Origin of the sequence: Erwinia pyri (assembly GCF_030758455.1) — a bacterium.
Taxonomy (GTDB): Bacteria; Pseudomonadota; Gammaproteobacteria; order Enterobacterales; family Enterobacteriaceae; genus Erwinia; species Erwinia pyri.
In genome coordinates, this window is sequence record NZ_CP132354.1 from 1 (window position 1) to 57,671 (window position 57,671).

The window sequence follows — 57,671 nt, forward strand, 5'->3', positions numbered from 1 at the left end:
CATTAAGCCCTTAGTAAAATGAAAGTGAAATCAATAAAGGTTTATTTAAAGCTTTCCTGATCTCGTTAATATGCATGACAAAGTCAATTTCTCGTACGCCATTCGGAGAAAAAATAAGGAACCTGGCATTACGGATTGTACCTTTATCCCGCCTTGCAATTTCTGCAAACAGTGCAAATGTCATGCAAACACCACGTGGAGCAATACCGACCTGTTGCAGACACTGAGAGGCACGCAAAGAGATGAGGCTCAGATTTCGGCTCAATATGGCGCTTACTTCAGCAACACTGCCTATATCTAATACGTCCTCATATAACAGTCGCAGGCCAGTGGCGTTTTGTCCGTCAAGCCAGTCGGACAGCAGAGTGGCCTCATAGTCAGCAGCGATTTTCTCATCGAGATAATTGACAATTGAACTGGACAGGCAGAACACCTTGATAAGGTCAGGTTTATAGGTCCAGTGGCAATGTTCATCATAAAAATAAAATCTGTCATCCATAACTGACCTCTTTCCGATGAGATAACGCCAGGTGAATTTATCCACTCCGGGTATCATCAACACATAAGTATTTTATTTCAACGGAATAATAATTACTCATTTCTAACTTGTGATGCATTCCATATAAACCACTTCTTGTCTCAGCGTGTAATGACTGCCCTTGAAGAAATGGCACCCCGGGTCGAGCAATACTCAATAGATGAGATGTTCCTCGACCTTACAGGTATCGATGGTTGCGAGGACTTCGAGCACTATGACCGACGGCTGCGTGCTCACGTGCTCGCAACAACAGGCCTGACGGTGGGATGTGGCCTAGGTTCGACAAAAACCCTGGAAAATCGGCTCAGCGGGTCAGCAAGGAATGGAAGCAGTTCCGGGGAGTTCTTGCGCTAACAACGAACAATCAGAAGCGGACCGAAACGTTGCTGGCAAGACAGCCGGATACCATCAAGCGCCTGCTCGGGGAAGAAGCCTGCCGCTGTCGCGGCTCGATATTGAAATTATCGAAGTCACGCTTATAGCGAACATGGTCAGATCCAGAATAAATCTGGATAAATTCAGGGCCATGGGCGTCACCGTGTCGCTTGATGACTTCGGCACCGGTTACTCCAACCTCTATCACCTGACACAGCTGTCGTATGACAAGATTAAGATTGACCATTCCTTCATCGCACTCATAATGTCCAACAAAAACCAGATGGTGGATGCGATTCTGGTCATGGGGAAAAGTCTGGAGATGCAGATAACGGCCGAGAGAATAGAACAGATGGAGGCGACACTCTGGTTGTCGGCGCACGGCTGGCTTTTTGAAATGCCTGTCCCTGCAGACGAGATATTCGGACTGTTTACGGGTAAAGCTTTACAGGAATTCGGCGCAGCCCTAAAGGGCCAGCTTTTTCTTTTAGAATTCAGCCTGCCTTTACTACCCAAGTGAGTCATTACTGTTGTGCGGCACAGGGCGCGCGTTTAGTCAGCCCTCTGTAAAGTCGGTATTCATATGCCATAAGCCGCAACAGACTCCCCTCAGCATGACGACACATTTTCATCAGGCTTTGGAATAACGTGAAACTATAGAGTGTAAAGAGTGACTTTTTGCCATCGTGCGGTGCAGTCGACCGCAAACTGTCAACGGGAAGGCACGGATGTGCATGAGAATTGCACATGAGTACCGGGCAGTTGCACTCCAATGAGGGTGCTATGTCACACTTCCGTAATAAGCTGTTTTAAACATAATGAGATAGACAGATGTAGTGTGTGATTGAGGCTTTGTTTTTTACGGGTAAACAGTCTGCTGAAGATTACTAAAGGTGAGTTTCATATTTCATTATGCTATGTAAATCCTTGGGAATTTCAGCCTGAAATAATCCAAAAAAGATGTTATTTTACATCAATTTATACATGAAATAAGGTTGGGTTAAAATCTTATGACACATATCACAATGACGATTTACACTTCAAAATTTAGCTTCATTATTCTCTACTACCAATAATGCAAAATACGAAAAAAGACTGGATGGATTGAGCCGTCTCCGGGATTACGTACATCGCTCACTTAGTAATACAGGCACCTTCCCTATCATAATTACCTTTTCTTCAGCACGCCGAAAATTCATACGCCGTCTGATTAGGGTTGATTACGAGCGTTACTTGTTAAAATCCTGACGCCGTTCGCTGATGCTTTTCCTTGTATCGCTCATTTCGCTGAACCCGTGTTTACTCGGGGATTCATCGTGAAAGCGGCCGTTAAAAATCTCAATTTTTCCTTTCTGTGTCGGCTTGCCGGACTGGAAAAACTGTAGCTCACAGCATGCACATAAACTTACTGGTCAAATTCTTTGCAGATAAAAATGACATCTGTTCAATTCTTACCGTCGCCTAATAGCTGCTAAACAGCGCAATGTTTCCCAGAAGAAGCGTGACCTGTGGGCCAGAAACCTCGAAGGGGGCGATTACCATCAGGTATTTCCTCGCGAAGTCATCCACGCAAGTAAAGCACTTTATCCTGCGTTAGGAGATCAATGCATCCATGACGAGGTCAATCGATCATATTGAACTGGACGCGGCCGGGTGGAGCGATGACAGACATTCAGTAGCCAGATCTTTACGACGACGTCTGTATTCTACGTCCAGATGCTTAGATGGTGAAGCCGGTATACGCGCTTATGATTGACATAGATCCCTTCGCGGCTCATTAACTGCCAGATGTGGCGTAACCCAAAACGCCTGTGCTTTAGTTGCAGCTCAGTAATGCGCCCCGATAAATGCGCATCAGCCGCTAGACGCTAAGCGTCATAGCAACTGATCGACAGGGGAAAACCTGCGAGTCTGCAGGTACGACGTTGCGAAAGACCCGTAAATTCACACATCAGCACCGAAGCTTTACGCTTCTGATAAGTAGCAGTGCTTTATCTGTACAGCCACCTGAAGTGCTCATTATCCAGCAGGCCATGGGGCAGAAGTTTCTTAAAACTAGTATTTTTTCCTCAAGCGATTTTTGGCGCTTAAACTCAGGCAATTTCATACCGCCATATTTTTTCGACATGTAAATAATATGGCGTTGTAGATTGCTTGTTGCGGGGTTGGTGGGCGGATACCTCGGCTTCAGCCTTGCGAAGAATATTGATGATCTGTTTGTCGTAAAAACTTCTTAGTGGCGTATGTTCACATATGCATTATGGAAATATTATTAATATCGGGGTGTGCTAATCACCGATGTGCAACTCACTATTTTATATACTTGGCCAATTACATCGGTCAGACATTGATCTGAGATTTTGAATCTGCATTATATAAAAAATAAATAATTTATGGTGTATATCAGCATCGTCTCTGGCCAGGTAGGGGGGATTGGATAGATAAGGGACGATTTGTGAGGTAAAAGCGATTATCAATACACCTATAGCGTTAATTTTTGGTATCACTGTGTGAATTCTGCAGGGTTATCACCCACAAAATTCGAAACAAATCACGTAGCGATCTCTGGGATAACCAATTTTTGAACGACATGTGAATTTAATGAAAGATTATTCTGAGTAGAAGATCAGTCATTTTTCGGGAATTTCAGCCTGAAATAATCATGAAAACACCAATAAAATCAATGCATTAATTTAACTTTACTGATGGGTTATGTCGTGCGGATTGTACTTATTCTAAACGCTTTTTATCAAACTTGATGTGGGTACTTATTTGACGACCTGAACTGCATCATCTTTTACTCAAGAGCGTCATAAAATCTACTTTCAACGGAGATTGTTAGCAAATTCTTCTTCAGAAACAAGGTTACTATCAAGTTACTGGATCAAGTCCCGATATTTATGAGCTTTTGATAGAGTTTTTCACCGAATCTCCAATTTAAGAGTGTATACCTCTGAGTGTTTGTAAATCTGATTTTAGAGTCACTTGGAAACCGCATGTGACGGATACGGAAATGCCCACAGATTTTTTGTGAAAACATCCTGATTTTATCCCCGTTACTCACAGGATTGATCCAGTAATAAGATCTTATAACGATCCTATATCGATCCTAAACTGCCAAAACGATCCCCGACAGCTTGAAAGCCTTGCGTAGCGTGGGCTAAGAGCCGATCAGGGTTATCAGTCATATGCAAAAGATTAGCAGTCATATGCAAAAAGTTTTCGGTGGTATGCAATTGGTTATCGGCTGTATGGTATTTTATTTCCACTCGTATGCTGGTAAGGTTATCCGTCATGTGCTGCCGCAATTTAACCTGTTGATAAATGGATTTAAGATATGGCTAAAAAAGTCAAAGACTTAGATAGCATGACCGATGAAGTGAACAAAAGAACGGGGGAAGTTGTCCACCTGAATCCTACGGCGAATGCAACCGTTCAACCGGTAGCATTAATGCGCCTGGGTTTATTTGTTCCTAACACCGATCATGCAAAATTAAAAAACTCTGTCAGTACAGTGAAGTCTACGGTAGATGCTAGCGAAGATCTTTACCATCTTGAAGTTGTAAAAAGGGAAGGGTACAAGGACATCTCCATCCGTTCTGAGCGTCTGGACATGGCCACTGACTTCCGGGTATGGCTTGGGATCATTCGGTCGATATACGATAGTGGTACTTTTGCCGGTAAATTGAAGCTCCCCTTCACCAAATTTTTACAAAACTGTGGTTTTGACTCGAAGCGCTCAAATAAAGACATGAAGAAACGCATAGACGACTCTCTGATGCGTTTACGCGGTGTCACCATACAATTTCGTAATGATTCTGGATCGTTGACTACAGGGCTCGTTAACAGCGCTCAGTACAATATGGCAAAGAACGAGGTCGAGATTGAAGGGGATGACAGACTCACTGATCTCTACCAGATGGATTACAAAGTATATCTACGCCTCAAAGCGATCGATCATCTTCCCCGTAAAGAATCGGCTCAGGCTCTGTATACGTTCATAGAGAGCCTTCCTAAAGATCCCGCGCCTGTATCAATGAAAAGGTTACGTGAAAGGCTTCGCTTGAAATCTCGCGTGGCTTATCAGAACCATATCGTACGTAAAGCACTTGAACAGCTTAAAGAAATTAACTACCTAGAGTACAGTGAGTTTAAAAGGGGTCGATCGGTCTACTTCAACATCACCAAGCGTAATCCTAATCTTATCCCTAACAAACAGCCTAAAACGGGCCATGCAGATACCCAGGAGCCTCAGATTGTGGATGAAAAAATGATCGCTAAAATTTCTAAGCTTAAGGATTCTGGATTCACGGAAGAAGAGATAGCCAAGATCCTTATCAGCCTTGATTCTGAGTGATTACTTTCGTTCAGGAAGGAGTGCATACGACTGGAATTTTTCATGAAACCTTTTGATTTCATGTGGATAGATTGCTGGTTTGAGCATTTCCATCACGTGTTTTATGAAGCCGCCGCATTCGAGCTTAAAATAATCTCTTTTTGCATACGACTGGAAACCTTACAGCATTAAAGCAATGATTTAGCATACAACTGATAACCTGCAGTACGAGGATTCCTTCTACTTCTCCCCCTTCAATGCATACAACTGATAACCTACGCTGGGTTACGCTTTCACACGAATTTATCACTGAGCATCTAACTTACTAGTCTACAGGCCTATTTTAATGACCTAACTGCATTATAGAGCCATATGCAACAATGCTAGACATGGTAAACGCATACGACTGGAAATGTTTGGTTAACCTTTACCCATATCGTAGCCATCTCATATCAACTTTTGTCTGAACCGACTCCTCCAGCTTGGAACTGCCTGATCTTTTCTTAAGATCCCTGTTAAAATCGCTTATATAAACTGCTACAGAGCATACGACCGATAACTTTTAGCACATGACCGATAACCTTTCTTATGGGGAGATCAAACATGAGGGCTAGGAACAACACCCCGCAATCGGCATAGTAAAGCATACGACTGGAAACTTTATGCATACGACTGCCAACTTTTGTTGAAGGTTTGATTATGGGCAGTTAGAACATCACCCTAATACACATTCTTCCGGTAGGAAAAACAGAGTGTCTTGCATACGACCGATAACTTTTTTTGGATTTAATGCATACGACTGATAACTTGCGGTCATAAAGTTTTCATCCGGTTAACTTTTCTGAGCCAGTACAATAATTTTCTGATTTACGATAAAAGTTGCACATTTAATTTCGGCTTGTACACTAGCTGAAATTTCCGGTGAGGTTAACTGCATGAAAAGTAACTATGGTGGTGTTGACGAGACTGCCCGCAGAGCAAATGCCATGCTCCGTAGCATGAGTGATGACATCATTGATAAACGTCATGAGTTTGGACTTGATCGCTATTACCAGACCTTTACGCGAAATTCCGTTGCCAATATGCCTAAGCTCAGCCGTCGTGCTGTCGAGCAGGCTATTGATGAAATGGAAGAGCAGGGACATGAGTTTGGTAAAAAAGACGCCGGTAATGCCAGGCACTATGCTCTGACCGTTGAAGATGTTGTCGACATCTATGCACACCGTAAAGTGCCTAAATATCGTGATCTGCATGAAGGCGAAGGTCCCTTCGTCATCTTCGTGGTGAATCTGAAAGGTGGGGTGTCAAAAACGGTCAGTACGGTAACGCTTGCACATGGACTCCGTGTACATCCTGACTTGTTGCAATATGATTTACGAAACCTGGTAATAGACCTCGATCCACAAGCTTCCAGCACCATGTTCCTGAATCAGGCTCACAGCATAGGTTCAATCATGGAAACGGCTGCTCAGGCCATGCTGAATGACCTTGATGCCGAGCAGCTGCAGCGTCAGATTATCCAGCCGACAATAATTCCCGGCGTGGATATCATTCCTGCCTCGATTGATGATGGGTTTGTTGCCAGCCAGTGGGGTGAACTGGTTCGCGAAAACCTTCCGGGCGTTCTGCCTTCAGAAGTGCTCCGGCGCAATATCATCGATCGCGTAGGTAAAGATTACGATTTCATCTTTATCGATACGGGGCCGCATCTGGATGCATTCATGCTGAATGCTATTGCCGCCAGTGATTTGCTGTTAACGCCGACCCCTCCCGCACAGGTTGATTTTCATTCAACGCTTAAATACCTGACACGACTGCCTGAAATGCTGGAGCAACTGGAAGAAGAAGGCGTCAATCCGCGTATCAAAGGGAATATAGGCTTTATGTCTAAAATGACCACAAAGCGCGATCACGAGATGACCCATGGCCTTGCCCGTGATGTTTTTACCTCATATATCCTCGATGCGGTATTGCCGCGACTTGATGGTTTTGAGCGCTGTGGGGAAACCTTTGACACCATTGTCAGTGCGGATCCGCAGTCTTATCCTGGAAGTGCTGAAGCCCTTAAAAACGCGAAACGCGAAGCCGAGCGTTTCACTCAGGCGGTGTTCAAGCGAATCGAATTTATAAGGGGTATCAAATGACCAAAGTCATGAAGAAAATGGGCCGTACACTGGGTAATTCAAACTTCTCCAAAATGCTCAGCGAAAGGGAAGGGGAGCGCGTGTTTGTGCTGAAGTCGGGGAAAGAAGCCCGCTTTGTACTTACTAAGATCCTTCATGATGATATCGAAGTCCAGACCTATATTGACTCAGCTGTGAACGGTCGCGATCAGTCGTTGTTGACCCCAGAGTCCATCAGCGATATTGCCCGCACGATCACCCTGCAGCAGTTTTTTCCCGCCATAGGGCGCGAAGTCGATAATCGCATTGAAATTCTGGATGGTTCACGCCGTCGGGCAGCCTGTCTTTTCAATGGCATGCCATTTGAAGTCCTGGTTACAAAAGATGAACTCGATATCAGTGATGCCCGTCAACTTGCAGTAGATATTCAGACGGCAAAAGAGCATACGCTTCGGGAATTAGGCAAACGCCTGAAGGTGATGAGTGACAATGGCATGAGCCAGACGGAGATCGCCAAAGCTGAAGGCATCTCACCGGCCAAGATCACCCGTGCATTTCAGGCAGCCGCTGTGCCTGATGAAATGATTGCCGTTTTCCCATCCTTAAGCGATCTGGCAATTCCGGACTATCATTTACTGCTGGAGATTGCAGAGCAGGCTAAATCCAGGCAGGTAGACGTACTTGAAGTGGTTGAAGGTGTACGCGTCAGGATTCAAAAGGATGGGACGTATGATGCTCAGGACCCGCTCAATAAAACGAAGATTATTGGTTTCTTCAAAGCTGAAAGCAACGGTCTGAAATCGCCGCGTAACACGAAGAAAGCAGTGGTTGAAAAGCTGGCTGAATTCAGTGATAAAAAGCAGTTTGCCCGTAAAAAGACCGATGCTGAAAAAAGACTTATAACCTATGAATTTTCACGCATTCCAGCCAAATTTCATGCAGAACTTGATGCGGCCATAAAGTCCGTAATGGATAAACTTCAGGCAGAAGAATAACTACCTGAAGAAAATACTGACCTTCCAGATCTGAGTGCAACAAGCCTCACGAGAGCCAGTCGTGAGGCTCATTTTATGATAAAAGTGACTTTGTAGAATAAATCGGATTTAGATATTAACTCTCCTCCACTGACTTCCTCAGGCAATCTGAATCGCCACGGATAATCTAGACACTTTCGAGCCGTTGTCTACTGTCGTGGGGCCGTCCATAGATGACTCAGAGGTGTCTGTTAAACCCGTGGCGAGGCTTTGTTGAATAAATCGAACTTTTGGCCGTAATCAACCGGGGCTCACTGACATTCTGGCTTGATGAGTCGGCTATCCAGACCTGGTATGACGAGCCAGACACGTCTTCACGTGGTCGTCCGCAACGTTATTCTGAGCTCGCTATTACCACCGTACTGATGCTCAAACGCGTCTTTCGCCTCACGCTGCGCGCCACGCAGGGGTTCATTGACTCCATTTTTACCCTGATGACGCTTCCGCTCCGGTGCCCGGATTACTCCTGCGTCAGCAGACGGGCCAGGTCCGTCAATATCCCGTTCAAAACCCCCACGCGCGGCGAAATAGCCCATCTGGTTATCGACTCCACCGGATTAAAAGTCTTCGGGGAAGGAGAGTGGAAGGTGAAAAAATACGGCCAGGAAAAGCGCCGCGTCTGGCGTAAACGGCACCTGGCGGTGGACGCTGATACGCATGAGGTTATCTGCGCTGACCTTTCCCTGAACAATGTGACGGATGCAGAGGCCTTCCCGGGGCTTATTCGCCAGACCCACCGGAAAATCAGAACCGCCTGCGCCGACGGAGCTTATGACACCAGACGGTGCCACGACGAACTGCGGCGTAAGAAAATCAAAGCACTTATCCCGCCGCGAACCCGCGCAGGTTACTGGCCGGCTGAATATGCCGACAGAAATCAGGCGGTTGCCTGGCAACGGCTGATGGGAAGCAATGCGTACTGGAAATGGCACACGGTTTACAACCGACGTTCGGTGGCTGAAACGGCAATGTACCGTGTCAAACAGCTGTTTGGTGGGCATCTTACGTTGCGGGATTATGATGCGCAGGTTGGGGAGGCTATGGCAATGATCCGCGCATTAAACAAAATGACGCGTGCAGGCATGCCAGAAAGTGTACGGATTGCCTGAGGGAGTCAGCGACGAGGGGAGCTTTTATCTAAATCAGATTTATTCAACAAAGCCCCGCACAGCTCCTTAACTGTCGTGATACTATGTCCGTGTCATTTAGAGAGTCAGCATGGATGAAGATGAAAAACAGCACCCCAACCCCTCATGATGCCACCTTCCGGCAATTCCTCACGCAGCCCGAGATCGCTCGGGACTTTATGGAACTCCATCTTCCGGCAGAGCTGCGCGCGCTGTGCGACCTCAGCACCCTTAAGCTGGAGTCCGGATCCTTTGTCGAGGACGACCTCCGCCAGTACTTCAGCGACGTCCTCTACAGCCTGAAGACCACCGCCGGGGACGGCTACGTTCACGTGCTGATTGAGCATCAGTCGTCTCCGGACCGGCATATGGCCTTTCGCCTGCTGCGCTACGCCGTGGCGGCCATGCAGCGCCATCTTGAGGCGGGTCACAGGAAGCTGCCGCTGGTGATACCCGTGCTGTTCTATACCGGAAAACGCAACCCTTACCCGTATTCCACCCGCTGGCTGGATGAATTCGATGACCCGGCAGTGGCAGAAAAACTCTACGGCGGCGCCTTTCCCCTGACAGACATCACCGTTATCCCGGACGATGACATCATGGATCACCGCAGTATGGCGGCCCTCACGCTCCTGCAGAAGCATATTCACCAGCGCGACATGGCCGCACTGACCGACCGGCTGGCCACCCTGCTGATGGCAGACTATCTTTCTTCACCTCAGGTGACGGCGCTGATACACTATTTACTGCAGGCGGGAGAGTCGGCCGACTCCGAAGCCTTTGTTCGCGAACTGGCACAGCGTGTGCCGCAACACGGAGACGCACTCATGACCATCGCACAGCAGCTTGAACAGAAGGGCATTGAGAAAGGACGGCAGGAGGGGATCCAGCTTGGAGAGCAGCAAGGCATTGAAAAGGGCGAGCGCGAAGCAACCCTGAAAATTGCGCGAACCATGCTGCAGAATGACCTTGACCAGAATATCATCATGCAGATGACCGGCCTTACGGAAGATGAGCTGGCGCAAATTCACCACTGACTAGCCCGGCCATTTTCCCGGGCGCTCTTCCTGGCATCCCGATACGCCTTCTGATGCGCCCGGTTCCTTTTGAGGACGGGGTGTCCGCTGTGAAGCCTGCCAATAAAGTTTTTTGGGATGCGTCCTCCGCATTTCGACCGGATAATTTGTCAGCACACCTCTGAGTCAAAAAAACGCAGTCTTCCCGGCCAGCACACCTTTATTATCGGTATCAGTATGCTTCCGTCCGTGGCTTGTGCTGATACTTTCTGAAGAAAGTGCCCGTCGTTTATGGCGTAATATCCTTCTGTGCTTCAGCCGGAAACAGGCGAGCGTGCGCTCTTGACCAGATGCGACCAGTTATGCTCAGGATTTGTTCAGGAGACTTTTATTTCGTACAGGCGGCGTGGCATGATGATAACCGCAGCGAGATGCTCTGCATTTTTTTGGCACTGCCGAAAGCAGTTTCATTGAGCGACAGGGATCCAGAATTGCCAGAGGCTCAGCCAGTAGAGAATGACCCGCCCCGGGTTTTCCGGCCGCATAATTCAGGGAAGAAACAATGCCCGTCATAACGCACCTGATGCTCAAAAATTTCAGAAAGTTTTCTTGGCTGTCTCTTTCTTTCCAGCCTAGCAGAAATGTGATCATCGGAGACAACGAGTCCGGTAAAAGCAGCATCCTGCTGGCGCTGGATCTTGTACTCAGCGCCAGCCGGCACAGGGTCGAAACGCTGGGCATTGAGTCGCTGCTTTCACTGAATGTCGTTGAGGCCTTTCAGGCCGGGGAGCGGCGTGCTGATCTTCTGCCTGAGCTGGTGGTCGACGTGTTTCTCAGTAATGGCGGAAATCCCGACCTGAACGGCCGGCAAAACCTGACCGACAGAGAGGCCGACGGGCTCAGAATGTGCATTGCCCCGATGATGGATGAGTACAGTCGGGATATCTGCCACATCCTGGAGCAGGACCCGTCAAATTTCCCCTATGAATATTATGCCGTAAAGTTCACCACATTTTCTGGCAGCCATTGTGCAGGTTTCCGGCGTTATCTTCGTCATCTGCTGCTTGACAGCACCCGTATAGACAGCGATCACGCCGCTCAAGAGTTACCCGCGCCGTCTATGGCGTAAACGTTCCCCTGCAGGACCGGTACAGGCTGGAAAATACCTGGCGGCAGCAGAAAAATCTCTTTCGGGAACAGCATCTTTCTGGTGTGAATAACGGGCTGGAAACGTATCAGTTCAGTGTCCGGTCTGGCGCCCGGGCCTGCCTTGAAGCCAATCTCGACATTACCGAAGAGGGCGTTCCGATCCGGAACCGGGGCAAGGGCAGGCAGTGCTTTATCAAAACCGAGTTTGCGCTGCGCCGGCGGGAGCAGCAAGGTGAACTGCACGCGCTGCTGCTTGAAGAGCCGGAAAATCACCTCAGCCACATCAGCATGAAAAAACTCGTCAGTCAGCTGGCGGCAGAACGGCACACACAGCTGTTTATCGCCACGCACAGCAGCCACATTTCATCCCGTCTGGATCTGCGTAATGCCATCCTGCTCGGGGAAAGCGGTCCTGTGCTGCTGCAGGAGCTGTCGGAAGACACGGCCAGCTTTTTCATCAAGGCGCCGGACAATAACGTGCTGGAGTTCGCGCTCGCACGACGGGTTATTCTGGTTGAAGGGGATGCGGAATTTATCCTTATTGAGGCGTTTTACCGCAGCCTGACCGGGCGCGCTCCGGAAGACGACGGGATACACGTTATAGCCATCGGCGGGACAAGCTTCTGGCGCTACCTTGAGCTGGCGCGGCTGCTGGGTAACCGGGTAGCCGCACTCCGCGACAATGACGGAAATTATCAACAAAACTGCGTTGAACGCTATGAGTCTGTGCTCTGCGCGGGTACGCGGGTATTTGCTGACATGGATAGCCGCCGGTCCACCTTCGAGATCAGCCTATACCAAGACAACGCAGCGCTATGTGAGGCCACCTTTTACACGCCCCGGCGCCGACTGACGGTGCAGGAGTATATGCTGTCAAACAAGACTGAGGCCGCCTTCAGGCTGCTGAGGGAGCACGGGGAAGATCTGTCGGTACCAGCCTATATTTGCGAGGCCATCGCATGGATAAGCGCGTAGTCTTTGCCGTCGCCGGCTCCGGTAAAACCACCCTGCTGGTAGAGCGTCTCCGGGAAGACAGCTGCGCTCTTGTTCTGACACATACGGTGAATAATGAAACGCATCTGCGTGCCAAGATTATTAACCGCTTCGGCTTCCTGCCGGACGGTATCCGGGTAATGACCTGGTTTGAGTTTCTGCACGGATTCTGCTGTCGGCCACTGCTGCAGCAGCAGATGGGGATCCAGGGCATGAGCTTCAGTCAGCCGCCGCAAAAAATTCGCCGGTCAGACCGGCTTCATTTTCAGGATCGGACAGGACGTATCTACCACTGCCGGCTTTCCCTGCTGCTGATGTACCGTGAAATGATGCCGGAGATCCGCGTCCGGCTTGAACGTTATTATGATGAGTTACTGGTTGATGAAGTGCAGGACTTCGCCGGCCATGACTTCAATTTTTTACTGGAGCTGTGTGCGGCAAGGGTGTCAGTGATGCTTGCAGGCGATTTTTATCAGCATACGTTCGACACGAGCCGGGATGGTGCTACCAACGCTACTCTGCACGATGACATTTACCTCTATGAAAGCCGCTTTCGCGCGGCGGGTATCATGTCCGATCGGGAAACGCTCAGTAAGACGTGGCGATGTTCACAGACGGTCTGCGCATTCATTTCCGGATATCTGAACATAGGTATTGAGGCCCACGTCCCGCATACGACCCTGATTGAGCATGTCAGCGATCCGGCACGCGCCGCCGCTCTGCATGCGGATGGAAGCATTATCAAGCTGTTCTACCGCGAACACCATCGATACGGATGCTTTTCGATGAACTGGGGCGCCAGTAAAGGGCTCGATCACTTTCATGACGTCTGCATCGTGATGGGCGCAGAGCACTGGCGTAACCTGACCCGTTGGACGCTACAGGCGCTGCAGCCTTCCTCACGAAACCGCCTTTACGTGGCCTGCTCTCGCGCCCGGGGAAATATCTGGTTCGTCCCGGAAACCCTTCTTCGTCCGTTCAGGACCTGATCGTTAATGCCGTACTGTCAGGCAGCATGGGCGGGCAGCGTTCAGTTCTGAGGATGAGACCGTCTTCTCCCGGATGCAGCCGCGCGAGCCGGCCAGCCTCGCAGTGTCATTTCTCCAGAATCCTGCCTGTGCAGCAGACTGACTGTACTGCCGTATTTGGGTGGTGGGCTCTTCGCGAAAATGCGCCAGATCCGCGGGTATAAATTCTGGTCGGGGCAGTTCTGCCGGTGCCGGACCCGGAAAATTCATGGTTCAGAGAGGGAAAGTATTTTTTTGGATGCAGAAGCGTTTCCTGAGACAACGCTGCAGTCAACCTCCATCAGTTTGTAATTAAACGCCCGCCCGGGAAACCCGGCAGCAACAGCTGGCTGGCCTCGTCCGGATCCATGGAGAACCGCACCCCGAGCTGTCGCGCCACGTCCATTGCGAACACCCGGGTGTACCACTCGGTGGACTTGGCGTCCTTGTGGCCCATCAGGGTCTGGATCACCTTCTGCGGCACCTGGTGCTGCACCAGGTGCATCGCAAACGAGTCCCGGAACGTCTTTGGCGTCACCGGGCGCACCGATAACGTGACACCGTCACGCACGGCGGCCGCCACCGACTGGCTTATCCAGCTGCGTGCCGTGTCCTCACTCTTTATATCCCACAGTCGTGCGCCGCCCGCCGGCTGCGCCGTCGCAAACCACTCCCTGAGCCGCTGCACGTATCCGCCGTCGGTCAGCGGCACCGCGCGCGGCGGGTTGTCGCGGATCTGCGCCTGCGTGTCGCGCTCCGCCTGCTGCTCCTCCTTCGTCGGCCGGCCGCGCCGGCGTCCACGGCTTCCCGCCGCCTCTTCCAGCCGGCGCTGTTTGAGGGTTCTGAGCACCACGAACGGCGAGGCCAGCGGCGCGCCGGTGACAGGATCGTCCAGCACGAAGTCCTCTTTCGTCAGCGGCAGTATTTCGTTCAGCCGCCCGCCGGTGTTCCACAGGGTGTCGGTGAACAGGCGCTTTTAAGGTCCGGCATCTTCGACAGCAGCACGGCCACCTCGGGTGCCAGCAGGTAGCGGGGCATGTCGGTGCCGTAGGCGGCGGCGAGGTTTCGCAGGGCCCCCGCGCTTTCGTAGTCAAAGTAGCGCGCCGCAGTGGTATTGCTCATATTGTGAACGCTGACATCGCTGCGTGAATTCTGCCTGACTTCCGGGGGTAAGATGCCCAATTTTTCATTCTCCGCGATCTGATGTCATGGAACGTATTTTCCCGCATCTGTCCAGAAAAAACGACCGCAATAAATCGATCCACTGCGGATGCTGAACGGATCGATTTTTCGGCTTTTTACCCGTATACGGAGAATAACCTGGTCGGCGGAAATTAAAAAGCGGGGCGCCCACGTGCGGTACGGGCAGGATCAGAGCGTAACCTTCTGATGGTAAAGGAAAGAAGGCGAAACGGGCGGGGGAGAGCCGGTACCAGGCACTCTGGGCTGAATACCTGGTGAAAAGAAAAACAAGGAGATCACTGCCTGATAAAACTCCGGTTCACTTTCACCAATTCTCCCGACAAATGTTACTCTGATGAAAAGCGGACAAAACCTGCAGCTGGCTCTGATATCGGGACAATCATGAACGAAGATAAATACATATGTCATACCTGCGTGGGTGAAGAATATATCAGAAATCATATACGGGAAAAAGGGAAGGCTAACCGTAATTGCAGCTACTGCAATAAACGCAAAAAGAATGTGGTGCTGGATGAAATAGCCGGAATGCTTCATAAAATGTTTATGGAGCATTATGAGCAGCCAGAAGATGGTCCGTTTTATTATGACAGCGGTGAACCTGCTGAATTTATTATTCAGGATGAACTTCACGTTGATGAGGAACCAGCAAAAGACCTGTTAAACGTTATGATAGATATCTATAACGATCATTACGGCACTGAAATTATTTATGACGAAAGTTTCCATTTTACTAAATCAAAGCGTACAGTAAATTCAATGGGTTACGCATGGGAGAAAATGGAGGAATCTCATTAAAAATGAGTCACGTTTCTTTAACCAGCACGTTAAAGAGTTTCTTGATGATTTGTTTTCCGATATTGAAATATTAAAAACGGACAAGAGCCAGAACGCCATCCATGAAGCCAGCAGTGAAAATATATTTTACAGGGCAAGGGTTTTTGAAAATATCGAAGACGCGGAGAAGGCGCTGGAGCATCCTGAACGGTTCTTCGGACCACCACCGAACGAACTGGCCCGATCGGGCCGTATGAATGCGCATGGCATACCGGTTTTTTACGGCGCTACTGCCCCTGCTATCGCCGTGGCAGAGGTCAGGCCTGTCGTAGGCTGTTATGTCGTGGTGGTGCCATTCAGGCCGCTCAGGGAGCTAAAAATTCTGGATATATCGGCTCTGAACAACCTGACTGAGGTAAGAGGAAGCGTGTTTGATCAGCGCGTGGCAAATCTGAATGACAAAGCAAATTTTATGCGTACCCTGTCGAGAAAATTGACGCTGCCGGTCTCCGGGAAAAATCCTGAGAATGAGTATTTGATTACCCACGCCGTTTCCGAATATCTGTCTGTATCGGATAAATACAGGCTGGATGGAATAAGCTTTGATTCGACTCAGCATCCCCGCAGAAAGAGATCTGCCTGTAGGCATCAGAACGTGGTGTTATTCAGTAAGTCATCGGCAATCAAAGGTGCAGAACCTGATTCTCGTTCATATAACATAGAACTTTTTGAACATGTTGAAGAGGATATATGGATGTTTGCACCGACCATTCAGCCGCTGGAAAGGAATAAACGAAATAAATATTCATTCTCTTGCTCCAGTGAGAAACAAAATTACTCACTTGAGATTTTATCCGACAGTATTGTGTTCCATAAAGTTAAAGGTGTTTATTATGAACCAGACCCCACAGATATCAGTCTTCTTGAACCGCTTTTTCCTAAAGACGGCACGCAGCTTACCCCCCTGAAAATGAAGACTTCATATAAATATATATGATGCACTATGCAGCCAGCCAGACTGGCGCTTAACGCCACTCTGTGCCGGTGGCAGTCCTGTCAGACAACATTGGGAATTATGCCAGGCACTCTGTAGCCAATGCCTGGTTTAAAAAATCAGTTTTATCAAGCCGCTGTCTGACGAAAAGCAGGATTATAAAATATTTTCTCGTTGTTGCTAACGTGCCGTCAGGGAGTGAAGAATTTTAAGATATTTATCCAGTTGACCATCCCAAAATCCCGATGAGCATTTCTTAATTTCGCCTATTTTGTGTATCAAAGCTAATACACCGGTTCGAACGGGTTGTCTGTCTGCCAAATTAGCAGGCGAGTAAGATGCCAGATGCATTCCAAAATTCATTTTTCTTTTATGAATAACTGCATCATCAGATGAAGCTTTATCTATAATATCTGTGATTGCTATTTTTTTATCTTTGCACACGTCTATTAAATACTCTAATTCATCAACAGTAAGGTAATAAACCCTTTCCAGGGCAACAGGAAGATATCCGTACTTACTCTTTATTTCTAAATATAATCCTGGAGATATATTATTATTTAAGAAAGTCCCGGAAGAAATAAAATGATCTTGGTTAACAACTATGATAATAGAATCTTTCTCTGAAGGGGCTCTTTTTTCTATAGTATTGATCTGGTTGCAACAACCCTGAGCCTGAATAATGCCATGTTCAAAACTTGATTTTAGCTTACCCTTAAGATGAATTGGGTCGACAGATGTCTTAACCGCCCTATGGGGTTCAATAGCCTTGGAATCAATAAAAACATAACCGTCTCCTTCGCGCAACAGATAATCTACCATGACGTTCTCAATATTATTATCGCGATAAATCAAAGTGATATCTTCCTCCGTAACCAGATAAGGAAATGCCTGACGAATGTAGCTTTCCAGATAACGTTCCACCAAGGGACCAAGCTTATCTTTATATTGACCAGAGTTATGTTCTTTCAGCACCATAGGAACGATTGAGGAAAACGAGCTTAGAAGAAGGTTTTTTGACAAAGTAACTAGAAAGTTATTTTCCATAAGAAAAGGCTTCCTTAATAGTGGAGTCTCTTCGAAATATTCAGAAACATGTTGTCTTTCAGCGCTGTATCCACTAAAAAAACCTGCTAGCTCTGTCTCCCGTAATGATAACAACGAGATATATTTCCTTAGCAGACCTTCGCCAAAATACGGATAAAGTGGCACTATCAAATCTCTCACATTAATACATGTAGATTCAGTTTCTTTAATATTTATAACAATCGTCAGCAAGTAAAAAGAAATTGTATAATAGTCTTCAAGCTTCAGACCTGTCTGTGCAAGAAAGGTCTTCCTGAACCAAGGGGAATCACATTCACAGTGCCACTGGTATTGTCTTACCAGAGAATGCATACAGGAGTGAAACGAAGATTGATAGAAAACCTGACCAATAATCATTCTTCTTAATTCAAGTTCAATACCTTCTGTTTTTTGCAAATCCGAAGCATCCGACTGCAGCTCATATATCCTGTTAATAATCGAGTTGAATTGTTGCTGGTTTATGTCAGTGGGGTTTTTATTGACGTTACCTGTATATTTCCATTTTAATGCCAGGAAGCAGCACCATGGAAAGTTTGATATTAGGCCATTTTCTGGTTTACGCAGTGACTGAAAATGAACATAAAGCATCTCTAAAAATGACTTATTTGAGTACCTGTTTAATTTTTTTCTGATCGCATCAACCTTATTGCCATAATTGTTACGTGTTTTGATCTGCGGATACACTGGCTTCCCCTAAAGTAGATAACGCAGGATACTAAACCCGTTTTTTAAATCCCCAAGCATTGGGTGTAGCTGTCGGGAGAATGGATACCCTTGTTCAGAACATCCTGAACCGACGTTTACTTTACCGGGGCTATGCAAAGCTTTCAATCGCACTTGGTACTCTTGGCTGCATGCCGGGTCAGGGAATGAATAGGGATAAGTGAAGTTCACACCCGGCAGGACGGCGGAGTGGTCTCAGTGTCATACTCAGAAATGACGTTTCGGTGAACCAAATCATGCCGCGTATCGACAATGTATTTAAGTTTGCGCGTTGGCCACTGAGGAGGTTGATGCAGAACGGCACCGAAATACCTTTCAATATGATCCACATTGTGGAAGGTCATTCTGCTGACGATGCACTGCACAGCATGGCGGTATTCATCTGCAGGTGCGTTGGCACTTGCGCAGGCGTCCAGAAAATCAGCCTGCTTTTTTCTCAGCCTAAACGCCTGCTGGTTCGCCCGAAATAACTGAAGATGAGGCTCATGATTAAGCAGCGCCCGGGCGCAGTACATTAGGCAGGCTTCCATCACACTTACACAGTGAACCCATGCCATACGCAAAACGATGTCCGGCTGAAACGCCAGATTAAGCCCCTGCAGTGTTTTCAGTTCTGAGAAGGCGTGCTCACAGCGTGCATCGACCGAGTTAAGAGAGGCCGATAGCTTCTCCTGCTGATAATCTTCGTAAGCCTGATCTGCCAGAAAGTCCTGCCAGTCGCTGTAATGCTGGGTAATAGAGTCCTACTCAGGCATGTCCGGCTCGACGTCCGGGTGATGCTCTGAAGCCCAGTCTTCAAAACGCTCTTCCTGCATGTCAAACAGATGCTCTCTGGCACTCCCCATGCTTAAGCTCCTAAAGTCTGATTTTTTTTGGTCCTAATCGCTTTCCAGGAAATGCGACCAGGCCGGACTCAGCCAGATACTGATGACGCTGCGGCCTGAAAACGCCAAGCGGGTGCCCGCAGAAAATTTTGAGCGCTTCTGGCTGCCGGGGTGCAGCGGACATCTTTTAGTCCCTGACGTCGGCTACGGGGTGCCGATTGTGAATGCAAACGGCGTGCTTAACCTAGGCTTCCGCTTTAAGGAAGAGATCTGCTCGTTGCACTGCTATACCGTGGAGGATGAACGCATCAGCCCGGTGCAAACGCTCACTGAAGCTGCCGACGCTCTGATTGCTGCCGTAGATAATGCTCTGAGCCCGTTCGCGAGAACGTTTGGTGCCGATGTCTGAACAAAAGGGGCGATCAGCGCCCCTTTCTTCCCTAAGCCTCCTGGCGATTACTTAACGGCTGCGGCGACCGGGCCGTTCATGGCCAGCCGGTGCATCTCTTCAAGTCCGGCAGGTGAATTTGACCTGCTCCCTGATAATTCACACAGAAGGCTGTTAGCAATGTCCACTGTTCGCTCATAGCTGCCCGTGATGCCAGCTCAAAAAACAGGCTTAACGTAGGATGTTTTCCGTTTTCCAAGCGGCCCCCTTCCAGGTTTTTTAACATCGAAGAGGGCCGTCAGATGAAGAGAGAGTCAAAAGCATTTAAGATACCTTCGACAAGTTGAATGTTGAAATTGTGGCGCTTAAGGAAATTCACCGCAGTAAATCGCTCTGAATAAACTTAACCAAAATGGTAAGTGCGGTGAGATCCTTGAGGCTCTGGAAAAAGCTTAAGCAAAGCGTGATTTAGATGAAGGCATTTATTGCGAGATTGACTTCAGAATTCGGCAGTACATCAAATACCGGGAGCCATCTATAAATTGAAATTTTCAGAAGGGTCACATACAAGCTGCATTGTTTGCACTGATGAGCGGTTAAGCAATTGAGCTCCTGCTGATACGTTCATACCTTGAACGTGACAGCATAACCTGTCTTCTTATCTTTCCTACACCATCAAAAACTCATGATATTCTCTTAAAAAATTTGAAAACACTCCATATCTGGACAAATGTTATTCTGCCGCTCCGTCATCCCCCCAGGCGACTGAAATTATATGTGGATCTTCTTTTGACGCGTAAACCAGTCATATCTTCCAGCCTGAAATCTGTCGGGTACGATCAGAAAATATCCACGCTTGAAATTTCCTTCACGCATGGACAAATCAACCAGTACTTTGGTGGCAGGTCTCATGTTCATCGGGCACTTATGAATGCTGATTCAAAAAAACAATTCTTCGAGGAAATATCAGACGCTCCTTCACTTGTAGAAACATAGGATAGTTAGGTCTCACGAGCAGCGTCGCGGAGTAACAGGCGTGACCCGACCTCCACAATAGAGGTGATCACCGGCAGTAGTTCCTGTCCGAGTGATGTTAATTCGTATTCAACAGATGGCGGCGAGGTCGCTAAGACGTTACGCCGGATCACGCCTCGTCCCTCAAGCTCACGCAACCGGCCACTCAACACCTTTGCCGAAATAGTCGGCGTGTCGCGCCGCAATTCCGAAAATCGACGTGGACCATTGCTCAAGCTCCAGATGAGCTCGGGTGTCCAAAGGCCACCAAGTAAGGCCGTGCATTTTGACATGGGGCAGCCGGGTAATGGTTCAACCTTCTTTCGCATCTTCAAGCTCATCTTCGTCCTCCCAGGAAAGTTTCCAGTTGGTTATCTGACTTCAGATTGGTTACCTGAAAATGATGGTAACCCATAGATAGGTGGTTTCCAATAGAAACTCCAGATCGTACACTTGGCCGCTTCAACCGATCCACAAAGAGGAATGAGCATGTATGCAATAACTGGAGCAACGGGGCAACTAGGTCGCCTTGTGATCGACGCATTATTGGCAACCGTTCCGGCCGAACAAATTGTCGCGGCAGTGAGAAATCCCGCAAAGGCACGCGATCTCGCCGAGCGTGGTGTGATAGTGCGCGAGGCGGACTATACGCGGCCTGAAACGCTCACAACAGCATTGAACGGTGTCGACAAACTTCTGCTGATCTCTTCCACCGAAGTCGCCGGTCGCCTGCCATTACACCGCGCGGTTATCGATGCGGCCCAGCGTGCCGGCGTTTCGTTGCTTGCTTATACGAGCATGCTGCATGCCGATACGTCGCCCGCTAGGCTCGCGATCGAGCACCGGCAGACGGAAGAGGTCATCGCGGCCTCAGGCCTCCCCGCCGTCATCCTTCGCAACGGCTGGTACGCCGAAAACCATTTGATGGCGCTCCCGGCAGTGCTGGAGCATGGTGCCTTTGTCGGTGCCGCAAAGGAGGGGCATTTTTCCTCTGCCGCGCGCAAGGATTATGCTGAGGCTGCAGCTGTGGTACTGACGACCGACGACCACGCGGGAAAAACATACGAGTTAGCTGCCGATCTTGCCTTCACACTCACTGAACTGGCCGCCGAAGTCTCCCGGCAGTCGTCCAGGAACGTTGTCTATAACGATCTTGTGAAAGAAGCTTATGTGAGTGTGCTGACAGGCATTGGTCTGCCAGCCGACCTGGCTGATCTTCTGGCCGATGCGGACGTTGCCGCCTCACGGGGAGCACTGTTTGACGATGGAGGCACCCTGTCGCGACTGATTGGTCACCCAACGACCTCGCTGGATAGCCTGATTGCAGCCGCATTACATCGTTAAAGCCAGGTTGGGGTGTTCCGGAGATGTCATGGGCAGCGCAAAGGCGAGCTTGACATGAGCGGAGGCACCACGCTTTCGACTGTTTGACATCAACACTCCACCCGACGAGCCAACCATTCGGTTAATTCTGTCGTCAGATGGCGCGATCATCTGACGACAGTCGATAAAAGGATTAGGACATGCTAACGACAAATATGACCAAACAAGAAAATACGGGAGCTTCGGAAGCAGCGCTCACCGCCGACGCATCCACCCCCGGGCAATCGCAAACGCCTCTTGTGTTCGAAGTCGTCACAGCGAAGCTAAGAAGTGACGTGGCCGTCGCCCAAATGATCGCGGTCGATCACGAGATCGAAACGACTGTGATCGCAAAACGCCCTGGCTTCCTGTCGCGCGAGTCCGCTCCGGGAAACGATCATAGCTGGCTGGCGATCATTCATTGGCGATCGGTCGCCGATGCTGATGCTTCGATGGAAAGCTTCGCATCAGAGCCCATTGCTGCAAAGTTCATGGCACTCATCGAAGCGGACTCGCTGGTGATGAAACGTTACGGGCACTAAACAGGGCGTTGTTTAATAAATCGGACGTTAAACCATACACAGGACCAGGTCACTACATTCCTGGTCCTGTAGCGGTATCTCGTGGCAAAAACACAAGTTCAAAATATCCAACGGGAACATTTACAACGAGGTTCTAGTTAATCGGCGTTCACTGACTGGATGAATAGGCCTTCCCTGGATTGGTACAACGAGCCTAAAACCTAATCCCGGCGCCGCACGCTACGTTATTCTAAGCTCACTATTTCTACTGTACTGATGCTCAAACGCGTCTTTAGTCTCACTCTGCGAGCCATGCAGGGGTTCATTGACTCCATTTTTACCTCACTAACACGATTGAAGAGTATTATTGGCATACACTATCTGTTCCGGCGTATAGCTAATGCGCGTTCTTCGTCTCATGACAACGTCATCCTCATTTAAGAATAGCGTTGCATCGACCAGTTGAACTCACAGCTCATATGGGATAACCATAATCACATCTCCTAACCTAATGGAGATTGAACATGACAATATCCCCCTGGAACAAAAGCCGCATTATTGGCCAGAAGCGACCTCTTCAGATCTCTCATACCTGGGGAATTCGTATCCGCCTGGAGCTGGAAGGAAAAGTCCGCGATCTGGCTCTGTTTAACATGGCTCTGGACAGTAAACTTCGGGGCTGTGATCTGGTTAAGTTAAAAGTTTCTGATGTGGCCTATGGACACTCTGTTTCGGGCAGAGCGACAGTGCTGCAGCAAAAAACGGGCAGCCCTGTTCAGTTTGAGCTGACTAAGGGAACCAGAGAGGCTGTAGCCGCATGGATCATACGTAGTAGCGACTATCTTTTCCAGTCCCGCGTTGGTTCTTCACGGTACATTTCAACCAGACAATATAATCGTATTTTTCATGGATGGATTGAGACGCTGGGACTCGATGAAACGCTCTACAGTACCCATTCCATGCGCAGAACCAAGCCATATCTGATCTATAAAAAAATGAAGAATATTAGAGTGATCCAGTTACTTTTGGACCACAAAAAACTCGAAAGCACCGTACGTTATCTAGGTATTGAAGTAGATGATGCTCTGGAGATATCAGAGTCGATTGAAGTCTAATTTGTTAGGGCTGCAACAGCAGCCCTGTGCCAGGAGGGGACGTTTACACTTTGTTATTCAACGGGGAACAGGTCAATTGGTTTATGTGCTTGATTGTAAACTGATGAAATGTGATTTTTAACTCTAAATAAGTCTCAGGCATAACCGTTTTAGTCCCTTATCGCGTATGAATTCCATACAGACATAATTGTTGTTATGGAATTATTCATATCAGAGAGCGATATGCCATCGCGTGCCAGTGTGGATAACCCCAGTAAAAAGGCATCAAAAGAGGTGGTTAACGCGATGATATCCGTTTTCTTGCTAAGCTCACCGCTATCTATTCCACGCTGAATATTACGCGCAATGCCTGCTCGTGTATGCTCTCGAGACCTCGCCAGAGGTTCGATAACAGATGCATGCCCGGCAGATGTTGCACTCATTACGCCTAAGCCCACCATGCATCCTTTAGGATGTCCGGCTTCACACTGCATGCTGGCTGAAAGCCGTAATGTCGTTTCAATAGCGTAGCGCGGCGGCAGATCGTCATTCCATAACGGCTCCGTTACCCGACCGTAAGTTGAAAGGTAATATCGAACACATTCCCGGAAGAGTGCTTCTTTGGACCCGAAGGCGGCGTAAAAGCTTGGGGCGGAAATCCCGTTGCTAATGCCCGCTTTTAACTCACTGAGTGAAGTTGACTCATACCCCTTTTCCCAAAAAAGATACATTGCCTCTTCGATAGCTTTGTCCCGATCGAAGGTTCGTGGACGTCCCATTGTTGCCATAGCAGTGACTCCGGTATTAAATCAGAAATAAAACTATTATACCAAACGATACACAAGTCGTTGACAACTATTTTATCCGCCACTAATGTATCAATCAGTACAGATTAATCAGCAAGATTAAACGCTCTAATCTTTCTTCAGTGTCCATTACCTCAACCGGCCTGAAAAGATGATGAGGGAAGCTTTACATATAAATAAATACCAACTGATACATAATTAAGGTAACAATGCGCTATGGATAAGAAAAACACTCACTGTCATCAAAGGCAGGTTGAGTTTACGAAACGGCATCAGTCAGCAGAACTGCGGCTTCCCATTGCGGCTCTTCTGGCGCTGGCAATGACTGGCTTTATCTGCATCATTACCGAAACGCTGCCGGCAGGCCTGTTACCGCAAATGGCCTCGGGCCTGAACATCTCACCGGCTCTGGCCGGGCAGCTGGTCACCGCCTATGCCCTGGGATCGCTACTTGCGGCCATTCCCCTGACCATCGCCACGCAGGGATGGCGCCGCAGAAACGTGCTGTTACTCACCATCGTCGGGTTTCTTCTCTTCAATTCGATCACCGCCTTTTCTGCCAGCTACTGGCTCACCCTGGCGGCAAGATTTTTTGCCGGCGTGGCCGCAGGACTTGCATGGAGCCTGCTGGCGGGCTATGCGCGTCGTATGGTTGCGGTTCATCAACAGGGAAAAGCGATGGCGATAGCGATGGTCGGCACGCCGATCGCCTTATCGCTGGGTGTGCCGCTGGGCACCTGGCTGGGCGCTGCCATCGGCTGGCGCAGTGCCTTCGCGATGATTTCCGGTCTGACGCTGGTGCTGATTGTGTGGGTCATCGCCAAAGTGCCCGACTATCCCGGTCAGGCCAGCCATGAACGGCTGCCGCTGCATAAAGTCTTTATAACGCCGGGCGTCAGGCCCGTGCTGAGCGTGGTCATCACCTGGATGCTGGCGCACAACATTCTTTATACCTTCATCGCGCCTTTTGTAGCCCAGGCGGGCCTGAGCGGTCGGGTGGATCTCGTGCTGCTGGTCTTTGGACTTGCTGCGCTGATCGCCATCTGGATCACCGGCCGTGTGGTGGATCGTCATCTCCGGTTAAGCGTGCTGACCTGCCTGGCCACATTTGCCGTAGTCTCCCTGCTTTTCATCTGGATGTCGCGCGCGCCGGTCGTGATTTACACGGGCGTGGCGATCTGGGGATTAACGTTTGGTGGCGCGGCAACATTGCTACAGACGGCGCTGGCGGATACCGCCGGAGAAGGCGCAGACATCGCCCTGTCGATGAACGTGGTCGCCTGGAACAGTGCGATTGCCGGCGGCGGCATTGTGGGCGGCATTTTGCTGGACGCCTGGGGGGCACGCGCGTTCTCACCGGTGATGTTCGTTCTGCTGGCAGCGGCCCTGCTTATTGCCTGGCGTGCGAAGGCATACGGCTTTATGCCCGGCATGCGGCAACCTCATACCAACTAACCGCGACGCTGCGGATTGAATTTAACTTCTTATTACAGGAAATAAATCTATGTTGAAACACATTATGGCCTGCCTGCTCTCGCTGTTTTCGCTGCTCGCCACTTCCCCGTCATCCGCCGCCGACGCATTTCCCGTTCCGGCAGGTTTTACCAGCGAGTATAAGGTCATTGACGGCGTGCGCCTGCATTACGTTAAGGGTGGAAAGGGGCCGCTGGTATACCTCGTCCATGGGTTCGGTCAGTCGTGGTATGAGTGGCATCACCTGATGCCTGAACTGGCCAAAAACCATACGGTCGTAGCGCCAGACCTGCCCGGACTGGGGGAGTCGGCCGTGCCGCATTCTTACCGCGCTACTGACGTCGCGCCGCTGCTCTACAAGCTTGCCTTGCAGTTTAGCGGCAATCAGCCTTTCGATCTGGTATCCCATGATATCGGGAACTGGAACACCTACCCCTTCGTGGTGAAACATGCCAGCCAGCTGCGCCGCGTGATCTTTATGGAGGCACCGATACCGGATGAAAGCATCTGGTCATTTCCGGCATTTACCCCGCAAGGAGAATCGCTGGTATGGCACTTCAGCTTCTTCAGCGCCAAAAATAATCTTGCTGAAACCCTGATTGCCGGCAAAGAGCGCCTCTTCTTTGAACATTTCATTAAAGAGCATGCCACCAACAAGGCGGTTTTCACCCCGGAGCTGCTGGATCTCTACGCGCGATCTTATGCCAAACCACACAGCCTCCACGCCGCTTTCGAGTATTACCGCGTACTCAATCAGGGCGTCGCGGATAACAAACTGCTCTCTCAGAACAAAATTGCCTTGCCGGTGCTGGCGATTGGCGGAGGCGGCCATGGCGGTATGGGCAAGTATCAAATCGAACAGATCGGGCGCTTTGCAACCAACGTAACGGGCAAGGTAATTCCTGACTGCGGCCACTGGCTGCCGGAAGAGTGCACGGCTGAACTGAACAGCGCAGTTATCACCTTCCTTAACGCACGATAAATCCTGACAAAAGAGTTTGCAAAGAGGCAGAGAGATGAACCATTTACCCGTAACCCTGTACGTAACCTATCACGGCGATCCGCAGAGCCGGTTTGATCGCGACTATTACGTCAGCGAGCACCTTCCGTTGGTAATGAAGGCGTGGCATCAGCATGGCCTGCTCAGTGCGATCGCCTTTTTTCCGGCAGTCCGGCAGGCAGGAACGCTCGCCATTTGCGAATGTCGCTTCCGTGATGAAAAAGCGATGGAGTTAGCTTTGAGTTCCCCTGAAATGCCTGAAGTCATGGCCGATGTTGCACTGTTTACCGATATCACCCCGGCAAGAGCTCGCGCTATTGACCTTTGATTTAACTGGAGAAAAAATGAAAAATCATCAGTATTATGCCCCCTGGCGTATAACGCCGCCTCGCGTGGTGTGTCGCGGACATTTCTGGATCGCCGGCGAGCGAACTGAACAGAACGGCCTTACGTATCAGCGCGGTCCGATGTATGTGGAATGGGAAGCGCCGGAGACCGTGAGCCAGCCCTTTCCCGTTGTTCTGATGCATGGCGGAGGATTTCAGGGCACGGAGTGGTTTGACACGCCCGACGGCAGGCCGGGCTGGGCGCAGCGGTTCGTTGAAAATGGCTACGCCGTGCTGGTCATTGACCGCCCCGGGCATGGCCGCTCGCCTTTTCACGTGGAGACATTTGGCGAAATGGGCCCGCCGTTTTCTTACGAGGGCGGGCAGCATATCTATTTTCCTGGCAACGATGAACGTCACACCCAGTGGCCCTTCGCCGTGGACGATGAGGATGCCATGGACGAATTTATTGCCGGTTACGGCCCGCTGCCAAAGGATCTGGCGCTTTCCCAAACCTCAGACGCCGATCGCATGGCCTCGTTACTGGATCGCATCGGACCGGCCATTATTGTGACCCATTCCGCTTCCGGCCCGGACGGCTGGCTGACGGCCGATCGCCGGCCGGATCGGGTCAAAGCCATTGTGGCCGTTGAACCGATGGGACCACCCTTTGCCGTGATCCCCAATATTGGAACCATGACCTGGGGAATAACGGCGGCCCCGCTGCGTTTTGAACCCGCCGTTAACAGCATTGATGCGGTCCACAATGCGGAGCCGGGCAGCCTGACTCTGCCTGCGCTGAAAGATCTGCCCATTCTAATCGTGACCGCGGAGGCATCGGCGTTTGCCGCAGCCAGTCCGCCAACGGCGGCTTTTCTTAACTCGGCGGGGGCATCGGCCGAGCTGCTTCACCTGCCCGATCATGGCGTGTATGGCAACGGGCACGGGCTGATCTACGAAAACAACTCTGACGAAGCGTTAGTACCCGTTTTGCAGTGGCTGGAAAAACACCTTTCCGGTTCAACTTTATTGAAGGATTAACCTATGCATATTGGCATTATTGGCACCGGCGCAATGGGCCGGGAAATCGCGCGTAACCTGGTTGCTGACGGGCATTTGGTTTGCGCATGGAACCGGTCAGGCGGTGAGATTGAAGGGGTCCGGCGAGCCGATTCCCCCGAACAGGCGTTACAGGCCGAGGTGACGTTTACCATGCTTTCTGACGACTCATCTATCCGGCAGGTATTGATCGAGACGGAGATTCTTTCCCATGCACGTCCCGGACTGGTGCATATTATTGGCTCAACCATTTCCGTCGCTTTCTCGCAGACACTGGTCGAGTTACATGAAGCTGCAGGCATCGCGCTGGTTGCTGCTCCCGTGCTTGGACGACCAGCCGTTGCTGCCAAAAGAGCGCTTAATATTCTCGCCGCCGGTGATCCTGCGGCGATGGAAAAGGTGCGGCCTGTGCTGGAGGCCATCGGTAAACGTATCTGGCATATGGGTGACAAGCCGCCGATGGCTCATGCCGCTAAAATCGCCTGTAATATGATGATTACCATGGCCATTGAAGCGATGGCGGAAGCCGTTGTGCTGACAGAAGCCAGTGGAGTGGAACGGGAACGATTTTTTGATCTCATTCTCAATACGTTATTTGGCAGCCGAACCTATCAGGTCTATTCCGCAAATATCATCAATGAGCTGTACGAGCCCGGTTTCAAAGCCACGTTGGGATTAAAAGATTTGCGGCTGGCTAAGGAAGCAGCGGCGGTGGCAGGGCGCACTTTACCGTTGCTTCAGGCAGTTCATAGACAAATGCATAACGCGGTGAGCGCAGGCAGCGGCGACAGGGACTGGTCTGTAATGGCAAATTATACAATCCGAACTGCCACTTAAAAACTACCTCAGTGAGAGGTTCGAATGCTTCATTGCATACTCGCTAAAATAAATGACGATGCAACATGAAGGGAAGCAAACTGAGATATGTTCCTCTGCTAAACAGGCTGGCTTACCGCTTAAATGAGCAACCTTTTATGCTTTGAACCACAATTATCGGTTTAGTTACTCTTTTGCTTTATCATTTCCAGAAAAATATTTTTTCACTTTCATAAATGGGACATTAATCTATGTATTATTTTCAGTCTTATTCTGTACGGCCTGCTCCAGCAATGATTTTGTTTTTCACTTTGATATCTGTACTGCTGGGACCGTTGCCGTCTCTGGCCTCTGCACCAATGCAAAAGAAAAAGTCCGGCTATTTGCATGTTATGGTTGGAAAATTTGAAGTGAGCGCTATAAACGATGGTACAGTGGCCCTACCAGTAGAAAAGTTGCTGTCTGAACCAGAAAAACTGACAAAATCCGCGTTACAAAAGTTGTTTATTGGACTGCCTGCCGAAACATCATTCAATGCCTATCTGATTAATATAGGTGAAAAGCTTATCCTGGTGGATACAGGTGCCGGTCAATTATTAGGTCCCACGCTGGGGAAACTCACAGATAATATTCGCGCTGCCGGATATCATCCCGAAGAAATTGACGATATTGTGCTCACGCATTTGCATCCTGACCATGTTGGAGGACTCATGTCGGCGGGAAAACAGATATTTCCAAAGGCAATAATACATGCTGAGAAAGCTGATACTGATTATTGGCTTTCACCTTCCAACCAAAAGAAAAATGGCGATGCTTCGGGGTTTTTTAAAGGCGATATGGCATCGCTTAATGCTTATGTCCGTTCAGGACAGTTAAAGCCTTTTAGCGGTAAAACCGTAATAGCGCCAGGTGTTATTGCCATTAACGCTCCTGGCCATACTCCTGGGCATGTTATCTATCAGGTGGAAAGCGCGGGTAAGCGACTTTATATCATCGGCAATCTTATCCATGTCGGTGCCGTTCAGTTCAGCCAGCCCGGTGTAACAATAAGCTTTGATAGTAACGGGAAACAAGCCAGAGATTCGCGCGAAAAATTCTTTAAAAAGATAGCCAACCAGGGGGACCTGATAGCTGCTGCGCATCTTTCTTTTCCCGGAGTTGGTCATATAGTATTTCAGAATGATAGTTTTGGATGGGTGCCACTTAACTATTCAACTAACGGGGTTTGAGGGCCAATGGAACGGAAACGTATGTTAAGGAGATAATTCATTGTTTAAATTTAAACTTCTTAGTTCCCCGTTCATAATATCCTCCGGTAGCGTGAACGTATAATGGCCCAGCATATTAATATGCCCGTGCATCAGTGGGGATAACCGGGCGATATCCTCTTCCCCGGTTTCTTCTCCATTACTGCGCATCCAGCTCAGTGCTTCCTGCATATAAAGCGTGTTCCATAGCACCACTGCGTTAGTGACCAGGCCCAGTGCACCCAGTTGATCTTCCTGCCCTTCACTATAGCGCTTTCTGATCTCACCTCGCTGCCCGTAGCAAATCGCCCGCGGCACAGCATGGCGGCCTTCTCCCCGGTTGAGCTGCGTCAGGATCTGCCTGCGATAATCTTCATCATCAATATAATTAAGAAGGTACAGCGTCTTGTTGACGCGTCCCACTTCCATGATCGCCTGTGCCAGCCCTGATGGGCGCGAGCTTTTCAGCAAAGAGCGAATGAGTTCTGAAGCATGAATGGTGCCCAGCTTTAGCGAACCGGCGGTTCGCATCATCTCATCCCACTGATTCTCCGCCTTCGACAGATCTGCACATCCCCGCGCCAGCTCATCCAGTGCACCGTAATTTGCCGATTTATCCACCCGCCAGAATACCGCTTCACCGGCATCGGCAAGCCGGGGGGAAAACTGGTATCCCAGCAGCCAGAAGAGGCCAAAAATAATGTCGCTGGTACCGGCTGTGTCTGTCATGATCTCAACCGGATTCAGCCCTGTCTGCTGCTCCAGAAGTTCTTCCAGCACAAAAATGGAATCCCGCAATGTGCCGGGTACTACAATGCCGTGAAATCCAGAGTACTGATCTGAGACGAAGTTGTACCAGGTGATACCACGTTCGGAACCAAAATATTTTCTGTTAGGACCGGAATTGACGCTTTTCACCGGCGTAACAAAGCGCATGCCATCGGCTGACGCCACTTCGCCCCCGCCCCAGCATCCGGCAACCTCCAGCGTGGACTGAAAATCAACCAGGCGGGCATTGGCGCTGACCAGCGTTTCTGTACGGAGGTAATTCTGTTTCACCCAACTGAGCCGGTGGCGGGTCAGTGCCGGTATATTGTGTTTTATCAGCGGTTCAAGTCCTATATTGCAGGCTTCAGCCATCAGAACTGCACACAGGCTGACGTGCAGATCCTGTGCCCGCGCTCCGGACTCACTGACATGCATAAATTCCCGTGTAAATCCTGTTCTGGCGTCTATTTCAAGCAGTAATTCCGTCAAATCAACCGGAGGAAGCAACTGTCTTACCCGCCCGTTGAGACAAAGCAACGATGGCGGCGCCTCCAGTTTATCCAGACTACTGATGGTCAGGGAAGGATATTTACCGTCATTGCAGACATGAACTTCCGCATTCCCTTCAAATCGGGATGCTACTGCTTTCCATGTCTCATCCAGCTGAACGGCCAGTTGCTGCACGCCTTTATGTCCATCGGTTGGATGTCCCAGCGCACGACAGACCGGAATGCGCTGAGCCTGCCATTCTTCCTCCTGCAACAGCTTCTCGCGGGGATCTCCCCAGCGGTCGCTGTTTTCGAGCCAGATGTCCCGGCGGCGCAATGCATCCTGAAGGCGATCCAGCAAACACAGTGAATAACCGGCGCGTTGTATCCGGCCCACCGCATCGTATACGAGGCGTTTCCAGGGGCCGGTGATGATATGTTCAGGCGCATCATCGAGGATGCGCTTTTTCGAGCCGTTCAGTTCAGTCAGATAATGAATCGCGGCCAGCGTATGTTCTCCTGCTGGCGCAGCACGGAAATGCAGCTCCCGCAATACTGCCGGAAGAAAACGCTTAACCCGGCCGTACTGCTCAACCATTTCGTCATGGAAATTATTGTTCTGAGGGCGGGCAAGCTCATTAACCTTGCTGACGGATTCTGCCAGTCTGTTCTTCGGTACGCAGTTGAAGATGGCCCGCCTCAGGTCTGGATCCTCTGCATTATCATCCAGCAACAATAAACATGCCCGCGCTAGTAACAGCGCTGCCCGATCAAGATCTTTCAGCGTCCTGAGTCGTTTTTTCTGCCCGGTTTTCTTCGCCTCGCGGGTAATGTCTAGGATCAGCATATCGAACACGTCAACGGCCTCATCCAGCGCTGTTATTTCCTGCGCTTTAACGAATGCGGTGAGTATGGCCAGTTTTCTTTGCTCTGGCATGCGTGCGATATATTTTACCGATGCCATACCTGCGTAACGCGCCAGATTACGCAACTGTATAGCGGGCAGGCCGGTAAAGTTCAGCCGGGAAAACTCAAGGTTTCGCAGCTGGATATACCGCTCCAGCGCTTCGGTAAATGCCGGACCGCTGACGCTGACTGGTCCCTTTTTCAGTTGCTCCAGCGGTGAAATTCGCTGCCCCTCAGGAATGTCCAGCAACTCCGTCACGCGGGCGGTCTGCCAGCTGTCCGGCAACGCGGCCAGTTTTTTCCACAGCCGCTGATTTGCCCGTTCGCGTATTTCACAGACGAGACGTACAAGTGTGCTTGCTCCGGGCAGCAGGACCTTATTCTGAAGCAGCCACGCGGTGGCAAAATCAAACATCAGACCGGGTCGCTCATTACTGAGCCATGCCCGGGTGTACAGCAGGCGCTTCAGACGGAAAGACCATGGAAAATCGCCAAATCCATGGTAACCGTAATATTCTTCAATCAGCGCCGTATGCTCTCTGAGGGTGGTATCCCGTTCTGCGTAGCGGGAGAGGACTTCCGGACGGCGGATATTAAGCTGCACCGCGACAAATTGCTGAACACCCGGCAGAACCCGGGTTAAATCTGTCAGAAAGGTGCCCAGAAAACGGGCGCTGGTAAGCTGAAGTGCTATTCCCAGCCGGTTATGCCTTCCCCGCCGCTGGTTAATGAAAGCAAGATCTCATTCATCAAGATGAAAATAGCGCGCCAGCTGCACGTCATTAGGTTCTGCAACGTAGCGACCATAATTCAGTTCCTGCTCAGTGGTCAGAAAATCGACGGGCATATCGGCCTCCCTGCCTGACGGTTATATGTTAACAATTTTGTAACCGTCCGAAATATTATGAATTATCGGACACACAAAATCGGCATCATTGATGTGTCTGTTAAATCGATTTTTTGTTATAACAGACATCATCTGTCCGATATTTGATTTAGGATACATTTTTATTCGACTTTTTGGTTACGCACGGGTATCAACCAGCCAGCAGTCTCTCGATATTGAGATTAGGGAGCTCAAAGACGCGGGGGTGAAAGCCAACCGCATCTTTACCGATAAGCCATCCGGCAGCTCAACCGATCGGGAGGGGCTGGATTTATTACGGATGAAGGTGGAGGAAGGTGATGTCATTCTGGTGAAGAAGCTGGACCGACTGGGACGCGATACCGCCGATATGATCCAGCTGATAAAGGCATTCGACAGCCAGGGCGTGGCCGTCCGGTTTATTGACGACGGTATAAGCACCAACGGTGAAATGGGTAAAATGGTGGTCACCATTCTGTCAGCAGTGGCACAGGCCGAACGCAGGAGAATTCTGGAGCGAACAAATGAGGGCAGACAGGAAGCAAAGCTGAAAGGTATCAAATTAGGCCGCAAACGTTCTGTGGACAGGAACTCCGTACTGGCACTTTATCAAAAAGGCACTGGGGCGACGGAAATTGCCCGTCTGCTCAGTATTGCCCGCTCTACAGTATATAAGATCCTGGATGAGGGAAGGATTACATAAAACTCCGTTAATTTTTTAAAAAATATAAAAAAATTTAGAATTTAAACTTCAGACGGGACTGTTAGAGTAAACGATTGCCGGTTTTTTGAATGGAACTCTGTGTGAAAAATTAACACAAAGGGTATAAATAAATGACCCGGAATATACCAGTGAACGTTTCTCAGCAATTAAACAACCATCTTGTCCCTGTCTCAGCCGGAGGTGCAAGCATGCAGCACCCGGTCAAATCACCTTTATCAACCAGGCAAATGCTGTCGCAGTTAACCATTACAGACCGTTTACAAGTTTTTCAGCAGCTTGAAGCCTTCAGAAAATAGGAAGAGAATGGCAACATTTCGCCTTCAGATATGCACTTACTTAGCTAATCGCTGTATGTGTAGTCCCTCCGGTTTTTAGTACCACTGCCAATGAGGATCTCCGACCAGTTTTTGCCTTGCGTAAATAACTGGCGGCATATCGCCGAGTGAGCTGTGTGGACGCTCCTCGTTATATTCTGTACGCCAGCTCTCTATTAAAAACCGCACTTCGGATAGCGTCCGGAACAGATACATATCAAGTATTTCTGTTCGCAGGGTTTTGTTGAACCGCTCGATAAATCCGTTTTGCATTGGCCTACCAGGCTGAATAAAATCTAGCATGACACCGTTATCCTCTGCCCATTCAGCCAAGGCAACAGCGGTAAGTTCGGGTCCGTTGTCACTTCGAATATAAGCCGGATAACCTCTCTCGCTGCTGAGTCGGTCCAGGATACGGACGACACGATGAGCCGGTATATTTAAATCAACTTCGATTGCCAGTGCTTCCCGATTAAAATCATCGACCACATTGAACAGGCGGAACCTTCGCCCATCTATCAAGGCATCACTCATAAAATCGACTGACCAGCAGTGGTTCATTTTATGCGGAATAACCAAAGGCTGGGGATGACGGTTGGGCAATCGTTTTTTCCCCTTACGCCTGAGGTTTAACTTCAACAATCGATATATTCGGTAAGCCCGTTTTGCATTCCAGCTCTGTCCGAACTGACGTAACTTATTGAACATCAGACCAAAGCCATAGGCCGGATACTGTTGCGCCAGTTTTTGTAATGCCTCTATCACCGGCAGGTCCCGCGCGGTGTTATGGCGATAATGCAAAAGACTTCGACTGATGCCAATAATCCGACACCCGCGACGCTCGCTGGCGTGATGTTCCTTCATGACATAACGCACCAACTCGCGTTTCTCAGGTGCTGTTAAAGTTTTTTTGCTACGACATCCTTAAGTATTTCATGATCCAAACTCAGGGAGGCATACATCTGCTTTAGCCGACGATTTTCTTCTTCAAGCTCTTTCATCCGCTTGATATCAGAGGATTCCATCCCGCCGTATTTGGATTTCCAGTTATAGTAGCTGGCTTATGAAACACCGTTTTCGCGAAAGACATCCTTCACATGCCGGCCACCTTCAACTTCTTTCAGGACTAGCAAGATCTGAGTTTCAGTGAAACGCACTTTCTTCATGATGAGCCTCCCGTTGGTTGCATTTTAACCAGAGAACTCCATCAAGCGGTAAGACTAAATTCAGGGGGGACTACATTTGAGATTATGCAACATTTGCCGCAAACGGAATTACACTCCCTGGGGCAGGCTGAGAATTACCTGCAAAATCAGGCATCAGAGTCAGGGGCACTGGAGTCGCTTATCGCGCTTGCGCCAGCCAGTCTTGAGAAAGCGGTTTCAGATCCTGACAGTCGACATTATCTGATGATGGCATGCCGGTCGGCTCTGAAGCGAGTGCTGGAAGAATTTACTCTTGAAGAAAACATAAATAACCTGTCTGTGCAGTTAGACCCTCAGAAAATAACAACAGAAACATCGCTAAGTGCTCCTTTAATTAAATTGTTCTTAATAAGTCAAAAGGAATCAGGTAAAAATTTTCTGAAGGCAATAGATGCTAATATGGCTGATACATTAAATGCCTATGAGCTGTGGCTGCGTAATGATACTGACCTGCTGCTTAAATTAACAAATGTATTAAGGCTAACTAATTGCAAAACACTTGAGGCTGCCCTCCAGATTGTAACGTTACACGCCATTCAGGATTGTCTGCCCGCGCTGACACGTCGGGACCTGGCGATAACTGATTGCAATGAAGCAAACCTTAAGTCTGCCAGTTTCAATCGCTTGCTACCTGCTGTGGGAATGGTCTCACAGCGCTACGGTCATCTAGGTAGAAAAATCTTGCTGAATGGGATCACCAGCTTCATTGAAGGTAACAAACAGGCGGATCGATACAAAAAACTGGAAAAACTGGTGACGGCTCATCCACCCTCTGAAGCAGCAGTAAACCGGAGCATGAGTGATTATTATTTAGATTACGTTATGAACTATGGCGATGAGCTGGATGAGCCAGTGGTGATGAAAATGCCATCATTGTTTTCATCTTTAAAAAATAAAGATAAGAAGAGTAAGGGAAAAGGAAAAGAAGTCGCGTCACAGCCCGTACAGGGTAGCAGTTCATCCTCATCCGCTATAACTGCCCTGCAGAAATCAGGAAATAATCTGGTACTGGGAAATGTTACTTTTATATGTGACATGGACAAAAGCAGGATGCAACAGGTTGCTGATTTTGTCAGCAGACTGCCCATTTCGCAGATTTTGCATAAGGCGGGACCATTGGCTGTACGACTGGGTAGCACAACAGGAAGAACTCCCGGAGAATGGAATAGTGGTAGCAGGACCATTACTCTGGACCCTAATCATATCACCGTGCAGAAAAACAGAGGAGGAGACGTAAGTGGAACCGCACTCTTTGAATTGTTGAATGCAGCCAGTGATAATGTGAGGCAGGCAGCGGAACAGTGTGCCCGAAGCGGCGAATTCGAACAAATGGCGCATACCACAGGTTGGCCGGCTGCTACATTGTTTGCCAGAGAGCTTGAATATCAGGAGTTTAACAATGCAAAACAGCACCATGAAATAATGGTGCAGGCCGGATTGAATAAAACGCCACAAGATATATTTCGCCACGAGTCAGGAGATTTTGAATCTTTTTTTAACCGGCAGGTAGCTACGGGTCATACTCACAGCTACGAACAACCCTATAATTTTCTTCGCCCATTTCAGCCCGAAATAACACAGGAGTACAGAGACTGGCAGGGGATGATTAAAAATCGACGAGAGCACCCCGGTGAAAATAGTGGTGAAGGCAGTGCCAGAGATTACTATGGATACTGAAATGTTTACCTGTGCGTTTTGATTTATTACATGGAGAAATTAGGGATCACTTCTTTTGACCTGGGTTGAAGTTAAAGGGAGCGCCGGAAACATAAGTAGTCCTCATGAAGATTTAAAGTTCAACTGGGTATCTTCATTACTGCAGATGTTCATCAGTTTACGCATACTCCGATGATTCTGAGACTCATCGTCACTTGCCATACCATGTGAATTCAGAAGAGAAAATATTGCTTAACGTGAGTTTTCGTTCCTCTGAGCGTCAGGCCCCTTAATCGGTTTGATTTTATAAGTCATCATATATCCACCGTATTTGCGTCTATCTTGTCGTATTCAGGGGGCGTTCCAACAAACTTGATGTAGACCGCCTGAAACCTGTAAGCAACTGCGACAATCAGACGGTAGTGATTGCCCTTAATATCAAATACCACCCGATTGTTGCTTAGAAAATCTGCTGTCCTATACTTGTCCTTAATGATCTTACCCAGCAATAGTGGACACGGGACTAAGTGAGTAAACTCTCAATCAGAGGTAGCTCACATGACAAAAACAGCATCAACCACCAAAAAGCCACGCAAGCAACATACGCCCGAATTTCTTGAATAAGCTCTGAAGCTTGCTGAACGTATCGGTATGACTGCTGCTGCCCGTGAACTCAGTCTTTACGAGTCCCAGCTTTATGTCTGGCACAGCAAACAGCAGCAACAACTGACCTCATCCGAACGTGAAAGCGAACTCGCCGCTGAAAATGCCCGCCTCAGGCGCCAGTTAGCTGAGCAGGCTGAGGGACTGGCTATTCTCCAAAAGGCCACGACATACTTCGTGAAGCGCCTGAAATGAAGTATGTCTTTATTGAAAAATATCGGGCTGAGTTCAGCGTTAAAGCGATGTGTCGGGTACTCCGGGTTGCCCGCAGCGGCTGGTATGCATGGCAGAGACGGCGCACTATAATTAATACCCGCCAGCAGTTCCGGCGGGACAGCGTCGTGAGTGAGGCTTTCACCCGGGCAAAACAGCACTACGGTGCGCCCCGGCTGGCAGAGGAACTGCGTGCTCAGGGCCCGGGGTACAATGTAAAAACCGTAGCGGCCAGTCTGCGCCGCCAGGAAAAGCCTCACGGGGGTTCAGCCCGGTCAGCTACCGCGATCACGGCCTGCCGGTGTCAGAGAACCTGCTGAAGCAGGACTTCATCACCAGCGGTCCGAACCAGAAGTGGTCGGGCGACATTACGTATTTACGTACGGATGAAGGCTGGCTGTATCTTGCTGTGGTTATCGACCTGTGGTCACGGGCCGTTATCGGCTGGTCAATATCCTCGCGGATGACAGCTGAGCTCGCCTGTAATGCTGCAAATAGCGTTGTGGCGGCGTAAGCAACCACAGAACGTAATCGTTCACACCGATCGAGGTGGCAATACTGCTCACAGCGGGTTATCAGGCGCTGCTGAAACGCCATAATCTGCGTGGCAGCATGAGCGCCCGGGGTAACTGCTATGATAACGCCTGTGCAGAGAGCTTTTCCATTCGCTGAAGGTAGAATGTATCCCCGGAGAACATCTTTCCAGCCGGGAAATAATGCGGACAACGGTGTTTAATTATATTGAATGCGATTACAATCGCTGGCGTCGTCATAGTGCCTGTAGCGGCCTCGGCCCGGAACAGTTTGAAAACCAAGTCCTCGCTTAGGGCTGTGTCCACATTATGCGGGTAGGATCAGTGCACTTGACCAATATTTACGCATTAAGTCTCCAAGGGCTCACTTTCTGTAGAACGAAAGTTCATAATAGCAACGTAAATTATTATAAAAACATTAATAAATCATTTTTTCTCTAAAAATCCCATGACCATTCTAAGTACAGCTGCTTCAAACTCCTCACTTCCTAGCAGCGGTGTGGCTCTCAGTGCAGCCTGTCGCATAACCTCTATTAGCATATGTGTCAGAACGAAGGTTTCTCCAGGATTCAGAGGATTACTTCTGCTATCTGTGGTAACCCATACATTAATAATGGCCTGCGCTATATACCCCGAAGGTGAGGGTAGACCATGCTTGGCCGCGGCATGAATAAGGGCTCGTACCAGTTTCTGATCCGGAAGGCGGTGCATACTGAATGCATGATGGAGAGAACGAATGATCAGCCGGATTTTTTCTTCTGCGCCTATGTCTTCTTTATTACTGAGCAATGCATCAATATGATGGACGTTTTCTTCCCGCTGCCGTTCCAGTAGGGCCATGATGATGGCCACTTTATCAGGAAAATACTGATAGATAGTTCCTATGGAGAATCCTGTTCTGCTGGCGAGATAATTTGTCGTAAGCTTCCGGCTTCCCTCTTCGGAAAGAATCTGAGCAGTAGTGCTAAGAATGGTCTCCACTGTTCTTCTTGAACGTTCCTGAGATGCTTCTTTTCTTCTAATATCAATCATTTAATAAGTCAACCTAGGCAATGCTCTATCTACCGGAAAGCGAGTATTAAAAGTGAGTAAGACTCAGTATAATCAGTGTGGAGGTGACGATCCAATACAAAACCAATACCTTTTAACGGGCAAGTAGTAAGAGGTTACTGATGTCATTTACTTTTTTACGTAATCAGATTTTTCGGATTAGTTTTAAATTTCTGATTATGGCCTGTGCTATTCCCGGTTTGCTGCTTCCTGTTACCAGAGCCGCAGACAGATCGCCATTATCAGACAACAGGCAGAGAGATTTCCATGAACAGGTAAAGGAGGCAGGGTATGTTTTAAAAAAGGAAAAAATTAATCGTATAACGCTGAGTTATGCTGAAGGTCCAGACAATGGCCCCCCGCTAATTTTACTTCATGCGCAACTGCTAGACTGGTTCAGCTACTACAGGGTCCTTCCTGAGCTGGCAAAGTTTTTCCACGTCTATGATATTGACTATCCAGGCCACGGAAAGACCATAACACCATCGGACTATCCTATGACAGCCCGTCAGATTGGGAGTGATCTTGGCGATTTCATCCGAAGAACTATCAGACATCCGGTTTATCTTTCCGGAAATTCATCTGGCGGCCTTCTTGCGGTATGGCTGGCTGCTAACCGACCAGAACTAATAAAAGGTATATTACTGGAGGATCCGCCGTTATTTTCATCTGAATATCCACGAATAAAAGAGACTATTGCCGATCGGGCGTTCCGAACCAGCTATACCGCTGCCGCACAGGACCACCCTACAGACTTTCTTTTATACTGGATTCGCAGCAATGCTCAGTTTTTTCGTAAAAATGTCGGCCCAGGTACTCCTTTCCTGCTGAAGCAGGCTATACGGGCATATCGCTTGAGGAATCCGGGGAAACCAGCAGAACTGAAAATGGTAACTAACGATACCGTAAGAATGCTCATACGGGGTCTGGATCAATATGACCCCAGGTTTGGAGCCGCTTTTTATGATGGAACTTGGAATAATGACTTTAGTCATGCTCAGGCACTGGCTCGTATTCAATGTCCTGTTATGCTGATGCAGGCTAACTATTCTATGCTCGAAGACGGAATTCTGGACGGTGCAATGAGTAAAGAGGATGCTATGAGAACTATGTCTCTGCTGAAGAATGGAACATACTTTCGTGTTAACGCGACCCATGTTGTTAATCTTGATGAACCGGACATATTTCTGAGTGCGATTAAAACCTTTTTTCTTTCAAAGAATCTTTGACCAGCGGCGTGAGCACAGAATCAAGCTTCTGGAACTATATTAATATTGGCCTCTTGTAGTTATGATATTTATCTAAAGGAATGCGGTAGTTACCATATTTTTCCGGAAAGCCTCACTTGAAGATAAAAACATTATTATAAAACACTCAATGCATAAAGCATTTATAGTGCATGGTAACCAGTCTGGCGAGCATCGTAGTAAGGGGAAGCCGGGTCGCTGTTGACCGTCAACAAACCAAGGGCGGTGGACAAGTTGTCTATACACGCTGCAGGCGCTTTGCGCAACAGCGGTAGCATGGCTTGCGTGACAGTTGGCACTCCTTCATGAAGTCATCCACGCAGGTAAGGCACTTGATCCTGCGACCGGTAGCCAGTGCGTCCATGACAAAATCCATCGACCAGGTCAGATTGGGCGCCGCCGGGCGAAGCAACGGCAGACGTTCTGTTGCCAGCCCTTTACGACGTCGTCTGCGTTTTACACCCAGGCCACTGAGATGATAAAGGCGGTACACGCGCTTGTGATTAACATGAAGCCCTTCATGGCGCACTGACTGCCAGATGCGGCGGTAGCCACAACGCCTGCGCTCCAGTGCCAGTTCAGCGATGCGTTCTGATAAATGCGCATCAGACGCCGGACGCTGCGCTTCGTAGCGGCAGGTCGACAGAGACAAACCTGTGAGCCTGCAGGCACGACATTGCGACAGACTGGTCGCAGCACACATCAACACCACGGCTTCCCGCTTCTGGTCTATCGTCAGTATTTTCGCCCAGGAGCCACCTGCAGCGCCTCCTTATCCAGCATGGCTTCGGCAGGCAGCTTCCTGAGTCGGGCGTTCTCTTCCTCAGGCGACTTCAGGCGCTTAACTTCAGGTGCCGCCATACTTCTTACGCCAAGTGTAAAACGTGGCATCGGAAATGGCGTGCCTGCGGCAGAGTTCACGGGCAGAAACCCCGGCTTCAGCCTCGCGGAGAATACTGATGATCTGTTGGTCGGAAAAACGCTTCTTCAGGGGATGTCCTCATGTGGCTTATGAAGACATTACTAACATCGGGGTGTGTTAATCAACGGGGAGCAGGTCGGCGGGCTGCGCCCGAATTTGAATTCTACACAACGGGATCAGCAGTTTCTTACTTTACGCCAGAAAGGGAACCAGAAGGCTCTTTCAGCCACAAACAGCCACTATTTTAAAAAGAATAGCCGGCTTTCCTGAAGCGTATCAGCCGGTTTATATCAGCTATCCGGAGAATTATAACTATGCTTCCCACTTCTCGTCTTCAGCCTCGCCAGAACGATGCCGCAAACTCTGCCGGCACCGGAAATACCTCATCAGAAACACATTCCTCTGCCCTTAACACTCTGGCTCCTGCAGGGAAAAAAACGCCAGAAAATGGTTCCCCGCCTCCCGGCTTACCCCGTGCTCTGTCAGTCGGTGGCGACAAATACCATACCGGGGTATTAAAAGGCAGATACAGCTCTGAACAGATGGCTTATCTGGTTTCTGCAGTTGCACCTGATGTAAATAAGCCAGTCACACACAGCCCTGATGGATTCACGGAATACGGTTTCAGCCATAACGGAGACAACAATTGTATAGCTCGTCTGCATGCCGATGAGGAAAAATCTGTAACCTCTTTGACAATAAAAAACGGTCAGGGTACGGAAATCGTAAATGCGCGTTATGATAAAAATTTTTCGGCGAACGGCATTCCTGACAGTCTGAATTTCAACAGGCCAGCCGTGACCATCCCTCCAGGGGCCATCTATAACGGAGGCAAGCCGCCTTATCACCCCGACGGGGAGCCCTACCAGGTTATGCCTTTCATGACCTCCGGTAGCAAGGAGTCGCGCATGTTGACGGGGCTAAAGCACCCGGACGGTAATCATTTTACCGTTTATGACAGCAACAATCATCAGCCAGTAACGCAGTTATCCGTAGTAGCAAGCAGAAACAAAAGCGGCCCCGGAGAAAATGTTCTGGTTAGTCCCGAACAGGCACGCCTGCCCGGCGGAATGCGTCATTTAAAATCTTCTTCTAAAGGGGTGAAAACCAGCAAAAGTTCGCCTTCCGGCTATAAGCGGGCAAGCGATGGTAAACCCTGCGATCGTCATGGTCAGCTTTTACCTGGTTCGTCATCTTCGCAGGCGGCGGCATCTTCTTCCGCGAGCGGATCGTCGAAGATTACCGTGGAAAGTATTATTGCGAAAGGTGCCGATCCCGCTGACCGTAGTACTGAACCAACCGGTTTTCAGTCCATTCAGCAGTTAAGGAACTACGTCAGAAACAATCCTGTTCCCCAGCTGATTTACCGTGCACATGATGCTGATGCTGAAGAAATCACGCAGTACGGCCTGGAGCGGAACTTTATGTCAGACAAAAAAACGGGTGATGACTATCTGGCGGATATAATTCGTCATACGGCTGCCACGGGCGGTTCTGCGGGAACGGTGCTTTCACTTGCAGGCGACTATTCAACAGCAAATCGCTTCCTCCACAGTAACAGGAGTCTGGTGCAGATTGACACACACCTGTTACCAGGGCGTTTCAAAAGTGCAGCGCAGATTCTTTTAGAGGACGGGAACAGGCTGATAGACAGTGGGAAAGTCAGTGTCGCCCTCGTGAGAAAGGCGCTTGAAAATCTGCTGAGTGAGATGGAAAGAGAAATCTTCTGTCTGGACGGAGACATCCCTCCGCAGGCTGTGTCCGTTCTGGTCTGACCGCTATAGTCTCAGGGGGCAGCCTAGACAAACGCTGCCCCACGCAAACTCAGCCTGTAGGCAGCGAAAACGTAAACGGAAAAGGCCTGAACTGCGTCTGAAAAGGCGCTGGCCGGTAAAAGACTTACGGAGCACAAACTGTGAAATGAGAACGCATCATGAGAAGCACCAGGAATGGATGCGCGATCCTGAATATCGTGCAGCCTTTGATGAAGAAACCCTTCAAGGGCTGTTGAGTGAAATCCTTGCAGAATGGCGCTGCTAGGAAAATCTGACCCGAGAGGAGGTGGCTCAACACATGGGTATCACGTCCTCTGACCTTACATGACTTAAAAAATCGCTGAAGCAACGCTTCATATCCTTTACCGATACTGTAAATGTAGCATGCGATCGATCTAAATTTGATAAGATAGGCCTTTATGAGCATCCGGATGCAAAACAGAAATTTTTTATACTGTGTTTCCATAAATATGTAGGGCCTGCTCCTTTGACCATTGAAACTCAGTCGCTTGCTGAGGAATTGCGCCAGATTGTCAGCGCATTCGTACGCAATGTTCGCGTAGCAACCTCCAGTATGCGCACCTCACAGCATGAAACGTTAGATCTGCTCGATACGCATCGGGCGCTTTCTATCACTGAGCTTGCCCGCCTGCGTGGTGTTAAACATCAAAGCATGCGCCTAGTGATCAATGAGCTGGAACGACAAGGTTTGGTGCAGCGGAAAAAGTGTCACCAGGACGCGCGAACGCATTTGATCGTACTGAGTGAAAGCGCGCGTGCATTGCTGGCGGAGGCGCGGACACAGCGTGCAAACTGGATCGCTGCTCAGATCGTCGACATGCTTGATGATGCAGCTCGCGAGGAGCTGCAAAAAGGGATGATGGCGCTGCGTAAACTTCTTTAATCGTGCTTCAGGCGGCTTACCACTTTATCCAGTGTGTTCAATCCCCAGTGCTCGACGTATTGACCCTCAACAATACGCACCATATCATTCACCGCAATAGTTACGCTTTTGCCAGTGGCCGCCACTCCCAAAAGTTCACCGCTATGTATGCCTGTTAGCGTTTTACGCGTGGAGACTCAATCGCCTTCGGCAATTTGGTCTTCAATCCTGACCTGTAATTCAGTGAGCGCAGGGCGCAGGATTTGATCAAAGGTGCTCCATAAGCTTTCACGATCATTGGCTGCGCCCGCTGGCGCAGATCGATTGATGAAATTGTTAGCTACCAAAGCTTCAAATGCCTGCCGGTTGCCCTCGGTAATTACATGCTGGTTAAAGCGCTGTACCACAACTTTGTTCGGTTCAGACATACCAAACCCCTTAATATATACAGTTTAACTGTATATATTAAGCTGAACTGGATTTAATCGGGGTTCTGTGCCGGAACCGCCGAAATTTCCGACCTGAATCGCCACGGATAATCTAAACACTTTCGAGCCGTTGATAGTACTGGTTTTCATATTCTGCAGGTGACATCTGATTACTTGAGCCATGCCGACGCCTACAGTTATAAGACATTTCGATGTAATCAAAATCATCGCTGCGGTCTTCTTCCCGCGTTCCGTAGATCTTCCTCTTTATCCGTTCCCGTTTCAGTAGCTGGAAAAAGCTTTCCGCAACCGCGTGGTCGTGGCAGTTACCGCGACGACTCATGCTGCCTTCCAGACCGTGTGATTTCAGGAACGACTGCCACTCATGGCTTGTGTACTGACTGCCCTGATCAGAATGAACCAGCACTTGCTTTTTAGGATTACGCCGCCACACCGCCATCAGTAATGCGTTCAGGACAATGTCTTTGGTCATCCGGGGTTGCATTGACCAGCCGATAACTTTTCGGGAGAACAGATCAACCACCACGGCCAGATACAGCCAGCCTTCATGGGTTCGGATACAGGTTATGTCCGTCACCCAACGCTCATCGGGTGCGTCCGGATTGAACTGCCGCTGGAGCCTGTTGGGTACCACGATGCTGGCTCACCTTTGCGTGCCCGCAGGCTTGGGTACCCGACCTGAGCCTTTATTTCGGCACGTCTCATCAACCGCCAGACCCGGTTCACTCCGCACTGTTGCCCGGTATCACGCAGATCGAGATGGATCTTGCGATAACCATAGACGCAGCCTGACTCAAGCCAGAACTGTTTGATCTGCCCGATCTGTAGATTCAATTGGTCAACGCAACAGTCATGTGAAAACATGTAGTTGCGGAGGATTGTTGGATGAGACGGACATCTACAGCAAAGGAAAAGGCATCTGTTTTTAAATTGTGGAAGAACGGAAAAGGCTTCAATGAGATAGCTAATATCCTGGGTTCGAAACCAGGAACCATCTTCACAATGTTAAGATATACTGGCGGCATAAAACCTAATGAGCGCAAGCGGGCTGCAGTTCACCTGACGCTGCCTGAGCGCGAGGAAATACGAGCAGGCCTGTCAGCCAAAATGAGCATTCGTGCGATCGCTACTGCGCTGAATCGTAGCCCTTCGACGATCTCACGTGAAGTTCAGCGTAATCGTGGCAGGCGCTATTACAAAGCCGTTGATGCTAATAACCGGGCTAACAGGATGGCAAAAAGACCAAAATCGTGCTTGCTGGATCAGAATATGCCGTTGCGAGAGCTTGTTCTGGAAAGGCTGGAGATGAAGTGGTCTCCAGAGCAAATATCAGGATGGCTAAGGCGAACGAAGCCACGTCAAAAAACACTGCGAATATCACCTGAGACAATTTATAAGACGCTGTACTTTCGTAGTCGTGAAGCGCTACACCACCTGAATGTACAACATCTGCGCCGATCACACAGCCTCCGTCATGGCAGACGCCATACCCGCAAAGGTGAAAGAGGCACGATCAACATAGTGAACGGAACGCCAATCCACGAACGTTCCCGGCATATCGATAACAGACGCTCTCTGGGGCACTGGGAAGGCGATTTAGTATCGGGTACAAAAAACTCTCACCTAGCCACACTTGTAGACCGAAAATCACGTTATACGATTATCCTGAGACTCAGAGGCAAAGATGCTTTATCAGTGAATCAGTCTCTTACAGATAAATTCCTGAGCTTGCCACCTGAACTCCGGCAATCACTGACATGGGACAGAGGAATGGAGCTGGCCAGGCATCTGGAATTTACTGGCAGCACAGGAGTTAAAGTTTACTTCTGCGATCCTCAGAGTCCCTGGCAACGGGGAACAAACGAGAATACTAATGGGTTAATCCGACAGTACTTTCCCAAAAAAACATGCCTTGCCCAATATACTCAAAATGAGCTGGATCAAGTTGCAACGCAGCTAAATAACAGACCCAGAAAGTCACTGAAGTTCAAAACACCGAAAGAGATAATTGAAAGGGGTGTAGCGTTGACAGATTGAATCTACAGCGGCTTTTTTTAGTATGTCTCTCTCGTCGATAACCCGCTTCAGTTCTTGCTGAAGTCGCCGGATCTCAGACTGGGCATCGGACTGCGTTTTAGTGGCTGATGAATCAGGGCCATACTTTTTTACCCAGGCGTAGAGGTTGTGCGTGGTGATATCAAGACGGGTGGCGACGCTTGCAATGGAATGGCCGCGGTCAATAACCTGTTTAACCGCTTCAATTTTAAACTCTTCGGGATAACGTTTACCGCTCATGAGTACATCTCTTTTCAGTCATCTTAAATGACTCTGAGGTGTCTGTTAAACCCGTGGCGATTCAGTATTAGCTTCTGTTTCAACTCTAATGCGCATATTACCTCCAGATACCTTCTCCCGTTAATGGTTCAATCATACATTAAGATTATTAATGGACCCAGATAGACTTTTTTACCACCCAAATTAGAGCGAATCTATCCATGCTCATCCGACATCAGAACTTAAACGAACAAAATTTACCAACCCTTTTCACTACATCTGAATGGAGATTGTTATGAAGGTAAGCTTAGGTGGTTTTAATGGCGCTTCTGGGGCAGAGTCTGCTGCCAGTAAATTCGATATGCCCAAGCCGTTAAAAGATGGTGGGAAACAGGATGTCACTCCAAATGGCAAAACGTCAACATCAGGTAGCAATATTTCAGAAAATAATGGCAGCTCAGCATTCAACAAGACAGGCACAGTGGCTGGTTATATAGATAAAGGGGCCAGTGCGGTCAGCTTTGGCTCCAGCACGTTTGGTGGTAGTGGCTATGATTCTGCTACAACTGCCGGATCGGGGAAATTGAGTGTCCTGTTTGGCGGGGATTCATCACCGACCTCTTCGTGCATGCCCTATTCATCACTGCTGGGGCCTGGGCCTCAACAGGTAGAGGCACCCGCATCCTCGGGTTCACAACAGCAGATGTTGCAGAAGCTTATTCAGTTATTGTTAAAGCAGATTATGAGTAATAATAGCCAGCCAGTCTCTACGCAGCCTCCAGGCAGTACGTCGGATACTTCGTCCAATGAAAAGCCGTCTACGGGAGCCAGCTCTTCAGGATCTCAGTCTGACTCTCAGACGATGGCTACTTCTTCTGAGGGACAGACTGAAGGAACCTCTGCTGATGGTCAGCCTTATATCCCAACAAAGATTACGGGAAGTGAGAAAGACACTACACAAATCCCAACCGATGACAACCTCAAGGGCCGGCCGGTAGGTGATACCCGCAGTGCCGATGACATCATTAACGATAACCCTGTGCTGAAGGATCTGGGCAACCAGAAAGACATTAAACAGGATGATTTAAAAAAACGTTTTGGCGACTGGACTGCGGATAATAAAGACCCGGCTTCACGTGCTGACGCTGCCTATAATATGGCTAAAGTACTTAACAGTATTGATGGGATGGATACCAAAAATGGCGACAGCCGTACTGGCGATGGAGATATACAGGGGATCACAAAAGATGGTGATGCCCGCCACGGCACCGAAGCTGGCGTGCTGAAAGATGTGGCCGAGCAAGGCCTCGGGATGTTGAAAAACAGTGATGGCAAGTATGCGCTGCCGCAAACTAAAGATACACACGTACGTAATGATGGTAGTAATAAGGATAACTTCCAGTGGGGCATGGGCGAGATCGGTAAAATCCTCAGTAACATCCCTATCCTAAAATCAATTGTTGCGCCTTTCTTCAACAATATTGGTGAATCAAAAGATGCTGGAGGCGCGATTCTCGGAGGCCTCACAGGTCTGGCTGAAGGTGCCATGAGCGCATCACGTGGGCCAGTCGGCTGGGGAATTACCGCCGCAACTGACACAGCATCTATCATTGCTGATAATGTCAGCGGCGATAAAAAGAATGAGCCGGCACCTTTTTCTTAATCATCCAGCTTGTATGTAAAAGGATTCAGTGGCTAGCTACCATCGTATGAAGCGGAGAGATATAGTCTTCTCTGTGAATGGCAAGAATATTAACGTGTTCTCCGCTTCGCCTTTCGAAGACAGTCACGGCTCGCGCCTGTACCGGCATTCCCCGTAATGGCGTGATGCCCTGCTAGCTGAACTTCCTGCCCTTTCCGCTTTCTGTAATTTCAGGAAAGCAGCGTTAGAGGGGGCCGCTTAGAAAACGGAAATATCCTACGCTAAGCCTTTTTAGTACAGGCCGCTTCTGGCTGTGAGTTCAACCGATGGATACAACACACTGATTGAACCGCTCTGCGACCCTGTACATGATTCTGTGTAAATGCCTTTTCTCAGAAGAGACCGTCCAGGCGGTCACCGAACTCGGTAATAAAGCGGCTCATCGCCATACGCCAGTCTCTCAGCGGCATCGTCCATTTCTGTGACGCAGCCTGGATTGCCAGCCACACCACCTTTTTCACCGAGTCGTCCGTCGGGAACACCTTGCGAATGTCTGCCGGGTAAGCGAAGAACGTCACCAGGTTTGCCCAGTTTTCCTGCCAGCTCCGGCTTATCTGCGGATAACGGCCGTCCCAGGCGCTGGCGAACGCTTCCAGAGCCTGCTGGCCTGCTTCTTTCGTAGGGGCCTGATAGATGGCTTTCAGGTCGCGGGTGACAGCTTTGTAGTCCTTCCAGGAGACGAACCGCAGGCTGTTGCGCACCATATGCACGATGCACAGCTGGATGCGGGCTTCCGGATAGACCTTGTTGATGGCGTCCGGGAAGCCTTTCAGGCCGTCGACACAGGCGATGAGGATATCGTTCAGACCGCGGTTTTTTAGTTCGGTCAGCACATTGAGCCAGAACTTCGCGCCCTCGTTTTCGGCCAGCCACATACCCAGTAGTTCTTTCTGGCCTTCGATGTTTATACCCAGGGCCAGGAACACGGATTTATTGATGACGCGACTGTCCTGCCGGACCTTCAGGACGATACAGTCAAGATAAACAATGGGATAGACTGCATCCAGTGGACGATTTTGCCATTCGGTAACCTGCTCCATCACGGCGTCGGTGACCTTCGAGACAAGCGCCGGAGAGACATCAGCGTCATACAGCTCTTTGAACGCAGCCGCTATCTCGCGGGTGGTCATCCCTTTGGTGTATAACGATAAAATCTGGTTACCCATCCCGGTGATCCGGGTCTGGTTTTTCTTCACCAGTTGCGGTTCGAAAGAGCCATCACGATCGCGCGGCGTGCTTAGTTCCAGAGGACCATCGCTGGTGGTAACGGTCTTTGTGGAATAACCGTTGCGGGAGTTGGCACCCGGTTTAGGCTGGTTTTTATCGTAGCCCAGATGATGGGACATTTCGGCGTTGAGCGCCGCCTCAACGCTGATTTTCTTCAGCAGGCGATCGAACTGACTGAGATCGTCGGGGGTGTTGAGATTTTTGGCCAGTTCGTTAGCCAGAGCCTGTAACTGTTTTTCGTCCATAGATTAACCTTCATTTGATGCTGGATTGAACATACCAAAATCAGGCAATTACACAAATTTATGTACAGGCTTAGCTTAGCTGTCAGCCGTATGAAGGTCCCATAGATTAAGCAACGCCTTTGCAATATATAGATCCTGCACCGACAGGCCTGAACTGTCGAAGATGGTGATGCCATCATTAATTGTGCGTCCCTCAGCCCTGCCGGTCAGCACATCACCAATTGCAATAACTTCTGTATCTTTAGGAGCATGCTGAAACTCGCCAATGTGTCGCGACTGAGAAGGCAGACCGCAGAACAGGCGCGACTTAGTCAGCAATTCGGCAGGCAATTCCTGTTTGCCAGCAGCATCTGAACCCATACTCACTACGTGCGTACCCGCACGAACCCACTCAGCCAGAAATAGCGGGCTGCGTGAAGGCGTAGCCGTGACAATTATATCCGCTTCCCGGCAGGCTTTTTCAGCATCACAGCAGTAAACGTTAATGCCCTTCTCCCGGAATTCATCCGCCATTTTCTGAGCACGTTCCGGACTGCGGCCTACAATCAGAACAGTATGAATGGGCCGGATTCTGAGCAGCGCGGCACATTCATAGCGGGCCTGATGCCCAGCACCAAACACGGCTAGTACGGCTGAATCGGGTCTGGCCAGCACGTCAGCGGCCACGGCATTCGCTGCTGCAGTCCGGAATGCATTTACCTTTCCAGCCTCAATTGCAGCATCTATTTTGCCTTTTTCCTGATCGAACAACAGGATTAAAGAGTTGTGACGCGGTATCCCAATATCACTGTTCCCCGGCCAGTATGAACCGACTTTAAGTCCGGCAAGCTCTGAGGTTGACGATGCTTTGATGCTGAAAGAGTTCACAGTAATTGATCCCTTACCGTGAACTACCGGAAAATTGAGCGTGCCTGGCTCGCTGGCGGCGATCAGTGATTCCCTGATCGCGTAATAGGCCATTTCATGGCTGATGAGGGCAGCGGACTCATGTTCAGAAATAAACTTCACTTAAAACTCCTGTTATATCTGGGGGCGCATAAAAATCGATCAGATGACTGCCGGGACCAGCGCGACAGCTTCTACTTCGACGGCGGAACCGTAGTGCAGCTCAGAAACGCCGGCGACTGCCCGTGAAGGACGGTAATCCTTAATCCATTCTGCGTATACCTTATTGAACTCGGGCCACAGCCCGATATCCGTCACGTAGACTCGTACCGAAACCAGTTCTCTGCGAGTTACGCCAGCCCCGGCAAGGCAGGCATCCAGATTACTGAGAACCTGACGAACCTGTTCACCAAACGGCGCACCGGCAATCTTTTCTCCGGACGGGGTGACAGGTAATTGCCCCGAGATCCAGACGAAGCCTCCTGCCGTGCAGCTATGTGAGTAATGGCCTGCTGGCGATGCGCTTTCGGCCCCGTTCAGTACAATTTCTCTGCTCATGATTTGTTCTCCAGCGTATTGTGATTTTGACAGACTGGCCCGTGACATTTTCAGGGTTCATCACGCTGGGCCAGTGGAGTAGCTACGGCATCTGCGCGTTCCTTTCGCCACCAGGATATGGCCATGGTGGCTACGCCGTTGCCCAGAACGTTTACGGAGGCACGCATGGTGTCCATCAGGCGATCAACGCCAAGGATGAAAGCCAGACCCTCAAGCGGAATGTTAGGCAACATCAGTAAAGTCGCTGATAGTGTCACAAAGGATCCGCCCGTGATGCCGGCAACACCTTTTGACGTCAGAAGGAAGACAAACAGCAGGCTTGCCTGCTCGCCAAAACTGAGATCAAGCCCCCCCGCTTGGGCGATAAACAGTGCAGCCAGAGTCAGGTAAATAGAGGCACCATCAAGGTTAAGTGAATAACCGGCCGGTACAACAAACCCAACCGTTGTGCGCTGGCAGCCCGCCTGCTCAAGTTTATTCATCAGACCCGGCAGGGCAGCCTCGGAGGAGCAAGTTGTAAAGGCAATAATCAGCTCTTCACGAATGTGTTTAATAAACCAAAAAAGGTTAAATCGGGTCAGACGTGCAACGATTGTAAAAATCACGAGCACCATGAAAAGCCCCCCGAGATAGGCCAGCCCTACAAGTTCCAGAAGGGGCAGTAAGGCATGGGGGCCATATTTACCGAGCATGAACGCCGCGGCGCCGAAAACGCCGATCGGAGCAAGTTTGAGGATGATCCCAACCACTTTGAAAGTGGCATCGCTGAGCACGTTGACAAAATCCACTACCGGTTTCGCCTTTTCACCCATGGCGAAGAGTGCGTATCCAAACAGCAGGGAAACCAGAAGCACCTGCAGCATGACACCGCTGGCAAGGGCATCCACTACCGTTTTCGGTATAATGCTCAGGAAGAAATCCACTGTTCCGGTCGGAGAATGAGGTGTACTTACTGCGGCTGCAGCATCAGCATGTATGTGAAGACCTTTTCCTGGTTCAAATATATTTCCAAGCACCAGCCCGGTCAGGAGGGCTATCGTGCTAACAATTTCAAAATACACCACCGCAATGAGACCCGTTCTGCCTAGGCCCGATCCCTCTTTCATTTGCGCGAAACCACTGATGACCGTCAGACAAACGATTAGTCCGGCCACCATTTTGATCAGGCTGACAAAGCTCTTTGCAAGGGGATTCAGCTGAGCGCCCAAGTCTGGCCACAGCAGTCCGGTTATACTTCCCATTATGAGACCTACAACAAGCTGAAAAGTCAGGGAATAATAGAACGGCTTTTTGGTTGAGTTCACTAAAGTGGATGAGGACATACACTCTCCGTCTAAATGGTCGCCTTAGGCGTTTTGGTATCAATGATCCGCTGTCTAACGGATTGTCTGGCGCGCCCACTTCCGTGTAGTTCCCTAATTAAAGCGCGATACACTATGTATAAAATAATACGTTTTGTGTAATCTTTTTTTCTTATATATTTCAGATATGAAACTGTCTACAGATAGCCATAAAATTTGCGCAGGATTGAGACGTTCATTATCCTGGTCACCAGGAACCCCGCAGATGCGGTTGCGTTTCACCTGACACGCTGACATTTATGGTAATCTTGGAAAATAAGCGAGATGCTAATAACTATTTTTAATCAAACGCTTGCGGGAGAGTGGTATGAAGGCCTCTGAAAACAGTTTTTTATTGTCTCAGCTGGAATCGATTGCAGAAGGTTTGAGCAAAACTTTTGCCCCGTTCTGCGAAGTAGTGGTTCATGATCTGAAAACGCCTGATCATGCAGTTCTTTCCATCCGTAATAATCTCTCTGGCCGTCAACCTGGCGATCCGGCCACAGAGCTTGGCCTTGCCCGTATCAGCTCTCCTGAATTTCCGAATATCATTGCGAATTACGCCAATAAATTTTCCGATGGCAGGCCTGCAAAAAGTACCTCTATTGGTATCAAAAATGAGGCAGGTGAATATGTTGCCGCAATATGCCTGAATGTTGATATGACCCTGTTCAGAGGCATGCAGAATGCCCTCGCACAGTTCACCAGCCTCAGCAATAACAGCGTCAGCGAAAATCTGGAGCCAGCCGGAACGGAAATGATCAGACAGCGGATAGAACAGTACGCTGCGCGGCTCGCAACGACCCCGCGCTCACTGAGCGTGCATGACAGAAAGCAACTTGTTACTGAACTAAAATCAAGTGGCCTGCTTGAGGTCAGGAAGGCGATGGAGACGGTTTCCCAGCATCTGGGGATATCGCGCGCTACTGCCTACCTGTATGCGAGAAGCGACACAACTCAGTAAATCAATTCACCCTAAGCCTGCTTATTCAGGTTCAGCCCGGTCAGTTATCGAGAGCATGTTCTGCTGGTGTCTGAAAACCTGCTGAAGCAGGACTTTTACACCAGTGGACTGAACCAAAATGGGTGGGTAAAACACGTAATTACGCACTGTTGAAAGCTGGCTGTACCTAGCAGTGGTGATTGACCTGTAGTCACAGGCTGTTATCGGCTGGTCGATGTCATCCACGGATGACGGCACAGCTGGCCTGTTAGTCGCTACAAATGGCGCTCTGACGGCGTAAACGCCCGGGAAATATCATTGTCCAAACGTATCATAGTGGCCAATACTGTTCAGCAGATTATCAGACGTTGGTGAGGCGACATAATTTGCGTGGCAGCATGAGCGCCAGAGGCTGTTATGACGGCAATGCATTCGCGGAAAGCTTTTCCGCACGCTGAAGCTGGAATGTATCCACGGTGAACGCTTGATCAACAGGGAAATGATGCGAACGATGGTGTTCAGTGATATTTGGTGCGATTACAATCGGTGGCGGAGGCACAGTGCCAGACTCTGCCCGGAACAATCTGAAAACCAGAATATCACTCAGGGCCATGTCCACATTACGTGGATAGGATCATTAGAAATAATATGCAGCACAAACTTCCCCCCATGCTCTGTTTTTCCTCTTCAGCTGCATACGACGCAACGTCAGAAACATTGAGCTCACTTGGATCGACATGCATTCCATCACAAGACTGCACGATATTGACGACCGCAAGCCCTGTAAACAACAAGGAACTTTACATATTAAAGTTGGTAAAACGGCTTGTGGCGTTCGATTCCCGAGGAGAGAGCGGAACCAATTTTGATGTAGTACCGATTCAAATGCATCAATACGGCTGCCCTGTAAACTTATGCTTTCTATGCAAGCGAATAAAAGCAGAGACGGCACCAGGCCGTCTTGTACATTAGTAATATTGAAGTCTAGGACCGACTTAGGGACGCAATATCTTGCAACAGCGGGTCGAGCGTGAAGCGCTCTATGAAAGGACTCGGCGCACCTTCAGGTGCAGTTAACCCAACCCTATTGTGCCAGTACGTGGGCAACCCCACCTTCTGCGTCCCAAACATGTCATAAGCAGAGCCGGCAACAAATATAGCCTCGGCAGGCATAAAGCCGGCATTACGCAACGCCAGAAGATATGGTTCAGGATGCGGCTTGTAAAAACCAGCCTGTTCGGAAGTCACGACGACATCGAAGGGAACGCCAACAAGATCAGCGGCAATGCGGCCGAGGCGCTGCGAGCAGTTGGTGACCACACCTAATTTGTAATGTGGTTGAAGCTCCTTAAGTACCCGCTTAACTTCAGGCCAAGCTTGCAATTCGGTCCAGCGTTCTTCCAGTGTATGAGCGAACTTAGCTTCAAGCCCGACACTCACTGCAGCTTCCTCAACCAATGTCTCATATGGTCGATAAGAACCACATCCGTAGGTTGCTTTTAGATAAGCCCCCCGCCAAATTCTGCCTTTTTCTTCGGAACCAGCAACCGAATTCCACAGAGTCCAAGAGTCAAGAAGAGCAGTGAGCAAGTCAAAAAGGACAATTTTGACAGGCCCTTGCTTATGGATGATGTCAGGCGTTTTCATGTACAATATCCTTGTTCAGATTGATTGAGTGCTGCTTTTCCTGATATCTCTATCAAGGCACCACCTGATATCTCTATCAAGGCACCACAAGGAATGATCGTTCTAGCCGGACGATGTATAATCATCACTTCCGAATAGACCCTGTTGACCGACGGCCAGTCAGCAACGTCTACAATGTGAATTGGTACATTCACCAACTGCTCAAGCGTAGCTTCTTCCTGAGCAAGCACTGTGGACAGGTTTTGCATGGATCGACACGTCTGCGCCTCTAAACCCTGTGGGAACTGGCCGGTCTCAGGCAAAAACGGCAGCTGTCCGGACACAAACAGTAACTGCCCTGCGACAACGCCGTAAGAATAATGGTCACCAAGTGGCGACAACTTACTACCGGAAACTAGTGTCATTTTCATCCACCGAAGAAATATGAATGACCTTAACTACCAGCCAGTGATACGCGGCCAGTACTCGACTTTGCGAATGTTATTTGCTAAGACGTGATAACCAGTGTGTTGTGCCGACGTTGCGCATGCATGATTTGGCAGTATACGCAACAGCGTACCCAGTGGTGGTAACTGAGAAGGTTCAAGTCTGCCGGAGCGCGAAGAGATTATGCCGTGTTCTTGATTGGTAGCGCTGACTATCAGGTCTTGTAGTGGACGCCCGCTCACATCACAAACCACGCCATAACCTTGGTCTACCGCCTGCTTTGCAGTACCACGATCACGGGATAAAGCCATCCATCCGGAATCCGTAATGATCCATCCCTTCTCTGGCTGATGCCCGATAACAGTCGTCAGGACCGACACAGCAATGTCTTGCTCCCTGCAAACTCCCAAGCCTGCCATAACCAGATCGAAAAAAGCGAAGACGCCCGCTCGAACCTCTGTAACTCCTCGTAAATCTTCAGTAAACAATGCTGTAGGGGTTGAGCCAATACTGACAATGGAGAGATCAAAGCCAGCTTCTGACAAACTTTCCCTGGCCCGGACAATAGCGTCTCTTTCCTGCACTGCACATGCCTGAATTTCTGTGAGGGATTTGCAGTCATAGGATTTACCTGCATGCGTCATGATCCCACACAGCTCGACCCCAGTACCGCCGAGCAATTGTGCAATTTTAATAAGCATTGGGGATCTAGGGGAAAGTCCAGAGCGATGTCCATCACAATCAATTTCGAGCAAGACCTCAAATCGATAGCCTGAGCTGCGAGCAAACTCTACCAGCTGTCTTGCCGTTTCGAGATTGTCCAGCACGAGTTTGAGCTGTGCACCTTTCGAAATCAGTGTGGCAGCGTGAGCAAATTTGTTGTGAGCGATGCCAACTCCATAGAGGATGTCGGTAAACCCGGCTTCGAGGAAAAAATCAGCCTCACGTAACGTGGAGACGGTGATCGGCCCTCGTCCCTCTGCAAACAGCCGCTCACTGATCTCAAGACATTTGTTGGTCTTCACATGAGGACGCAGCACGACGTCGAATGCCTTCAGTTTTTCTCCCATCCTGCGGATATTGGCATCGAGCTTATCTCGATCTAACAGTAGGGCAGGGGTTTCAATTTGTTCGATTAATTGCATATGTGACCTCCTTAGTTATTGCCATTCTATTGTTCTCGATATAGATTGGAATTTAATAATTATAAATCTAGGATTCAGATAAACTTAATGAATGAAGTTATTGACCTCCGATTTCTTCTCACGATCCGTGAATGTTACAGCTTGCTGGCGGCCTCGCGTAAGCTCGGTTTGACGCCTTCGGCTGTTACTCAACGGCTACAACAGATGGAA

44 protein-coding genes and 13 pseudogenes (1 of these 57 running past the window's edge) are annotated in these 57,671 nt (G+C 49.4%); 34 read left to right on the forward strand and 23 right to left on the reverse strand.

Annotation, left to right across the window (positions count from 1 at the left end):
- Nucleotides 1-10: 10 nt before the first annotated feature.
- Nucleotides 11-499, reverse strand: coding sequence for a hypothetical protein (locus Q3V30_RS21430; RefSeq protein WP_306213294.1), 489 nt, complete (start codon nt 497-499; stop codon nt 11-13).
- Nucleotides 500-634: 135 nt separating this feature from the next.
- Between Q3V30_RS21430 and Q3V30_RS21435 the strand changes: the two are divergent.
- Nucleotides 635-1,430, forward strand: a pseudogene (locus Q3V30_RS21435) (Y-family DNA polymerase); the annotation flags it as partial.
- A gap of 712 nt (nt 1,431-2,142) precedes the next feature.
- On the opposite strand, the pseudogene Q3V30_RS22790 reads toward Q3V30_RS21435, so the two are convergent.
- Together Q3V30_RS22790 and Q3V30_RS22795 are read right to left on the reverse strand one after the other, a co-directional pair.
- Nucleotides 2,143-2,292, reverse strand: a pseudogene (locus Q3V30_RS22790) (integrase core domain-containing protein); the annotation flags it as partial.
- Between the two features lie 327 nt (nt 2,293-2,619).
- Nucleotides 2,620-2,754, reverse strand: a pseudogene (locus Q3V30_RS22795) (IS3 family transposase); the annotation flags it as partial.
- Between the two features lie 1,496 nt (nt 2,755-4,250).
- On the opposite strand from Q3V30_RS22795, the gene Q3V30_RS21445 reads away from it, so the two are divergent.
- The 7 genes and pseudogenes from Q3V30_RS21445 (at nt 4,251) to Q3V30_RS21475 (ending at nt 13,680) form a co-directional block, all read left to right on the forward strand.
- Nucleotides 4,251-5,270: a RepB family plasmid replication initiator protein gene (locus Q3V30_RS21445; RefSeq protein ID WP_306213295.1), complete on the forward strand. Its 1,020-nt coding sequence runs from the start codon at nt 4,251-4,253 to the stop codon at nt 5,268-5,270.
- Between the two features lie 914 nt (nt 5,271-6,184).
- On the forward strand, nt 6,185-7,393 hold the full coding sequence (locus tag Q3V30_RS21450; protein ID WP_306213296.1) for an AAA family ATPase: 1,209 nt from the start codon (nt 6,185-6,187) through the stop codon (nt 7,391-7,393).
- Nucleotides 7,390-8,367, forward strand: coding sequence for a ParB family protein (locus Q3V30_RS21455; protein ID WP_306213297.1), 978 nt, complete (start codon nt 7,390-7,392; stop codon nt 8,365-8,367). Before Q3V30_RS21450 ends, Q3V30_RS21455 begins: the two co-directional genes overlap by 4 nt.
- A gap of 269 nt (nt 8,368-8,636) precedes the next feature.
- Complete coding sequence (locus Q3V30_RS21460) at nt 8,637-9,515, forward strand: IS5 family transposase (RefSeq protein WP_306213298.1); 879 nt, start codon at nt 8,637-8,639, stop codon at nt 9,513-9,515.
- A 113-nt stretch (nt 9,516-9,628) separates the two neighbouring features.
- A complete protein-coding gene (locus Q3V30_RS21465) occupies nt 9,629-10,570 on the forward strand; it encodes an Rpn family recombination-promoting nuclease/putative transposase (RefSeq protein WP_306213299.1) in 942 nt (313 codons plus the stop codon).
- 541 nt (nt 10,571-11,111) lie between these two features.
- A pseudogene (locus tag Q3V30_RS21470) lies at nt 11,112-12,673 on the forward strand (ATP-dependent nuclease).
- Nucleotides 12,658-13,680 (forward strand): DEAD/DEAH box helicase, encoded by a 1,023-nt coding sequence (locus Q3V30_RS21475; RefSeq protein ID WP_306213300.1) that lies wholly within the window; start codon nt 12,658-12,660, stop codon nt 13,678-13,680. The pseudogene Q3V30_RS21470 and the gene Q3V30_RS21475 overlap by 16 nt, the downstream one beginning before the upstream one ends.
- A gap of 319 nt (nt 13,681-13,999) precedes the next feature.
- Here the strand turns inward: Q3V30_RS21475 and Q3V30_RS21480 are convergent, their stop codons facing one another.
- Nucleotides 14,000-14,596: a tyrosine-type recombinase/integrase gene (locus Q3V30_RS21480; protein WP_428979277.1), complete on the reverse strand. Its 597-nt coding sequence runs from the start codon at nt 14,594-14,596 to the stop codon at nt 14,000-14,002.
- A gap of 32 nt (nt 14,597-14,628) precedes the next feature.
- A complete protein-coding gene (locus tag Q3V30_RS21485) occupies nt 14,629-14,880 on the reverse strand; it encodes a hypothetical protein (RefSeq protein ID WP_306213301.1) in 252 nt (83 codons plus the stop codon).
- Between the two features lie 402 nt (nt 14,881-15,282).
- Between Q3V30_RS21485 and Q3V30_RS21490 the strand changes: the two genes are divergently transcribed.
- Together Q3V30_RS21490 and Q3V30_RS21495 are read left to right on the forward strand one after the other, a co-directional pair.
- On the forward strand, nt 15,283-15,696 hold the full coding sequence (locus tag Q3V30_RS21490) for a HEPN-associated N-terminal domain-containing protein (protein WP_306213302.1): 414 nt from the start codon (nt 15,283-15,285) through the stop codon (nt 15,694-15,696).
- 49 nt (nt 15,697-15,745) lie between these two features.
- Nucleotides 15,746-16,672 carry an RES family NAD+ phosphorylase gene (locus tag Q3V30_RS21495; RefSeq protein ID WP_306213303.1) on the forward strand — a complete coding sequence of 309 codons (927 nt, stop codon included), beginning with the start codon at nt 15,746-15,748 and terminating at the stop codon, nt 16,670-16,672.
- Between the two features lie 177 nt (nt 16,673-16,849).
- On the opposite strand, the gene gapS1 is transcribed toward Q3V30_RS21495, so the two are convergent.
- Nucleotides 16,850-18,439 (reverse strand): GapS1 family protein, encoded by a 1,590-nt coding sequence (gapS1, locus tag Q3V30_RS21500; protein ID WP_306213304.1) that lies wholly within the window; start codon nt 18,437-18,439, stop codon nt 16,850-16,852.
- Between the two features lie 263 nt (nt 18,440-18,702).
- On the opposite strand from gapS1, the gene Q3V30_RS21505 reads away from it, so the two are divergent.
- The 3 genes from Q3V30_RS21505 (at nt 18,703) to Q3V30_RS21515 (ending at nt 20,686) form a co-directional block, all read left to right on the forward strand.
- A complete protein-coding gene (locus Q3V30_RS21505; protein ID WP_306213305.1) occupies nt 18,703-18,948 on the forward strand; it encodes a hypothetical protein in 246 nt (81 codons plus the stop codon).
- Nucleotides 18,949-19,405: 457 nt separating this feature from the next.
- A complete protein-coding gene (locus Q3V30_RS21510) occupies nt 19,406-19,711 on the forward strand; it encodes a hypothetical protein (RefSeq protein WP_306213306.1) in 306 nt (101 codons plus the stop codon).
- A gap of 756 nt (nt 19,712-20,467) precedes the next feature.
- Nucleotides 20,468-20,686, forward strand: a complete 219-nt coding sequence (locus Q3V30_RS21515; protein WP_306213307.1) for a KTSC domain-containing protein — start codon at nt 20,468-20,470, stop codon at nt 20,684-20,686.
- A 5-nt stretch (nt 20,687-20,691) separates the two neighbouring features.
- On the opposite strand, the gene Q3V30_RS21520 is transcribed toward Q3V30_RS21515, so the two are convergent.
- Nucleotides 20,692-21,045 carry a winged helix-turn-helix transcriptional regulator gene (locus Q3V30_RS21520; RefSeq protein WP_306213308.1) on the reverse strand — a complete coding sequence of 118 codons (354 nt, stop codon included), beginning with the start codon at nt 21,043-21,045 and terminating at the stop codon, nt 20,692-20,694.
- Nucleotides 21,046-21,193: 148 nt separating this feature from the next.
- Here Q3V30_RS21520 and Q3V30_RS21525 point away from each other — a divergent pair, with 148 nt between their 5' ends.
- The 4 genes and pseudogenes from Q3V30_RS21525 (at nt 21,194) to Q3V30_RS21540 (ending at nt 23,702) form a co-directional block, all read left to right on the forward strand.
- Nucleotides 21,194-22,048 carry an SDR family oxidoreductase gene (locus Q3V30_RS21525; protein ID WP_306213309.1) on the forward strand — a complete coding sequence of 285 codons (855 nt, stop codon included), beginning with the start codon at nt 21,194-21,196 and terminating at the stop codon, nt 22,046-22,048.
- A 179-nt stretch (nt 22,049-22,227) separates the two neighbouring features.
- Nucleotides 22,228-22,608 (forward strand): hypothetical protein, encoded by a 381-nt coding sequence (locus tag Q3V30_RS21530; protein ID WP_306213310.1) that lies wholly within the window; start codon nt 22,228-22,230, stop codon nt 22,606-22,608.
- 207 nt (nt 22,609-22,815) lie between these two features.
- Nucleotides 22,816-22,926: pseudogene (locus tag Q3V30_RS21535) on the forward strand (transposase); the annotation flags it as partial.
- 185 nt (nt 22,927-23,111) lie between these two features.
- On the forward strand, nt 23,112-23,702 hold the full coding sequence (locus Q3V30_RS21540) for a tyrosine-type recombinase/integrase (RefSeq protein ID WP_306213311.1): 591 nt from the start codon (nt 23,112-23,114) through the stop codon (nt 23,700-23,702).
- Between the two features lie 149 nt (nt 23,703-23,851).
- On the opposite strand, the gene Q3V30_RS21545 is transcribed toward Q3V30_RS21540, so the two are convergent.
- Nucleotides 23,852-24,469: a TetR/AcrR family transcriptional regulator gene (locus Q3V30_RS21545; RefSeq protein ID WP_306213312.1), complete on the reverse strand. Its 618-nt coding sequence runs from the start codon at nt 24,467-24,469 to the stop codon at nt 23,852-23,854.
- 339 nt (nt 24,470-24,808) lie between these two features.
- Between Q3V30_RS21545 and Q3V30_RS21550 the strand changes: the two genes are divergently transcribed.
- From Q3V30_RS21550 to Q3V30_RS21575, 6 genes are all read left to right on the forward strand, one after another.
- On the forward strand, nt 24,809-25,942 hold the full coding sequence (locus tag Q3V30_RS21550) for an MFS transporter (RefSeq protein WP_306213531.1): 1,134 nt from the start codon (nt 24,809-24,811) through the stop codon (nt 25,940-25,942).
- Between the two features lie 49 nt (nt 25,943-25,991).
- A complete protein-coding gene (locus Q3V30_RS21555; protein ID WP_428979278.1) occupies nt 25,992-26,942 on the forward strand; it encodes an alpha/beta fold hydrolase in 951 nt (316 codons plus the stop codon).
- 34 nt (nt 26,943-26,976) lie between these two features.
- A complete protein-coding gene (locus Q3V30_RS21560; RefSeq protein WP_306213313.1) occupies nt 26,977-27,288 on the forward strand; it encodes an EthD family reductase in 312 nt (103 codons plus the stop codon).
- A gap of 16 nt (nt 27,289-27,304) precedes the next feature.
- Nucleotides 27,305-28,327, forward strand: coding sequence for an alpha/beta hydrolase (locus tag Q3V30_RS21565; RefSeq protein WP_306213314.1), 1,023 nt, complete (start codon nt 27,305-27,307; stop codon nt 28,325-28,327).
- A 3-nt stretch (nt 28,328-28,330) separates the two neighbouring features.
- Complete coding sequence (locus tag Q3V30_RS21570; protein ID WP_306213315.1) at nt 28,331-29,182, forward strand: NAD(P)-dependent oxidoreductase; 852 nt, start codon at nt 28,331-28,333, stop codon at nt 29,180-29,182.
- 230 nt (nt 29,183-29,412) lie between these two features.
- The gene (locus Q3V30_RS21575; RefSeq protein ID WP_306213316.1) at nt 29,413-30,390 is read left to right on the forward strand and encodes an MBL fold metallo-hydrolase; all 978 of its coding nucleotides are present in this window, start codon (nt 29,413-29,415) and stop codon (nt 30,388-30,390) included.
- Between the two features lie 24 nt (nt 30,391-30,414).
- Here the strand turns inward: Q3V30_RS21575 and Q3V30_RS21580 are convergent.
- Nucleotides 30,415-33,417: pseudogene (locus Q3V30_RS21580) on the reverse strand (Tn3 family transposase).
- Between the two features lie 163 nt (nt 33,418-33,580).
- On the opposite strand from Q3V30_RS21580, the gene Q3V30_RS21585 reads away from it, so the two are divergent.
- Nucleotides 33,581-34,138, forward strand: coding sequence for a recombinase family protein (locus tag Q3V30_RS21585; RefSeq protein WP_306213535.1), 558 nt, complete (start codon nt 33,581-33,583; stop codon nt 34,136-34,138).
- Between the two features lie 392 nt (nt 34,139-34,530).
- Here the strand turns inward: Q3V30_RS21585 and Q3V30_RS21590 are convergent.
- Nucleotides 34,531-35,639 (reverse strand): annotated as a pseudogene (locus tag Q3V30_RS21590) (IS3 family transposase).
- 84 nt (nt 35,640-35,723) lie between these two features.
- On the opposite strand from Q3V30_RS21590, the gene Q3V30_RS21595 reads away from it, so the two are divergent.
- Entirely contained in the window at nt 35,724-37,355 is a 1,632-nt protein-coding gene (locus tag Q3V30_RS21595) for a hypothetical protein (RefSeq protein ID WP_306213317.1), read from the forward strand.
- Nucleotides 37,356-37,648: 293 nt separating this feature from the next.
- On the opposite strand, the gene Q3V30_RS21600 is transcribed toward Q3V30_RS21595, so the two are convergent.
- Entirely contained in the window at nt 37,649-37,843 is a 195-nt protein-coding gene (locus Q3V30_RS21600; protein WP_306213318.1) for a type II toxin-antitoxin system HigB family toxin, read from the reverse strand.
- Nucleotides 37,844-37,892: 49 nt separating this feature from the next.
- Between Q3V30_RS21600 and Q3V30_RS21605 the strand changes: the two are divergent.
- Nucleotides 37,893-39,037: pseudogene (locus tag Q3V30_RS21605) on the forward strand (IS3 family transposase).
- A 132-nt stretch (nt 39,038-39,169) separates the two neighbouring features.
- Here Q3V30_RS21605 and Q3V30_RS21610 read toward each other — a convergent pair.
- Nucleotides 39,170-39,775: a TetR/AcrR family transcriptional regulator gene (locus Q3V30_RS21610; protein ID WP_306213319.1), complete on the reverse strand. Its 606-nt coding sequence runs from the start codon at nt 39,773-39,775 to the stop codon at nt 39,170-39,172.
- 140 nt (nt 39,776-39,915) lie between these two features.
- On the opposite strand from Q3V30_RS21610, the gene Q3V30_RS21615 reads away from it, so the two are divergent.
- Nucleotides 39,916-41,022, forward strand: a complete 1,107-nt coding sequence (locus tag Q3V30_RS21615) for an alpha/beta fold hydrolase (protein ID WP_306213320.1) — start codon at nt 39,916-39,918, stop codon at nt 41,020-41,022.
- A 313-nt stretch (nt 41,023-41,335) separates the two neighbouring features.
- On the opposite strand, the pseudogene Q3V30_RS21620 reads toward Q3V30_RS21615, so the two are convergent.
- Nucleotides 41,336-42,031, reverse strand: a pseudogene (locus Q3V30_RS21620) (transposase); the annotation flags it as partial.
- Between the two features lie 245 nt (nt 42,032-42,276).
- Between Q3V30_RS21620 and Q3V30_RS21625 the strand changes: the two are divergent.
- Together Q3V30_RS21625 and Q3V30_RS21630 are read left to right on the forward strand one after the other, a co-directional pair.
- Complete coding sequence (locus tag Q3V30_RS21625; RefSeq protein WP_306213321.1) at nt 42,277-43,737, forward strand: hypothetical protein; 1,461 nt, start codon at nt 42,277-42,279, stop codon at nt 43,735-43,737.
- 487 nt (nt 43,738-44,224) lie between these two features.
- A complete protein-coding gene (locus Q3V30_RS21630) occupies nt 44,225-44,641 on the forward strand; it encodes a MarR family transcriptional regulator (protein ID WP_306213322.1) in 417 nt (138 codons plus the stop codon).
- Here Q3V30_RS21630 and Q3V30_RS21635 read toward each other — a convergent pair.
- Together Q3V30_RS21635 and Q3V30_RS21640 are read right to left on the reverse strand one after the other, a co-directional pair.
- Nucleotides 44,638-45,048: pseudogene (locus Q3V30_RS21635) on the reverse strand (ester cyclase). The gene Q3V30_RS21630 and the pseudogene Q3V30_RS21635 sit on opposite strands and share 4 nt — an antisense overlap.
- Before the next feature lie 112 nt (nt 45,049-45,160).
- Nucleotides 45,161-45,891: pseudogene (locus Q3V30_RS21640) on the reverse strand (IS3 family transposase); the annotation flags it as partial.
- 63 nt (nt 45,892-45,954) lie between these two features.
- Here Q3V30_RS21640 and Q3V30_RS21645 point away from each other — a divergent pair.
- The gene (locus tag Q3V30_RS21645; RefSeq protein WP_306213323.1) at nt 45,955-47,106 is read left to right on the forward strand and encodes an IS30 family transposase; all 1,152 of its coding nucleotides are present in this window, start codon (nt 45,955-45,957) and stop codon (nt 47,104-47,106) included.
- A gap of 9 nt (nt 47,107-47,115) precedes the next feature.
- Here the strand turns inward: Q3V30_RS21645 and Q3V30_RS21650 are convergent.
- A pseudogene (locus Q3V30_RS21650) lies at nt 47,116-47,364 on the reverse strand (transposase); the annotation flags it as partial.
- Between the two features lie 274 nt (nt 47,365-47,638).
- Between Q3V30_RS21650 and Q3V30_RS21655 the strand changes: the two are divergent.
- Nucleotides 47,639-49,006 (forward strand): hypothetical protein, encoded by a 1,368-nt coding sequence (locus Q3V30_RS21655; protein WP_306213324.1) that lies wholly within the window; start codon nt 47,639-47,641, stop codon nt 49,004-49,006.
- 371 nt (nt 49,007-49,377) lie between these two features.
- On the opposite strand, the gene Q3V30_RS21660 is transcribed toward Q3V30_RS21655, so the two are convergent.
- The 4 genes from Q3V30_RS21660 to Q3V30_RS21675 form a co-directional block, all read right to left on the reverse strand.
- Entirely contained in the window at nt 49,378-50,517 is a 1,140-nt protein-coding gene (locus Q3V30_RS21660; RefSeq protein WP_306213325.1) for an IS256 family transposase, read from the reverse strand.
- Between the two features lie 75 nt (nt 50,518-50,592).
- Nucleotides 50,593-51,525: an ornithine cyclodeaminase family protein gene (locus Q3V30_RS21665; RefSeq protein ID WP_306213326.1), complete on the reverse strand. Its 933-nt coding sequence runs from the start codon at nt 51,523-51,525 to the stop codon at nt 50,593-50,595.
- A 39-nt stretch (nt 51,526-51,564) separates the two neighbouring features.
- Nucleotides 51,565-51,960, reverse strand: coding sequence for a RidA family protein (locus tag Q3V30_RS21670; protein ID WP_306213327.1), 396 nt, complete (start codon nt 51,958-51,960; stop codon nt 51,565-51,567).
- Between the two features lie 50 nt (nt 51,961-52,010).
- Nucleotides 52,011-53,282: a cation:dicarboxylate symporter family transporter gene (locus Q3V30_RS21675; RefSeq protein WP_306213328.1), complete on the reverse strand. Its 1,272-nt coding sequence runs from the start codon at nt 53,280-53,282 to the stop codon at nt 52,011-52,013.
- Nucleotides 53,283-53,628: 346 nt separating this feature from the next.
- Here Q3V30_RS21675 and Q3V30_RS21680 point away from each other — a divergent pair, with 346 nt between their 5' ends.
- Nucleotides 53,629-54,264: a helix-turn-helix transcriptional regulator gene (locus Q3V30_RS21680; protein ID WP_306213329.1), complete on the forward strand. Its 636-nt coding sequence runs from the start codon at nt 53,629-53,631 to the stop codon at nt 54,262-54,264.
- 27 nt (nt 54,265-54,291) lie between these two features.
- Nucleotides 54,292-54,844 (forward strand): annotated as a pseudogene (locus tag Q3V30_RS21685) (DDE-type integrase/transposase/recombinase); the annotation flags it as partial.
- 383 nt (nt 54,845-55,227) lie between these two features.
- Here the strand turns inward: Q3V30_RS21685 and Q3V30_RS21690 are convergent.
- From Q3V30_RS21690 to Q3V30_RS21700, 3 genes are read right to left on the reverse strand one after another with little or no spacing between them, the layout of a single operon-like run.
- Nucleotides 55,228-55,890, reverse strand: coding sequence for an HAD-IA family hydrolase (locus Q3V30_RS21690; RefSeq protein ID WP_306213330.1), 663 nt, complete (start codon nt 55,888-55,890; stop codon nt 55,228-55,230).
- Nucleotides 55,887-56,294, reverse strand: coding sequence for a RidA family protein (locus Q3V30_RS21695; protein WP_306213331.1), 408 nt, complete (start codon nt 56,292-56,294; stop codon nt 55,887-55,889). Before Q3V30_RS21695 ends, Q3V30_RS21690 begins: the two co-directional genes overlap by 4 nt.
- Before the next feature lie 33 nt (nt 56,295-56,327).
- Nucleotides 56,328-57,461 carry an alanine racemase gene (locus tag Q3V30_RS21700; RefSeq protein WP_306213332.1) on the reverse strand — a complete coding sequence of 378 codons (1,134 nt, stop codon included), beginning with the start codon at nt 57,459-57,461 and terminating at the stop codon, nt 56,328-56,330.
- Between the two features lie 87 nt (nt 57,462-57,548).
- Here Q3V30_RS21700 and Q3V30_RS21705 point away from each other — a divergent pair, with 87 nt between their 5' ends.
- Nucleotides 57,549-57,671, forward strand: partial view of a LysR family transcriptional regulator gene (locus tag Q3V30_RS21705; protein WP_306213333.1) — the start only. It continues 783 nt past the right edge of the window; 123 of the gene's 906 nt are visible here — the first part of the coding sequence; its start codon is at nt 57,549-57,551; its stop codon lies off the right edge, out of view.

Coding starts and splice junctions, on each gene's coding strand:
- Q3V30_RS21430 (WP_306213294.1), bottom strand. CDS start 499: ATGGATGACAGATTTTATTTTTATGATGAACATTGCCACTGGACCTAT.
- Q3V30_RS21445 (WP_306213295.1), top strand. CDS start 4,251: ATGGCTAAAAAAGTCAAAGACTTAGATAGCATGACCGATGAAGTGAAC.
- Q3V30_RS21450 (WP_306213296.1), top strand. CDS start 6,185: ATGAAAAGTAACTATGGTGGTGTTGACGAGACTGCCCGCAGAGCAAAT.
- Q3V30_RS21455 (WP_306213297.1), top strand. CDS start 7,390: ATGACCAAAGTCATGAAGAAAATGGGCCGTACACTGGGTAATTCAAAC.
- Q3V30_RS21465 (WP_306213299.1), top strand. CDS start 9,629: ATGAAGATGAAAAACAGCACCCCAACCCCTCATGATGCCACCTTCCGG.
- Q3V30_RS21475 (WP_306213300.1), top strand. CDS start 12,658: ATGGATAAGCGCGTAGTCTTTGCCGTCGCCGGCTCCGGTAAAACCACC.
- Q3V30_RS21490 (WP_306213302.1), top strand. CDS start 15,283: ATGAACGAAGATAAATACATATGTCATACCTGCGTGGGTGAAGAATAT.
- Q3V30_RS21510 (WP_306213306.1), top strand. CDS start 19,406: ATGACGCTGCGGCCTGAAAACGCCAAGCGGGTGCCCGCAGAAAATTTT.
- Q3V30_RS21520 (WP_306213308.1), bottom strand. CDS start 21,045: ATGAGCTTGAAGATGCGAAAGAAGGTTGAACCATTACCCGGCTGCCCC.
- Q3V30_RS21525 (WP_306213309.1), top strand. CDS start 21,194: ATGTATGCAATAACTGGAGCAACGGGGCAACTAGGTCGCCTTGTGATC.
- Q3V30_RS21530 (WP_306213310.1), top strand. CDS start 22,228: ATGCTAACGACAAATATGACCAAACAAGAAAATACGGGAGCTTCGGAA.
- Q3V30_RS21540 (WP_306213311.1), top strand. CDS start 23,112: ATGACAATATCCCCCTGGAACAAAAGCCGCATTATTGGCCAGAAGCGA.
- Q3V30_RS21545 (WP_306213312.1), bottom strand. CDS start 24,469: ATGGCAACAATGGGACGTCCACGAACCTTCGATCGGGACAAAGCTATC.
- Q3V30_RS21550 (WP_306213531.1), top strand. CDS start 24,809: ATGACTGGCTTTATCTGCATCATTACCGAAACGCTGCCGGCAGGCCTG.
- Q3V30_RS21555 (WP_428979278.1), top strand. CDS start 25,992: ATGTTGAAACACATTATGGCCTGCCTGCTCTCGCTGTTTTCGCTGCTC.
- Q3V30_RS21560 (WP_306213313.1), top strand. CDS start 26,977: ATGAACCATTTACCCGTAACCCTGTACGTAACCTATCACGGCGATCCG.
- Q3V30_RS21565 (WP_306213314.1), top strand. CDS start 27,305: ATGAAAAATCATCAGTATTATGCCCCCTGGCGTATAACGCCGCCTCGC.
- Q3V30_RS21570 (WP_306213315.1), top strand. CDS start 28,331: ATGCATATTGGCATTATTGGCACCGGCGCAATGGGCCGGGAAATCGCG.
- Q3V30_RS21575 (WP_306213316.1), top strand. CDS start 29,413: ATGTATTATTTTCAGTCTTATTCTGTACGGCCTGCTCCAGCAATGATT.
- Q3V30_RS21595 (WP_306213317.1), top strand. CDS start 35,724: ATGCAACATTTGCCGCAAACGGAATTACACTCCCTGGGGCAGGCTGAG.
- Q3V30_RS21610 (WP_306213319.1), bottom strand. CDS start 39,775: ATGATTGATATTAGAAGAAAAGAAGCATCTCAGGAACGTTCAAGAAGA.
- Q3V30_RS21615 (WP_306213320.1), top strand. CDS start 39,916: ATGTCATTTACTTTTTTACGTAATCAGATTTTTCGGATTAGTTTTAAA.
- Q3V30_RS21625 (WP_306213321.1), top strand. CDS start 42,277: ATGCTTCCCACTTCTCGTCTTCAGCCTCGCCAGAACGATGCCGCAAAC.
- Q3V30_RS21645 (WP_306213323.1), top strand. CDS start 45,955: ATGAGACGGACATCTACAGCAAAGGAAAAGGCATCTGTTTTTAAATTG.
- Q3V30_RS21655 (WP_306213324.1), top strand. CDS start 47,639: ATGAAGGTAAGCTTAGGTGGTTTTAATGGCGCTTCTGGGGCAGAGTCT.
- Q3V30_RS21660 (WP_306213325.1), bottom strand. CDS start 50,517: ATGGACGAAAAACAGTTACAGGCTCTGGCTAACGAACTGGCCAAAAAT.
- Q3V30_RS21670 (WP_306213327.1), bottom strand. CDS start 51,960: ATGAGCAGAGAAATTGTACTGAACGGGGCCGAAAGCGCATCGCCAGCA.
- Q3V30_RS21675 (WP_306213328.1), bottom strand. CDS start 53,282: ATGTCCTCATCCACTTTAGTGAACTCAACCAAAAAGCCGTTCTATTAT.
- Q3V30_RS21680 (WP_306213329.1), top strand. CDS start 53,629: ATGAAGGCCTCTGAAAACAGTTTTTTATTGTCTCAGCTGGAATCGATT.
- Q3V30_RS21690 (WP_306213330.1), bottom strand. CDS start 55,890: ATGAAAACGCCTGACATCATCCATAAGCAAGGGCCTGTCAAAATTGTC.
- Q3V30_RS21695 (WP_306213331.1), bottom strand. CDS start 56,294: ATGACACTAGTTTCCGGTAGTAAGTTGTCGCCACTTGGTGACCATTAT.
- Q3V30_RS21700 (WP_306213332.1), bottom strand. CDS start 57,461: ATGCAATTAATCGAACAAATTGAAACCCCTGCCCTACTGTTAGATCGA.